This window comes from Shewanella sp. ISS20, assembly GCF_056522965.1.
Window position 1 is genome coordinate 1 of record NZ_JAWRZK010000002.1, and the last position, 55,353, is coordinate 55,353.

The 55,353-nt window shown below is 46.0% G+C and carries 62 protein-coding genes and 3 pseudogenes (1 of these 65 only partly in view); 18 read left to right on the forward strand and 47 right to left on the reverse strand.

Translation table 11 applies throughout. The annotated features are described in order from the left end of the window. The 28 genes from AC1HDP_RS17810 to trbB all read right to left on the reverse strand — a co-directional run. A partial coding sequence (locus AC1HDP_RS17810; RefSeq protein WP_479639920.1) for a type IV secretory system conjugative DNA transfer family protein occupies window positions 1–1,637 on the reverse strand: 1,637 nt, incomplete at its 3' end. Window positions 1,638–1,743: 106 nt separating this feature from the next. Beyond that, the gene (gene traF, locus AC1HDP_RS17815; RefSeq protein WP_479639921.1) at window positions 1,744–2,325 is read right to left on the reverse strand and encodes a conjugative transfer signal peptidase TraF; all 582 of its coding nucleotides are present in this window, start codon (window positions 2,323–2,325) and stop codon (window positions 1,744–1,746) included. A gap of 208 nt (window positions 2,326–2,533) precedes the next feature. Next, window positions 2,534–2,905: a hypothetical protein gene (locus tag AC1HDP_RS17820; RefSeq protein WP_479639922.1), complete on the reverse strand. Its 372-nt coding sequence runs from the start codon at window positions 2,903–2,905 to the stop codon at window positions 2,534–2,536. 25 nt (window positions 2,906–2,930) lie between these two features. Next, the gene (locus AC1HDP_RS17825; protein WP_479639923.1) at window positions 2,931–3,626 is read right to left on the reverse strand and encodes a hypothetical protein; all 696 of its coding nucleotides are present in this window, start codon (window positions 3,624–3,626) and stop codon (window positions 2,931–2,933) included. Window positions 3,627–3,770: 144 nt separating this feature from the next. Further along, the gene (locus tag AC1HDP_RS17830) at window positions 3,771–4,838 is read right to left on the reverse strand and encodes a trypsin-like serine protease (RefSeq protein WP_479639924.1); all 1,068 of its coding nucleotides are present in this window, start codon (window positions 4,836–4,838) and stop codon (window positions 3,771–3,773) included. A 194-nt stretch (window positions 4,839–5,032) separates the two neighbouring features. Continuing rightward, window positions 5,033–5,461: a hypothetical protein gene (locus AC1HDP_RS17835; protein ID WP_479639925.1), complete on the reverse strand. Its 429-nt coding sequence runs from the start codon at window positions 5,459–5,461 to the stop codon at window positions 5,033–5,035. A 10-nt stretch (window positions 5,462–5,471) separates the two neighbouring features. Further along, on the reverse strand, window positions 5,472–5,798 hold the full coding sequence (locus AC1HDP_RS17840) for a hypothetical protein (protein WP_479639926.1): 327 nt from the start codon (window positions 5,796–5,798) through the stop codon (window positions 5,472–5,474). Between the two features lie 75 nt (window positions 5,799–5,873). Next, window positions 5,874–6,095 (reverse strand): hypothetical protein, encoded by a 222-nt coding sequence (locus AC1HDP_RS17845; protein ID WP_479639927.1) that lies wholly within the window; start codon window positions 6,093–6,095, stop codon window positions 5,874–5,876. Window positions 6,096–6,156: 61 nt separating this feature from the next. Then, window positions 6,157–6,447, reverse strand: a complete 291-nt coding sequence (locus tag AC1HDP_RS17850) for a hypothetical protein (protein WP_479639928.1) — start codon at window positions 6,445–6,447, stop codon at window positions 6,157–6,159. After that, the gene (locus tag AC1HDP_RS17855) at window positions 6,444–6,953 is read right to left on the reverse strand and encodes a hypothetical protein (protein ID WP_479639929.1); all 510 of its coding nucleotides are present in this window, start codon (window positions 6,951–6,953) and stop codon (window positions 6,444–6,446) included. Before AC1HDP_RS17855 ends, AC1HDP_RS17850 begins: the two co-directional genes overlap by 4 nt. An 8-nt stretch (window positions 6,954–6,961) precedes the next feature. After that, the gene (locus AC1HDP_RS17860; RefSeq protein ID WP_479639930.1) at window positions 6,962–7,495 is read right to left on the reverse strand and encodes a hypothetical protein; all 534 of its coding nucleotides are present in this window, start codon (window positions 7,493–7,495) and stop codon (window positions 6,962–6,964) included. Between the two features lie 128 nt (window positions 7,496–7,623). Further along, window positions 7,624–8,640, reverse strand: coding sequence for a type II secretion system F family protein (locus AC1HDP_RS17865; RefSeq protein WP_479639931.1), 1,017 nt, complete (start codon window positions 8,638–8,640; stop codon window positions 7,624–7,626). Between the two features lie 10 nt (window positions 8,641–8,650). Then, complete coding sequence (locus tag AC1HDP_RS17870; RefSeq protein WP_479639932.1) at window positions 8,651–10,228, reverse strand: GspE/PulE family protein; 1,578 nt, start codon at window positions 10,226–10,228, stop codon at window positions 8,651–8,653. Between the two features lie 5 nt (window positions 10,229–10,233). Further along, a complete protein-coding gene (locus AC1HDP_RS17875) occupies window positions 10,234–10,893 on the reverse strand; it encodes a hypothetical protein (RefSeq protein ID WP_479639933.1) in 660 nt (219 codons plus the stop codon). Between the two features lie 8 nt (window positions 10,894–10,901). Next, window positions 10,902–12,023 (reverse strand): hypothetical protein, encoded by a 1,122-nt coding sequence (locus tag AC1HDP_RS17880; RefSeq protein WP_479639934.1) that lies wholly within the window; start codon window positions 12,021–12,023, stop codon window positions 10,902–10,904. Beyond that, the gene (locus tag AC1HDP_RS17885; RefSeq protein ID WP_479639935.1) at window positions 12,023–13,468 is read right to left on the reverse strand and encodes a type II secretion system protein GspD; all 1,446 of its coding nucleotides are present in this window, start codon (window positions 13,466–13,468) and stop codon (window positions 12,023–12,025) included. Before AC1HDP_RS17885 ends, AC1HDP_RS17880 begins: the two co-directional genes overlap by 1 nt. Window positions 13,469–13,477: 9 nt before the next feature. Then, on the reverse strand, window positions 13,478–14,269 hold the full coding sequence (locus tag AC1HDP_RS17890) for a hypothetical protein (protein WP_479639936.1): 792 nt from the start codon (window positions 14,267–14,269) through the stop codon (window positions 13,478–13,480). A gap of 52 nt (window positions 14,270–14,321) precedes the next feature. Further along, a complete protein-coding gene (locus tag AC1HDP_RS17895) occupies window positions 14,322–15,560 on the reverse strand; it encodes a TraB/TrbI/VirB10 family type IV secretion system protein (RefSeq protein WP_479639937.1) in 1,239 nt (412 codons plus the stop codon). Continuing rightward, window positions 15,547–16,008 carry a hypothetical protein gene (locus tag AC1HDP_RS17900; protein ID WP_479639938.1) on the reverse strand — a complete coding sequence of 154 codons (462 nt, stop codon included), beginning with the start codon at window positions 16,006–16,008 and terminating at the stop codon, window positions 15,547–15,549. The genes AC1HDP_RS17895 and AC1HDP_RS17900 overlap by 14 nt, the downstream gene beginning before the upstream one ends. After that, window positions 16,009–16,869: a P-type conjugative transfer protein TrbG gene (gene trbG / locus AC1HDP_RS17905; protein WP_479639939.1), complete on the reverse strand. Its 861-nt coding sequence runs from the start codon at window positions 16,867–16,869 to the stop codon at window positions 16,009–16,011. After that, on the reverse strand, window positions 16,869–17,555 hold the full coding sequence (locus AC1HDP_RS17910; protein WP_479639940.1) for a VirB8/TrbF family protein: 687 nt from the start codon (window positions 17,553–17,555) through the stop codon (window positions 16,869–16,871). The genes trbG and AC1HDP_RS17910 overlap by 1 nt, the downstream gene beginning before the upstream one ends. Before the next feature lie 14 nt (window positions 17,556–17,569). Further along, window positions 17,570–19,363, reverse strand: coding sequence for a P-type conjugative transfer protein TrbL (gene trbL / locus AC1HDP_RS17915; RefSeq protein WP_479639941.1), 1,794 nt, complete (start codon window positions 19,361–19,363; stop codon window positions 17,570–17,572). An 8-nt stretch (window positions 19,364–19,371) separates the two neighbouring features. Next, the gene (gene trbJ / locus AC1HDP_RS17920; RefSeq protein WP_479639942.1) at window positions 19,372–20,127 is read right to left on the reverse strand and encodes a P-type conjugative transfer protein TrbJ; all 756 of its coding nucleotides are present in this window, start codon (window positions 20,125–20,127) and stop codon (window positions 19,372–19,374) included. 16 nt (window positions 20,128–20,143) lie between these two features. Continuing rightward, window positions 20,144–22,597: a VirB4 family type IV secretion/conjugal transfer ATPase gene (locus AC1HDP_RS17925; RefSeq protein WP_479639943.1), complete on the reverse strand. Its 2,454-nt coding sequence runs from the start codon at window positions 22,595–22,597 to the stop codon at window positions 20,144–20,146. 2 nt (window positions 22,598–22,599) lie between these two features. Further along, a complete protein-coding gene (trbD, locus tag AC1HDP_RS17930; RefSeq protein WP_479639944.1) occupies window positions 22,600–22,884 on the reverse strand; it encodes a conjugal transfer protein TrbD in 285 nt (94 codons plus the stop codon). A gap of 3 nt (window positions 22,885–22,887) precedes the next feature. Beyond that, the gene (locus AC1HDP_RS17935; RefSeq protein WP_140934214.1) at window positions 22,888–23,253 is read right to left on the reverse strand and encodes a TrbC/VirB2 family type IV secretion system protein; all 366 of its coding nucleotides are present in this window, start codon (window positions 23,251–23,253) and stop codon (window positions 22,888–22,890) included. Window positions 23,254–23,321: 68 nt separating this feature from the next. Beyond that, window positions 23,322–23,516: a hypothetical protein gene (locus AC1HDP_RS17940; RefSeq protein WP_479639945.1), complete on the reverse strand. Its 195-nt coding sequence runs from the start codon at window positions 23,514–23,516 to the stop codon at window positions 23,322–23,324. A gap of 11 nt (window positions 23,517–23,527) precedes the next feature. Beyond that, window positions 23,528–24,463, reverse strand: a complete 936-nt coding sequence (gene trbB / locus AC1HDP_RS17945; protein ID WP_479639946.1) for a P-type conjugative transfer ATPase TrbB — start codon at window positions 24,461–24,463, stop codon at window positions 23,528–23,530. A gap of 952 nt (window positions 24,464–25,415) precedes the next feature. On the opposite strand from trbB, the gene AC1HDP_RS17950 reads away from it, so the two are divergent. Further along, window positions 25,416–26,048 carry an XRE family transcriptional regulator gene (locus AC1HDP_RS17950; protein WP_479639947.1) on the forward strand — a complete coding sequence of 211 codons (633 nt, stop codon included), beginning with the start codon at window positions 25,416–25,418 and terminating at the stop codon, window positions 26,046–26,048. A 440-nt stretch (window positions 26,049–26,488) separates the two neighbouring features. Further along, complete coding sequence (locus AC1HDP_RS17955) at window positions 26,489–27,241, forward strand: hypothetical protein (RefSeq protein WP_479639948.1); 753 nt, start codon at window positions 26,489–26,491, stop codon at window positions 27,239–27,241. A gap of 608 nt (window positions 27,242–27,849) precedes the next feature. On the opposite strand, the gene AC1HDP_RS17960 is transcribed toward AC1HDP_RS17955, so the two are convergent. The 4 genes from AC1HDP_RS17960 to AC1HDP_RS17975 all read right to left on the reverse strand — a co-directional run bounded on the left by AC1HDP_RS17960 (window position 27,850) and on the right by AC1HDP_RS17975 (window position 30,660). Further along, complete coding sequence (locus AC1HDP_RS17960; RefSeq protein ID WP_479639949.1) at window positions 27,850–29,103, reverse strand: Y-family DNA polymerase; 1,254 nt, start codon at window positions 29,101–29,103, stop codon at window positions 27,850–27,852. 9 nt (window positions 29,104–29,112) lie between these two features. Then, on the reverse strand, window positions 29,113–29,517 hold the full coding sequence (locus AC1HDP_RS17965; protein WP_479639978.1) for a LexA family protein: 405 nt from the start codon (window positions 29,515–29,517) through the stop codon (window positions 29,113–29,115). A gap of 310 nt (window positions 29,518–29,827) precedes the next feature. Then, complete coding sequence (locus AC1HDP_RS17970; protein WP_479639950.1) at window positions 29,828–30,025, reverse strand: hypothetical protein; 198 nt, start codon at window positions 30,023–30,025, stop codon at window positions 29,828–29,830. Between the two features lie 68 nt (window positions 30,026–30,093). Then, complete coding sequence (locus tag AC1HDP_RS17975) at window positions 30,094–30,660, reverse strand: recombinase family protein (protein WP_479639951.1); 567 nt, start codon at window positions 30,658–30,660, stop codon at window positions 30,094–30,096. Window positions 30,661–30,871: 211 nt separating this feature from the next. On the opposite strand from AC1HDP_RS17975, the gene AC1HDP_RS17980 reads away from it, so the two are divergent. After that, on the forward strand, window positions 30,872–31,147 hold the full coding sequence (locus AC1HDP_RS17980; protein ID WP_479639952.1) for a hypothetical protein: 276 nt from the start codon (window positions 30,872–30,874) through the stop codon (window positions 31,145–31,147). Between the two features lie 370 nt (window positions 31,148–31,517). Here AC1HDP_RS17980 and AC1HDP_RS17985 read toward each other — a convergent pair whose 3' ends face one another. Together AC1HDP_RS17985 and AC1HDP_RS17990 are read right to left on the reverse strand one after the other, a co-directional pair. Beyond that, window positions 31,518–31,892, reverse strand: a complete 375-nt coding sequence (locus tag AC1HDP_RS17985) for a hypothetical protein (RefSeq protein WP_479639953.1) — start codon at window positions 31,890–31,892, stop codon at window positions 31,518–31,520. After that, a complete protein-coding gene (locus tag AC1HDP_RS17990) occupies window positions 31,889–32,458 on the reverse strand; it encodes an AAA family ATPase (RefSeq protein WP_479639954.1) in 570 nt (189 codons plus the stop codon). Before AC1HDP_RS17990 ends, AC1HDP_RS17985 begins: the two co-directional genes overlap by 4 nt. Window positions 32,459–32,970: 512 nt before the next feature. Here AC1HDP_RS17990 and AC1HDP_RS17995 point away from each other — a divergent pair. From AC1HDP_RS17995 to AC1HDP_RS18005, 3 genes are all read left to right on the forward strand, one after another. Beyond that, a complete protein-coding gene (locus tag AC1HDP_RS17995) occupies window positions 32,971–33,216 on the forward strand; it encodes a type II toxin-antitoxin system HicA family toxin (protein ID WP_140934227.1) in 246 nt (81 codons plus the stop codon). Then, the gene (locus tag AC1HDP_RS18000) at window positions 33,213–33,551 is read left to right on the forward strand and encodes a type II toxin-antitoxin system HicB family antitoxin (RefSeq protein WP_240778955.1); all 339 of its coding nucleotides are present in this window, start codon (window positions 33,213–33,215) and stop codon (window positions 33,549–33,551) included. The genes AC1HDP_RS17995 and AC1HDP_RS18000 overlap by 4 nt, the downstream gene beginning before the upstream one ends. Window positions 33,552–34,075: 524 nt before the next feature. Next, window positions 34,076–35,059 carry a sensor domain-containing diguanylate cyclase gene (locus AC1HDP_RS18005; protein ID WP_479639955.1) on the forward strand — a complete coding sequence of 328 codons (984 nt, stop codon included), beginning with the start codon at window positions 34,076–34,078 and terminating at the stop codon, window positions 35,057–35,059. A 72-nt stretch (window positions 35,060–35,131) separates the two neighbouring features. Here AC1HDP_RS18005 and AC1HDP_RS18010 read toward each other — a convergent pair. Then, window positions 35,132–35,442 (reverse strand): annotated as a pseudogene (locus tag AC1HDP_RS18010) (IS3 family transposase); the annotation flags it as partial. Window positions 35,443–35,498: 56 nt separating this feature from the next. Between AC1HDP_RS18010 and AC1HDP_RS18015 the strand changes: the two are divergent. Then, window positions 35,499–37,054 (forward strand): IS3 family transposase gene (locus AC1HDP_RS18015; protein ID WP_479639956.1). Its coding sequence is split into 2 segments (ribosomal slippage): window positions 35,499–35,961 and window positions 35,961–37,054, totalling 1,557 coding nucleotides; the frame shifts between segments, so codons are not numbered across the junction. Between the two features lie 29 nt (window positions 37,055–37,083). Here the strand turns inward: AC1HDP_RS18015 and AC1HDP_RS18020 are convergent. Continuing rightward, window positions 37,084–37,784, reverse strand: a pseudogene (locus AC1HDP_RS18020) (transposase); the annotation flags it as partial. A gap of 334 nt (window positions 37,785–38,118) precedes the next feature. Between AC1HDP_RS18020 and AC1HDP_RS18025 the strand changes: the two are divergent. After that, window positions 38,119–38,685 (forward strand): CBS domain-containing protein, encoded by a 567-nt coding sequence (locus AC1HDP_RS18025; protein WP_479639957.1) that lies wholly within the window; start codon window positions 38,119–38,121, stop codon window positions 38,683–38,685. 233 nt (window positions 38,686–38,918) lie between these two features. Here AC1HDP_RS18025 and AC1HDP_RS18030 read toward each other — a convergent pair whose 3' ends face one another. The 4 genes from AC1HDP_RS18030 to AC1HDP_RS18045 all read right to left on the reverse strand — a co-directional run bounded on the left by AC1HDP_RS18030 (window position 38,919) and on the right by AC1HDP_RS18045 (window position 41,415). After that, window positions 38,919–39,428: a hypothetical protein gene (locus tag AC1HDP_RS18030; RefSeq protein ID WP_479639958.1), complete on the reverse strand. Its 510-nt coding sequence runs from the start codon at window positions 39,426–39,428 to the stop codon at window positions 38,919–38,921. 11 nt (window positions 39,429–39,439) lie between these two features. Continuing rightward, complete coding sequence (locus AC1HDP_RS18035) at window positions 39,440–40,624, reverse strand: AAA family ATPase (protein ID WP_479639959.1); 1,185 nt, start codon at window positions 40,622–40,624, stop codon at window positions 39,440–39,442. A gap of 297 nt (window positions 40,625–40,921) precedes the next feature. Further along, on the reverse strand, window positions 40,922–41,035 hold the full coding sequence (locus AC1HDP_RS18040) for an H-NS family nucleoid-associated regulatory protein (protein ID WP_479639979.1): 114 nt from the start codon (window positions 41,033–41,035) through the stop codon (window positions 40,922–40,924). 104 nt (window positions 41,036–41,139) lie between these two features. Beyond that, window positions 41,140–41,415: an HU family DNA-binding protein gene (locus tag AC1HDP_RS18045; protein ID WP_479639980.1), complete on the reverse strand. Its 276-nt coding sequence runs from the start codon at window positions 41,413–41,415 to the stop codon at window positions 41,140–41,142. Between the two features lie 700 nt (window positions 41,416–42,115). Here AC1HDP_RS18045 and AC1HDP_RS18050 point away from each other — a divergent pair. The 6 genes from AC1HDP_RS18050 to AC1HDP_RS18075 all read left to right on the forward strand — a co-directional run bounded on the left by AC1HDP_RS18050 (window position 42,116) and on the right by AC1HDP_RS18075 (window position 45,881). Further along, window positions 42,116–42,286: a hypothetical protein gene (locus tag AC1HDP_RS18050; protein WP_479639960.1), complete on the forward strand. Its 171-nt coding sequence runs from the start codon at window positions 42,116–42,118 to the stop codon at window positions 42,284–42,286. A 253-nt stretch (window positions 42,287–42,539) separates the two neighbouring features. Continuing rightward, entirely contained in the window at window positions 42,540–42,944 is a 405-nt protein-coding gene (locus tag AC1HDP_RS18055; protein ID WP_140934233.1) for a DUF1640 domain-containing protein, read from the forward strand. 534 nt (window positions 42,945–43,478) lie between these two features. Then, entirely contained in the window at window positions 43,479–44,219 is a 741-nt protein-coding gene (locus AC1HDP_RS18060) for a hypothetical protein (RefSeq protein ID WP_479639961.1), read from the forward strand. A gap of 95 nt (window positions 44,220–44,314) precedes the next feature. After that, a complete protein-coding gene (locus AC1HDP_RS18065) occupies window positions 44,315–44,626 on the forward strand; it encodes a type II toxin-antitoxin system RelE/ParE family toxin (protein WP_140934238.1) in 312 nt (103 codons plus the stop codon). Then, window positions 44,623–44,928, forward strand: coding sequence for a helix-turn-helix domain-containing protein (locus AC1HDP_RS18070; RefSeq protein ID WP_240778952.1), 306 nt, complete (start codon window positions 44,623–44,625; stop codon window positions 44,926–44,928). The genes AC1HDP_RS18065 and AC1HDP_RS18070 overlap by 4 nt, the downstream gene beginning before the upstream one ends. A 662-nt stretch (window positions 44,929–45,590) precedes the next feature. Beyond that, complete coding sequence (locus AC1HDP_RS18075; protein WP_479639962.1) at window positions 45,591–45,881, forward strand: hypothetical protein; 291 nt, start codon at window positions 45,591–45,593, stop codon at window positions 45,879–45,881. A gap of 518 nt (window positions 45,882–46,399) precedes the next feature. Here AC1HDP_RS18075 and nadS read toward each other — a convergent pair. Beyond that, entirely contained in the window at window positions 46,400–46,687 is a 288-nt protein-coding gene (gene nadS / locus AC1HDP_RS18080; RefSeq protein WP_479639963.1) for a NadS family protein, read from the reverse strand. After that, window positions 46,684–47,019: a type II toxin-antitoxin system RelE/ParE family toxin gene (locus AC1HDP_RS18085; RefSeq protein ID WP_140934240.1), complete on the reverse strand. Its 336-nt coding sequence runs from the start codon at window positions 47,017–47,019 to the stop codon at window positions 46,684–46,686. The genes nadS and AC1HDP_RS18085 overlap by 4 nt, the downstream gene beginning before the upstream one ends. A gap of 96 nt (window positions 47,020–47,115) precedes the next feature. Here AC1HDP_RS18085 and AC1HDP_RS18090 point away from each other — a divergent pair. Together AC1HDP_RS18090 and AC1HDP_RS18095 are read left to right on the forward strand one after the other, a co-directional pair. After that, a pseudogene (locus AC1HDP_RS18090) lies at window positions 47,116–47,205 on the forward strand (transposase); the annotation flags it as partial. Window positions 47,206–47,385: 180 nt separating this feature from the next. Next, window positions 47,386–47,616: a PapB/FocB family fimbrial expression transcriptional regulator gene (locus AC1HDP_RS18095; protein ID WP_479639964.1), complete on the forward strand. Its 231-nt coding sequence runs from the start codon at window positions 47,386–47,388 to the stop codon at window positions 47,614–47,616. A 14-nt stretch (window positions 47,617–47,630) separates the two neighbouring features. Here AC1HDP_RS18095 and AC1HDP_RS18100 read toward each other — a convergent pair whose 3' ends face one another. After that, window positions 47,631–48,005 carry a TraK family protein gene (locus tag AC1HDP_RS18100; RefSeq protein ID WP_479639965.1) on the reverse strand — a complete coding sequence of 125 codons (375 nt, stop codon included), beginning with the start codon at window positions 48,003–48,005 and terminating at the stop codon, window positions 47,631–47,633. A 292-nt stretch (window positions 48,006–48,297) separates the two neighbouring features. Between AC1HDP_RS18100 and traJ the strand changes: the two genes are divergently transcribed. Further along, window positions 48,298–48,672, forward strand: coding sequence for a conjugal transfer transcriptional regulator TraJ (gene traJ, locus AC1HDP_RS18105; protein ID WP_479639966.1), 375 nt, complete (start codon window positions 48,298–48,300; stop codon window positions 48,670–48,672). Next, window positions 48,669–50,825 carry a TraI/MobA(P) family conjugative relaxase gene (gene traI / locus AC1HDP_RS18110; protein ID WP_479639967.1) on the forward strand — a complete coding sequence of 719 codons (2,157 nt, stop codon included), beginning with the start codon at window positions 48,669–48,671 and terminating at the stop codon, window positions 50,823–50,825. The genes traJ and traI overlap by 4 nt, the downstream gene beginning before the upstream one ends. A 251-nt stretch (window positions 50,826–51,076) precedes the next feature. On the opposite strand, the gene AC1HDP_RS18115 is transcribed toward traI, so the two are convergent. The 4 genes from AC1HDP_RS18115 to AC1HDP_RS18130 form a co-directional block, all read right to left on the reverse strand. Then, on the reverse strand, window positions 51,077–51,532 hold the full coding sequence (locus AC1HDP_RS18115) for a hypothetical protein (RefSeq protein ID WP_479639968.1): 456 nt from the start codon (window positions 51,530–51,532) through the stop codon (window positions 51,077–51,079). Window positions 51,533–51,537: 5 nt separating this feature from the next. Next, window positions 51,538–52,266: a nucleotide-binding protein gene (locus AC1HDP_RS18120; RefSeq protein WP_140934246.1), complete on the reverse strand. Its 729-nt coding sequence runs from the start codon at window positions 52,264–52,266 to the stop codon at window positions 51,538–51,540. Between the two features lie 110 nt (window positions 52,267–52,376). After that, window positions 52,377–55,232 carry a zincin-like metallopeptidase domain-containing protein gene (locus AC1HDP_RS18125; protein ID WP_479639969.1) on the reverse strand — a complete coding sequence of 952 codons (2,856 nt, stop codon included), beginning with the start codon at window positions 55,230–55,232 and terminating at the stop codon, window positions 52,377–52,379. After that, window positions 55,222–55,353, reverse strand: partial view of a hypothetical protein gene (locus AC1HDP_RS18130; RefSeq protein ID WP_479639970.1) — the 3' portion only. 84 nt of this gene lie beyond the right edge of the window; 132 of the gene's 216 nt are visible here — the last part of the coding sequence; the start codon falls outside the window, past its right edge; the stop codon is at window positions 55,222–55,224. The genes AC1HDP_RS18125 and AC1HDP_RS18130 overlap by 11 nt, the downstream gene beginning before the upstream one ends.

The window sequence follows — 55,353 nt, forward strand, 5'->3', positions numbered from 1 at the left end:
GGTTGGTAATTTACGCTGGTACTCGTTCCACCAATCCAGCCCTTGCTTGAGGTGGATATCTGCTTTTGCATAATCGTGGTTTCGCCGGTGCATCGAGCTAGGTGTTCAGCCGTTTCAATGCGCCCAGGTGGGTAGGCGTTTTGAATGTGGCAGTTTGATGTGATTTGCTCGTCTTTGCCGTAACCCGTTTCGGGGCTTTTAAGTTGATTTAAGTCTTGGGTGATTAGGTAGAACTTAATACCGTAGCCGGCAACGAACGCCAGTGACTCTTGAAGAATATCGAGCTTACCCAGTGACGGAAACTCGTCAATCATTCCCAATAATCTAAAGTTGTAATTGGCAATGGGACGGCCATCTTTGAACTCTAAACCGTCGGCCAGCAATCTCACTATCATGTTCATCATGATACGGATTAATGGCTTTAGGCGGTCTTTGTCGGTGGGTTGAGTCACCAAGTACAAGCTAACCGGTTTATCAGAGTTCATTAGGTCTCTGATTTTAAATTCAGACTTGCCGATAGCGGCGGCGACTACTGGGTCACGGTAGAGCACCAAGTAGCTTTTTACCGATGATAATACTGAGCCGGCTTCGCGCTCTTCACGGTCAATCATGTCTTGGCCTGCGGCGGCTACTAAGGGGTGAGTCCATATCTCCCCAGTTTCTTTGTCTTCCGTGTGAGCGAAGTCCACCATTTCGGTCCATAGCTCGCTGATATTGCGATTGGGTGAGGCAAGAATCGCATCTAGCATGGGCAGGGTGGCGACAGTCTCGGCTTTGATGCTTTTATAAATGATGTGTGCCACTAATCCGCAGAGCAGTGAAAAGCTGGTTTTTTGCCAGTGGTCTTTTAGTCCTTTACCTTCAGGGTCAACAATCAAGGTACATATGTTTTGAATGTCACCGGTCTCAAAATCAGTGCCAACACGAATCTCTTCTAAGGGATTCCAGCACACGGTATTGCGACTGGCCGGCTCAAACTTCAGGCAGTGCTGGCCTATGTGTTTGCGGTAGCCTGCGGTCAGCGCCCACAGCTCGCCTTTAAGGTCAGTAATGAGGGCGCTGTGCTGCCAGGTTAGTAATGTTGGTATCACTAGCCCAATGCCCTTGCCTGAGCGCGTGGGGGCGTAACACAATATATGCTCTGCCCCGGTGTGAACTAGGTAGTGTTGTTTGCCTTTGGGGTCTATCCACGAGCCAACAATCACCCCCTCTTTATCTGCTGTGCCAGCTTCCGGTAATAAACCTGCATTGATAATGTCTTGCTTATTGGCCCAGCGCGCGCTGCCGTGTAGATAGCTTTTGGACTTTGCTCGGGTTTGTTGCCAGAGCTTATAGGCAAGAACACTTGCCATTGTGGCCATCAAGGGGGGAATGGCCATGGTGGCAGCACTCATGGTCTGAGTAGGGTATACAGCATAATATTGATGAAACCATTGGATAATCTTCCATGGTGCATACCAGCCGTCGATGTTGCTACCCAGCACCGCTTGGTAGCCAAAGTTTTCAGCAAAGCGTTGAGTGGCTATTTGCAGTGATAATGGTATTGAAAGTGCGCAGGCCGTTAATGGCAACGCGTTGGGGTATTTTTGCTGAGTGCGACTTTGTGCCTTAATGGTGTTGTTGTATTTATCGGTCATAGTGTTGGCCTAGCAATAGGTAATACCTGGCCGCGCACGTTCCAGTGATGGAATGCGGTTAGGTATAAAAGGTGTGGTGGTTATACGTGTTTAGCGAATGGTGGCTTTAAGGTTGTGCGGTAAAAAAGTTTTGTAAGTCAGACAGTAATATTACTGGTTTGATGGTCCCCAGAATATTGGCGGTTGGCGCTGGGCCAAAATAGCGACTATCAAAGCTGTCGCTTGGGGCGTAGAAAGAATGCACAAATACATTTCCAGAAGGCACCCAAAAGCGTGATTTACCATGGTGCCGGTACGGTGTTAACGCCAACCCCTGACTATCGTGATATTGAATGGTGCTACCAGGTAATGCCTTGTCACGAATAACAACTTCATCGTTAAGCGTAACTGCGTCGCCGCTGACTGCCGCAATGCTTTTTATCATTGGGACGCTACCACTGTCGCAATACCCTGGTGCAAGATAGCCTCGACGAATGGCGTCCTTGATGCTGTTATGAACCGGCGGGCAAAGCAACACCCGGTCATTCACTTGGTAGTTTGATTTAACGGCGTCAATGACATACAAACCCGGTGGGTAGGACTGGCTCGTATTGAGCCGGTAGCCGTAACTGTACGCCGCTAAGCTAAGTGCAATGAAAGTGACGAGTGACCAGCCGATGACTGATACCTTGTCGCTGATAGTTGTCATTAGAAGTCCTCTAGTTCATGTATGGGGATGCCCAATGCCTCCGCTAGCTCTGCTCGCTCCCTGAGTTTCTCTACGCGTTTGCGGGCGATGGCATACTGCTCATTTTTGGCTGATTGCTTTTGAGGTGGGCTCTTTGGTTTTCCGGTGTTTCTTACGATGGTGCGGTTGTATGTGGATGAATTAAGTTCATTGGCCATTGTGGTGCAATCTACTGAAAATCAACAAGGGTGATATTAGGATACTGCTTTTTGATGGCAATTAACCAATCATAAGCAAATGGTGGAATGCAGTACGTGCTAATACCTATTTCTAGCGTGGTAATAAGTTGTTGCAGTGAAAAGGTTTTACTCTGTTCACGGCCTTCCATCTCAACATCGACGCGGACGCAGAGTGTAATGGCATCATTCGGAAGTTCTTGCTGCTTTTTGGGTAAGCCCCTGTAAAGCGCAAGCGGACGATGTTGCCGTTCAACTTCTTGCCACCATGCATCTGATTGAGCAGGGATATAACCGCGTTGCTGTAGTAAGCGCAGGCATTGCAATGCAGTGCGGTAGCGGGCATAAGGTTGTGTGGGCTGCAAAAGATGCTCCTTGATTTAAGAATAGCTATTTAGGGGAAATGTTTTCGTCGTTCAGCGTGATATCGAGCTGATACCAACGCTGTAAATCAATCTGACTCAGTTTTTCTGGGTGTTGTGTGGCATGAATCTTTATACAAAGCTTGCCAAATACATGGCTGTCACTCGATGGCGAGTGGTGCAAACTGGCGCCCAGTTTGTGAAGTTGTTTTTCTAATGACGCAAAGCTGCGTAGTGCCCCACTTGGGTGGTAAAACATCGGTGAGCTTAACCGTAACTTGGTGACACCATGCGCTTTAGGTAATACCTCAACCAGTTCAAGTAGTTCTTGGTAAGTGCGAAGGTCGAAGGGTTGAAATGGGTTGCGTAAGTGAACCGTAGTCACCGTGCTTCCCACAGGTTTGCAAAATGCCAACTTAGCGTCTTTGCGCAATTGCCATTCAATACTGGGTGCTAAGCTAATCACCAGCGGAACGCAGATTAATGCAAGCAACCATAATGAGGCTGAGGTGTTTGTCGTAACCAGTAGCGTAGGTGTTGCCCCTGCCGCAGCCAGTAAGGCTACCCGCATAAACATGTCAGCCCGGCAGCGCAAAAAGCCTTGGCTAACTAAATAAGGCGGTTTTTTAAATACACGCGTCGCAGGTAACACTTGCAAAGCAATAACCAGTAAAAAGCTCAGAATAACAGCAAACACAAAAGGTAAAAGCAGCGATAAAATCATAATCAGTCCCAAACGCGCACAAAAAAGCCCACCAATAAGTGAGCTAGTTTAACATCGAAATTTGCTATTTAATCTGCTTGGCGGCCGTCCATAGTAGGTACACCATCCATACCATGAATCCACCTAGTATCAAGTTATCTAACGTCATTGATTCAACACGGGTTGTTTGCCTTTGCGGCGATACGCCAACGCCAACAAACCTAAAAGGCTTAACCAACCCGCGCTGCCACCACTACTCCCGCCCGCTTCAGGCTCTGGCGTAGGCGGCGTTACTGTCGGCCCTTTGCCTTTATTAATAATGATAAGTTGGTCATTGCCTAAATCTAACGTCGCTTCATAGCCATCTTTGCTGGTAAACGTGTACGTACAAATATCAAATGGCTGAATTTGTGCCCCGCCATTGATGCAAGAAGAGTTTGCGATATCAATTTCAATGTCGCCGGTGGGTGAGGCTGAATCAACCACTGCGTTCATGTGCAATGATTGCACTTCAATCGTCTTGCTTTGACCCGCCGCAACCGTTGCAATTGTTGGGTAATGCCAGGCGTTGACTGTTTCCAAGATCCAATCTTGGGCGAAGGATATGCGACTCGCTGAAGTGCCGTGATAGTTTTCGCCTTCTAGACCTAAAGGGGGTTCTTTTATTGCCGAACCGTTGTGTATAGCGGCGATCTTTCCATTGAGTAAATATGGGGCGCCAGAGTCGCCAGATATAGAGTTAGCTTTGGTTGAGGCTCTGAAAAATAGGAGTTCATCATCTTCGTGTAAATAATTGTCGATACTATAGGTGGCGCTGTGTAATTGCTGTTGGGTTTGCCCAAACCCATAGATGGTGAACGTGGAAGTTAAATTGCGTTCCACATAATCATTAGATAAGAATAATGTCTTGTCGAATAACGGTGTTTCACTCAGTTCCCATAACGCGATATCACTAGCTACGCCAGCATTGAATACCACGTCTTTGAGAGGGTCAATAATGAATGAGTCGCCATGGGTTTGGGCGCCCACTAAATTCACCGGTTTTATGCCACCGGAGCTCGGCCAAGAGCAGTGGGCTGCGGTAAGCACCCATTTACCCGCGATTATTGTGCCAGTGCAGTTCATTTCAACTAGCGACGGGAATGCTGACGCTGATTCAATTTGACCATTCTCAATGGCCATGGCAGGGCTTAATAAAGTGGCTAACGCCATGGTTAGTAATGATTTTTTCATCAGTCTGCATCCTTTTTGTTTGTTGTGCTTAGTATGATCTCATTTGGTTGAAAAACAACAACTATATCCCTTTCTATGCGGTTTTAGTGATGTTCATCAAGGGTGATCTGAATGCCTAAATATTCTTCATTGTGTGATCGAAAAAACCGTTCAATGGTCAGTGGGGATAGGCTGCCGCAGCAGCCTTTTTATGGTTATTTAGACCAGCAAATGGCCTTGCCGTAGTTGTGAGAACTGTAGCCATCCGCGAACAAATACCAATAACCATCAGAACTGTTTTTTTGGACTCGGACATCAACCGCCTTGAGTCCGCGGTGGTATTCCCCTGCGACCTGGCCAAGCGTGCAAATATGGGTTGAGACAGGTTTTAGTCGCTTTGCTTTCGCTCCATCGACGTTTGAATCTATCGTAAACTCTTCGACAGTGCCGCTACCACCGCCTGAGCTTTCAGGTATTATCGCGTATTTGTTCCATGTAGCAATAGTTTCTTCTGGGGTAATGGTTTTACCGTGCAGGTTTTTTTTAGCGCTGGCGATCCCTTTTTCGAAGGTGACTTTTTCATCATTGGCGAGCGTTGGTGCTGCTAGCATGATGCCCAGTAGGGCAATAGTGATTTTTTTCATTTAATGATCCTTAGTTAGGTATGCAGCGGAGGCTGACGCTGACTTCACCGTCATGCATAAACACCCATTTGCTGCTGATTTTATTGACGGCGTAATAATCTAATCCGATGACCCAGTAGTTTGTGTATGGCGTGGTGTAGGCTTTTTGCATACTCACTTCGTTGAATCGATTTGCCTCGCTGTGCGGAAATACCCCTTTAATTGCAACCTGGATATCAGGCTTTAAATGCGTAGGGCATTTAGGTTTATTGACTCTATCGCCATGTTTAGCGACAAAGGTGTCAATCACGGCGGTAGCTAAATTGCGTTGTGAACCGTCGTGATTCCTGATCATCACGTCTTTGGCATTGGTAATCGCAAATTTCCCACCGGTATCCCAGTCGCCAGTTAGTGTTGAGTTATTCCCGACCGCTTAACGAAGTCCATCGTGCTGAATGGCGTTATCTAGCCGTGATATCACCAGTAGAATAGCATTCTTGCTTTCATCCATTCTTGTGCCTGGGAATTTGCCTAGTGCGCTGATATAGGCATCACGTTCCAATGCAAACATATCGTTTTTAGGCTGCATCGGAATGCTGATAGTCATTTGCGGAAAGCGATTAGCGTCAGCGCTGTAGCCCGACTTAATCTGCATTTCAGTGCCCCAAGGGGTTTTGCGGCTAGGTAAGCAAATGCCCTTTTGTTCGTCGCTGTAATCACAACTGCGGTAAGTAGTTCGGTTCTAGTAATGACCACGCATGTGGAAAAATACCGAGCGAGTTCACTGTGGCGAGGCCACGCCCTACCTGATCCATTTGATACGCATTAATCTGTTGGATTATGTGTTTCATTCGGTCGTAAAACGGTGCGGCTTGTGATAGTTTCTGTTCCCTTGTTTTAGCTGTCGCGAACTCCAAAAATAATAGGCTTAAAAAACTCAAACAAATTAAAAATGAAAGTACGCCAACCACGCCGCGCTGGTGTCGCTTGGGTGCTTGTCTGTTCATTGAAGGCATCCTGTGCTGCGGTCAATAATGGCCAAAGTGTCAGTCATGTCACTTTGCATCGGGGCATTAAAAACGAGGCCAGTGTTGCTTATCCCTTGCGGGGATAATGCTTGCTGCATGGCGCTGCGCAGGGACTCGTTTGGAATGGTGACTGTGATGACGGTTCGGGTGGGTCGCTGCCATCGAGGGCTACTGCTATTGATGGTGCTGACTGCGAATGTCCAGTCGTGATTTTGGATTTGCCTATCCACCAATCCGGCATTGATTAGCGTGTTGATGGTGAGCGGTTGTTGCAGTGTTAAGCACCGCGTTCTCATGATTTCTTTTCCGTACCAAATCTCGCTGGCTTGCGTGACTTGGGCGACCCCATTTTTTAAGGACTGCGCCTTAACTGTGTATTTAAACGTGTCGTAGGTGGCGGGAAGTAACAGGAGAAGCAATGCAGTCGCAAAACCAAACGTAATAAGCAAATCCAGCGTGGATGCACCACGCTGGCTTGATTTCATGGTAATCCTTAGAAGGTCATGGTTAAGGTGGTGCCTGATGCTTGCAGTGTGGCGCAACCCGTTGCGCTCTGGCAGTTACCGCGAGTAATAGGCGCCATGGTGTCGGCCACTTCTGCGATAGAATCTGGGTTATTAGGCAGTGTGGCAACGATATCAAATAGCCCTGGGTTGCTGTTGGCCTTCACCGTCCAGTTACCGCCGAACGGGTTGGTCGCAAGGCCGTTATTGGTCTTGCCACAAATCGTACCGCCTTTGGTTAAGATGTTTTGATTGCAGAGCTCTGTCAGGGTCACGCCGGTGTAATTGGAACGCGCTTTTTTCCAACGAAGCACCGCGCTTTGGATGGTTGAAGCGTCGCGCTGGAAGCTTGAAATGGTCATGGCGTCTTGCACCTTCGGCACAATCATGACGGTCATCAAGATGGCACCAATGATAAAGCCTGCGGCTATCATGACGTCCACGGTACTGGCGCCGCGTTGTTTATTGGCGAATACGTTTTTGGTGTCTTGCTTGCGTGAAACTTGAATTTGTAACTTTTTCATATGTTTTACTCATTATTAATGGTCTTTGTGCCTTGTGGCGCAAAGATAAAAGGGTGATTAGTGGGAATTGTGGAAATTGTGGAAATTGTGGAAATTGGTGGAGGTTGATTGCCGAGGCGAAACGCTGATTACAAAGTGATGTTGGTGGCAACGCTCAGTACTAGCATGCCAATGCCTGCGGCCATGAGCGCCCCGATACTTGCGCCTGTAATTTTTATGGCATCCGTGCCGACACTTTTTAACATGGCCAATTCATCGGTGATGATGGCATGATGTATGTCAGCGCTTCGCAGCAAAATTGTGGAGCTATTACCTATCTGCCCCAGCAGTTTTAGCGTGGACTGCTCGCTTGGGCTAAGTAATCCCGTATCTAAGATATCGCCCAGGTTAATGCGCCCTTCGTGAACATGGTTAATCATTCGATTGATGTGCCAAGTCAAGTAAGGGGAGGCATGTTGTTTAATGCTAAGCAGTGAGTCGAGCAACCCATAGTGGGCGGCGGTTAAATTGCCCAAGGAATGCAGCAATGAGGTGGTTTGAATCAGGCGGTATTGGCGATAAATCGGCAGGGAGTCTAGGCGTTGACGCCAGGCACCTGTCAGTAGTGGTAATGAGATAGACACTCCAATCAATAGCGCGGTGGCTATTGCCCCGAGCGCTAATCCCCACTGTTGCCAAAACATGCCAAAGTCATACGCATAAACCGTCACACTATCCCAACGGTTCATTGGCACCATGGCGCCAAACTTTGGAAATAAGCCGTCAGCCAATCCTGCGGATGCTGTCAGAATGAAGCTCACCCCAATCACGGGTTTGGCTAGTGATTTAGCGAGTTCACTGGTTGAGGCTGCGCGGGTTCTCAGCGTCAGAAGTGCGTTATTCAATCCGCCGGCTAAGTCACCCGCTTTCTCGCCCGCAATCAGGGCTTGCCAGGATAAACGGTCTATCCAAGGCTTGAGCCCCGCTGCAAAGCCATTGCCGCTATCAATGCCTGTCAGCAGGTCGGCGGCGATACGTTGCTCTATTGCGCTGCCGTAGGTGGCAATTTGCGCCGCAATGTCTCGCTGCTTGAGTCCCGCAGTCGTTAACCGATACATGTTGTCGAGCAGCTTGAGTTGTTTCTTATCGTTAAATTTCCAGCTCACAAAGGGCTCCTTACATGGTAAAGGTGGCGTAAATGTCCGTGGATGATTGGGCAATAAGCTGATTCACTTTGCCGGCTGCCGTAATTAAGTCCACGTCACCCCGTTTAACTTTGCTAAGCGCATGGTCACGCACCGTCTTGTAGCCTTTTCCCTGCAAATGCAGTTGCCAATTGAGGTAGTCCTTGTTGAGAATGAAGTGGCGGTCGTTATCATCAAGAACAATCATTTCTAGCAAGGCTGTACGGCCTTTTTCGCCCTGGTTGCAGTGCTCGCAGCCATCAGGATTACGCCAGCGCACATGCTCACGCGCTGTTTCGCCCATGAGTTCATCCAGCGCAGCGCTGGCATCGAGCCAGCTATTACCAAGCTCATTGGTGTCATAAGCTCCTATCGCTTCGTCATCAGTGAGCTTGCAGTGTGGGCACAAGGTTCTTACCAGGGTTTGATAGGCCCAAATGCCCATCAAACCTGGCGCCGAAACGACTGATGCGGGCACATTTAATTGCTCAGATAGCGTGTGCGCGATACCCGTGGCGCTTGAGGTGTGCAAGGTGGTGAAAATTAGCTGCCCGGTTTCCCCCTTTCTCGTAACTTCCATGGCGCCGGCGTGGTCGCGTACTTCACCGTGCATTTCCACTTCAACGTCATGGCGAAGCAGCACTTTGGAGTAGAGCGCAAACCCTTGCTCACCGTGCTTGTCGCCGCTCACCGTTGTTTGTGGAATGCCTAAGTTAAACTCTGGCGGGTCTTCCAGTGTTTGCACTGAGCGCTCTTTGGCTATTTCACTCAAAATGGAGGCAATAGCAGTGGTTTTGCCGCTACCGGTTTTGCCGGCCAAAATGCACACGCCAGAGGGGCTTTTCATGAATTGCCGCAGCGCGGCAATATGGCCATCCGTCCAGCCTAGTGTTTCTAGTCTGGGAATGTATTGTTGGCCATTTAGCCAGCGCAGAGTGATTTTGCCGCCGCCTTTGGTGGGAATGTAGCTGGCTCGCCACAAGGTTAGGCGTGGCCTTTTTGATTGGCCATCATCACTAGGGCACAGCAATAATTGCTCAAGTTGGCCATTGTTGGATTTACTTGCCACATAGTCGTCATCTTTTGACGTTGCTTTTGATGTGAATATGTAGGCAAATAATTGCTCGCCATGACTATGGTCTGGCATGGTTTCCGCCAATTGAACCCGGCGTCCATCAACGCGAGCGTAGAACTGCACTTCATGCTCATAGAGCTCAATGTGAATATCTGAGCTGCCCCAGTCTACTGCGGTTTGCTGTAACCGTTTAAAGCGCTCACCGATATCTGATAGCACCTCTTCAATGGCGTCCGCATGTTGCTGCAAGCCCGCCGCCTCTGAAAACGCCGCATCAATGTGCGTTTGGTCAACGAGGCGCACTGGCAAGTGCTGACCAAAGAAGCGCCCGCCATTAAGCTGCTCTGATTGCTGAATGTAGTCGCGGATTTTGTTTAGATTACTGGCATGGTAGTCACTGACAATGATTTCACCATTACCCAGCGCCAGCACCTTGCGCTCTTCAAAGTACCAAGTGCGCAATTGCGGGTTGATAATAACGTGGTGTTCCTCCATGTTGTTTACCCCTGGTATTTGCGAGTCACGTTGCCACGATAAGAGAAATCAACGTATTGCGACGTCATTCCCACGACACGAATATCACCAATCTGCGTTCCTTGCCTGATAGGGATTAATTCCCCTGCCAGACTCACAAACCCACTCACACCTTGATTGGTTTGCACCAGGCTTTTGATTGAGAGGCTGTCGAGGGTGTTAGCCGGTTGCTGTTGAGTGTCCGTGTTGTCAAATAGCTTATCTAGCTGGCTTGGGCTCTGGGTTTTACCGTTTAAGGCATCGGCCGACTCTTGGGCCGCGAGGGCCGTTTTGTTTGCCGTTTCGCGCAATCCATTGAGTTGGATTTGTTCGCTTAACAATAAAATCAGCTCCGCAGATTTTGGCAGCGGGTCATTGAGCAATTGTTGCGCAGGGGCTTGAGCTTCAGCGCTTTGGCTCATTATTGGTAAGTCAGCATAAGCATTGCTACCGAACTCACTACCGGTAAGCTCACTATTATTGAACGCGGTTAAGTCCGCGCTTGGGTACGCTGGCGCGGCCAAGGGTGTGCTTAGTTCGCCGTAGGCAAGCGTCCCCACTGCGGCAATAAGCATTGTCGCTGAAATACCAATTAACACTTTGCGTTTATTGTCGAGCAGCGGCGGTTGGGGGGTCGTAGTTGACATAAAAATCCTTATTTGCCGACGAGTGTTAACGTCATCGTCATGTTGATTAAAGGAGGCGTAAGCGCTGTCACCGAAAAGCCATCAATGAACACTGGGGTGTCCTTGAATAGTTCGCTTAACGTGGTCAGCATCGTTACGTGAATGTTATCGAATGCCACCTCATAGCGCCATTCTTGAGTGCCGTTATCTAGGGCGGTTGTGGTGTTAAGTACCTCTTTGGCGCCTAACTGCTTGAGCCGGTCATGCAATTTGTCAGGGTAGCCACCAACCATAAAGAGCGTGGCTTCGTGTGGCAGTTCCGTGGTCATGGAAAGACTGAACGTATTGTCCGACGGCGTTAACGTAAATGAGGCAGGAAGCTGCGCGGCCCATGCCTTAATGGTCATTCGCTGGGCGCCTGGCCGTGGCGTAATAGGCAGGGTTATCGCATTTCCCGACTGCATAACCGGCCTAGGTTGCCAATCCATCGGCAGCGACCATCCTAGTGCCACCAGTTGCGCACTATTCAGTAGCGTTTGGGCTGCAGGCGTTTTTGAGGTGTAATTGCTCGTCCATTGCTCCCATGGGTTGATGGGCGGCGCCGGTGGCGGCTCTGAACGCGAAAATGCCAGTAAACCGCCAAGGGCGCACAAGCTCAGCGCCCCAATGGCCATGCCGTATTTGCTCGCTGCGTTGGATGCGGGCAATAGGCTGTATTGCGACGGAATTGCATCTATGGACGCGTTAAGCTCGCTGAGCTTGTCACCAAACAGCAGGGTTAACTGCTCTGGCGTGTCACTGCAATGGCATTCAATGCGCTCGCTTTGATGCAGCGCAAAATCGAACTCTGTCAGCAGGGTATCAATGCTGGCTATTTTTTCTTGCAGCACACATTGACCATTGGCATGGAGTCCGTACCACTTACCCTGTGCCGGCAATTCAATGATGGCAACCCAATCACCGTTTCTAGGGGTTAGCTGTGACTGCAGGTATTCACCGCGGCAAACGCCCGCCGTGTCACTGTAGTAGCGGTATTGCTTACCGTCTTTTTTAAAGACTTTCTCAAACGCGGCGCCATGGAGGGCTCGATGTTTCTTAAGCGCGCCACGGGTAAGCGGTAGGCAGGCTAAGCGTGGCAGTTGATGTTTCATTACTCCACTCGCTTAGGTGTCAGTAACACCAGCGTTTCTACGGTTGCCAGTTGAGTGCCTTCGCCGCCGAGCGCGTCAATGCCAAACTGTTTAGTGTGCTCTGCCGTGGTTGTCATTTGCTTGATTGAGCCAATCACTACCGTTTGGCCATAACGCAGTTTGTTGGTGAAATTCAGCTCGCTTTCACGGGTATCAAGGAAGCGTAGGCGGGCGTCATATACCACCTCTTCTTTATCACCCACAATCTTGGTGAGCTTGCCGGCTATGCGTAACCACACGTAATCACGCATGACTTTAGGCGTTATCATCATGTCCACACCTTCTTTTTCCGTGGCGCGGGTCACGCTGGCAGTCACTATGTCGCCATTGTTTTCAGCCTTCACTTCGTAGAGGTACGGGGTTGTCAGGGTTTGAGCAATCCGAGAGGGTTGATTGTTAAGCACCAGTGCCGTGATAGGCGTGTCTGTTGATACTGTGCCTTGCTGCTCTAGCGCCTTAATGAGCGCGGTAGTGCCATCCCATTTGCCAGTGCCTTTAAAGGCCAATCCAGCGCTGCCGCCTTGAGTGATGGTGTTGGTGCCAGGAATGTAAAATTCCAATGAACCGCCGCCGATATCTTTGACAAGGTTCCAATCAATGCCGCGCTCGCGGCCTTTGTTGGAGCGAAACTCTAGCACTCGAATGTCGAGTAGCACTTGCTTAGACAGTTCAGCCTCAAACGAATCCACTAATGAGCGAACCCTCACCATGCGGTCAGGGGTGGTGCGAACAGCAATCGTGGTCATGGATGGAATGACCTCAACGCTGCCAATTAACTTGTCTTCGTCTTCATTATCATCATCTTTTAAAATGGCTTTGATGCCTTGGCTGATTTCAGTGACGATATCAACCTGGGCGTAAGCCGTATTTAAAAACTGGCCCGTAACCTTAGTATCTTGGCCTCCTGATTGACTGCCAAGTTGGCCACTGTATTGACCCGATGGCAACGTGAGTACGAAGGTTTCAGATTCAAACTTGCTGACTGAAAGCTTGTCTTTGCTGGCGTTCATGCCGTAGCCGGTTTCACGTGAGAGCAAATTCAGCACGTCTTGGCGGTTTGATGAAAATGACAGTGTGACCAGCTTGTTTGGGTTCACATCACCATCAAACCAGATATTGGCGTCAACGCCCGCCATCACTTGCGATAGCACCAGTGAGAGCGGTAGGCCGCTGACATTGACCGACAGTGATTCATTGAGCCATGGGATTTGTCGCTCGCTTTTTAGTGGCGTTAGCGTCAATGGTGGGCGAGTGATGTTAGACACTTGGCCCGTTGCTGATTGCGCCAAGTGCCGACCGATTTCATCGTGTACGTCATCAGCGCTTTGCTTGGTGTCTTGATAGTTTTGAGACATACAACCACTGAGCGCGGCGGTTATTGCCAGGATTAATAGAGGTAAACGCATGGATGATCCTTATTGCGCAGTAATAAATAGAGTGCGAGTTGAGTTCAGGAGTTGAGCGTCCACGGGGTAGCCCTTCAGTACCGTTGTGAGTGCGCGGTTAATATCGCCTTTCGGGGTGACAATGGGGTACGAGCTGGTTAGCGTGTAGTTGTGCGGCGAGCGCCAGTTGTCATCGTGCCAATTCCACTGGTATTCCGTCGCCAGTGAGGCGATAGCCTCCTGGATTGACGCCCCTTTCACTTCAGCAATTTGCACGTCGCGGCCATGAAATTGATGCAGCGCGGCCATGGGGCGGATATTGTCTTCCACAAACTCGAACGGTGTACCCAATTGTCGGCTGAGTGCCTTCATGACGGTTCGAATGCTGCCCGCAAAGCTAACGGTGCCCGCCGGTGCGCTATTGAGCACTGCCATGGTGTCACTGTCTAAGCTCCATGCGACTTGCTTAAAACCATCCCGGGCTAACCAGCGATTCATGGCATCAAAATAGTGTTCGTCAGGGTGAATGAAGTGGGTATGCTCATACACAACCGGGGACGCGAGCGTTTCTTCGCCGTACCAGAGCGCATCTGGATTAGTGACTTGCTCAGCGTCTTCAAGCGCGGGTTTTGTCCAGTGAGTGTCCACTGTTTCTAAGGTTGTTTGTTGCTGCGCAACACGCGCGTTAATCGGCGCTAGTTTCAATTGAGCGCTAATGATTGGTTTGCCGTTGTCATCGTAGCGAACCGATTCCCGTTCAAATTGGGCGGCAGACAGCGTTAGTGGCGCGCACAGTAGCGCAACCGTGAGTAAAGGTTTCATGGTGATCCTTGTTAATCAATAAAGAGGAAGCAGGTGGTGCTAAGGGGTGGCGCTAAGGGTAGGGCGAGAGTAAAACGTCTTTGTTGACCATCACGTTAAAGCGGTAGCCGTTGCGGATAATAATGCGCGGTTGCACATCTAAGTTTTTTTGGATTAGCGTCGAGCCTGTTTGTCCGAACTGCTGAGTGACGCCATCGGCAACCGATTCACTCACGCTACGGTTGTTGCTATCACTGTCGCTTACACCGGCTTGAGTTGCGCCAGAAATCATCCCCAGCAATAACGCATTACCAAAGATTTTGACGTAGTGGTTATCGACCTTATCTTCAAATCCAGCAAAGCCTTGAGTGTCCATGCCTCCCATGGTGTCTAAGTTAAGTGTGGTGCCGTTAGGAAAGTTTATCCGGCTCCACGCCAGTAGCACCCGACTTTGGCCATAGGCAATTTGGCTGTCATATACCCCGTAGAGTTTTGAGCCTTGCGGAATAAGTAGATGCTGCCCCGTTGCACTATCAAACACGTTTTGACTGACTGAGGCGATAACCTGCCCTGGTAAGTCAGAGTTGATGCCGCTAGTGAGTACCGCAGGAATGATGGTGCCAACTTTTAATTCATACGGACTGAGAGCGCTTTCCCTGGCATGTGCCAAGTAATCCGTTTGACGATGTTCGGCCATAAAAGCCCGTTTTTGCTGTTGACCATCAAATGCGGACGCCGCGCCGGCTATGGTTGCCATTCCCGGCTGCATTCCCGCCTGTTTAGCAAGCTGTTGCTGAAGCATTGCTGTCTGCGCTTCGAGTTGTGATAACTGATTATTAGTATTGAACTCTGGATGTTGGTTGGCATTACTGACCTGCACAACGGTCTCGCTGTTCATGGCACTGATAATCTGCTGCTGACGGTAATCCAGCATTTGCTGCTCAAATGCCATGGCTCGCTGCTGGGCCAATGATAGCGGTGGTGGCGTTAAGGTTTGCGCAGGCGCCGATGGGGTCAATTCAGCCGGTGGTGTATCCGGCGCCGGAACAACAGCCGTTAGCTTATCAATTGTCAGCGCCAGTCCTCGCGGGACTTGGCCGTCATCAGAGCGGTTGTTGCTGGCCTCCGTTGCCTGCGTGGTGGGTGTGGTCGTGGGCGCCGTCGCGGCCTTACTGGCCAGCGCCCACAGAATTAGTAATCCCAACATCATTAAACTCATGACAACAACCATCATGAGTTTACCGCTCAGCCTTCGCTTGTTCGGGTGATGCTCACCTGGGACTTGGTTAATGATGGGGTTAGTATGACTCACCGGCGACTCCTTCAAACACGCTGGTCGTTGTCAGCGGCCTGAGCACATCAACATAATCCCTTATCCAAATGCGCTGAAATGAAAATCGGTTGTTTACTATCACGCGAATATACAGTTGGCCATCGTTGAGGCTGTCTAGCGTATAGTAAAGTTGATTGTGACTTTTGGCTACTGGGTCATCCTCAGTCACTTCGCGGGCATACACAGCAATGCCCTGTTTGCGAAGCGCTTGCTCAACGGCTGTTGAAAAGCTCGTTGAGCGTGACCACTGCGGATAGTCAAACTCAAACGTCGCCGCGGCGCCGTGCTTTTCTTTAATTAACCAGGCTAAATCTGCGGCCACTTGCTGCTCTTCAGCACTGGATAAGGAAAAGTTGTAGAAGTTGACCGGTGATGTGGCGCATCCCGTCATGAATAGTAGGCTGAGCGCTAACAGAAACTTATGCATCTACTGCCCCTCATATTCAATTAAAATGGACTCTTGGTCGCCACCCACACCGACAACCAGCATGATAGCGTCAGACAGTTGGTCTACCACGAAGCGGCCATTAATACGGCGCCCATCCTGGATATAACTATTTTTATACCGGTAGTTCACCAGCTCTTGCTGATTGCCATTCACAACCAACAAGGTAGGTAGCACTCGGTGCTCTACCCGCGTTGGCATTTCAATGATGGTCTTGCGACCATCGTTATAAACTCGCAGTGGTTTGAAGTCCGCTTTGCCTGACACGTCATAATTAAAATCGAGCTCGGGCACCAACTGGCCATCGGGCAAGGTGTTCTTTTGGGTTTCTACCTGCATAGCCGATTGGTAGGCTGCCCACTGCGCCGCACGTTCTTCGGGATACTCGAAGTTGACTAGCGGCATCCAATCATTGGCTCGTGAAATGAGTTTGACCTGATAAATCCGCTTATTGGTGGCAATGGTTAAATTGGTTTCAAGGTTAGTGTCAGTAGGTTTGATGATTAATTGGGTGCGACGAGTATCCCCAGAGCCCGACACGGTAGGCGTCACGCGCCAGCGCACGGCATCCCCAATTTGCAGGCCATTATCTGGGTTAATGACCTCTTGAGTGTCTAGCTCAAGTACGCAGGTTTTAAAGGGGGCGCAAACTACGGTTGGCAATGATGCACCGTAGAAGTAAGTCACGCGGCCACTACCATCGGTAATGGTTTTATTGTCCTTAGCTATCCAATCTTGAGCGAGTTCCGTGGCCTGTTTTTCTTTGGCATTTAAGGCGTTTGCCTGCACCAGCCCTGGCAGCATGGCCAGCAATAACAGGCTAAAGGTAAAGGTCTGTTTCATCAGTTGATTTCCGTGACTTGATACGTGGTGAACCACAGGCCCGTTGGGTTACGCATAAACCCTTCTGGGGTGCTGGGTGTTTGGTGGGAGGTCGTGAGAGCCGCCCTGAATCGTGGGGTAGATATCACCTTACCCTTGCGGTCTGACAAGGTTTCAGTCCATTCAACTTGGTAAGTATTGCCATCCCCCAGGGGCAATACGCTGTGAATAGATACCTTGACCAGTTCAGTTTCAGCGCGTTTCATTGGATTTAATGTGGTTGATAACGCCTGGCTCAGTTGTTGATGCGCGGCATCATTACTACGCAAGTGAGCAAAGGCGTCTTGTACCGCTTTTTGCTGGGCAAACGGATCTGAATACACGCTACGAACATGCTCAATAAACCCCGCAATTTGACTGCGAGTGACAAGCTCTAGTTGGTTTCTTGGCAGCGCTGTGAGCTCTTGCAAGGCAATCACTCGGTCATCACTTAATGCCAGTGCAAACGGCTGGATTTTGCTCTGGGCGCCAATGTAGCTAATGCCAATGACTGCAAATGCCGTCACGACAAGCGACGATATGGCCACAATGCGCCATGTTTTAAGCTGTTTGACCGTATCACCAATGCGTTCATCCCATTCCATGCGGGCGCGTTGATACATCAAGCTCATTTCATCCTGAGCCCGTTCGGGAGGTGTGTTATCCATAAAAGAGAGTCTCGCTATTTCTGGTTTTTGCCCTGGGTGTAGGAGACGTACTCCTCCAGGTTAAAGGTGTGTTTTGGATCATTAATCCACTGACTGAAGTTTTTAAGCGCCTGTTGTTGGTTCGGTTTGCTGAGCTTCGAAAACCCGCCAGATTGCTGCATCCAAGGCTCAGGCTTGCTCGCGCCAGATTTGCCGGAATCATTCATTGGATTTTTTTTTTGAGGTTGTAGCGATGGATCGTTAGGTTTAAGGCTTGCTGCTGCGCGGCCCACCACAGAATCAGAGGGGGTATTAAACGCGGTCATGGCTGACTTGAACGCGTTGGCGGCAGAGCCCTTCATTTGTTTACCAATGGCACCGCCAGCAATGCCGGCAGCAACAGCGGCAGTGCCAAGAAAGCCCCGCTTTGCGCCATTGCCTTTGTTTGCGCCTTCTTTGGGAGGTGTATCGCCCGCGCTGTCACCACTAGAGGCTTCACCGCTTGCTCCTTGCTCGCCTGAGCCTGAATCACCTGGGCTTGAATCTCCTGGGCTTGAACTGGCAGCACCTGAATCACCCGGGCTTGAACCGGCGGCATCAGCACTTGAATCTCCTAGGCTCGAACCGGCGGCATCAGCACTTGAATCTCCTAGGCTCGAACCGGCGGCGCCTGAGTCACCAGAGCCTGAGTCACTAGAGCTTGAGTCACCAGAGCCTGAGTCACTAGAGCTTGAGTCACCAGAGCCGCTGCCGCTTTCAGGGGGTGTTGAAGTTGCCGGATCGTTTTCGCCGCCTCCGTCACCACCTTCGCCACCTTCGCCACCACCACCTTCAGATGCTGCGTCCCATGCGGCGCCAGCGAGGCGAGACATGTTGCCTGCGCCTTGTAACATACCGGTTGCTCCACCCATGGCGCCATAAGCACCCGCAGCGGCTGCGGCAGTCAATGCGGCCGCTTGCATCGCGCCGGCGACAGCGTTGCCCGTGGTCTGGTCACTACCACTGACGAGGCTTTGTGCCATTTGCGGGATTTCTCGTACTAGCCCCCAAATCACTATCATCATCGGCAGAATAATGAGCAACTGTGTCCAAGTGAGCTCACTTTGTTTAACCCACGTATCAATGATATTCAGTGTCAGTACGATAATAAGTTGCATGGTGAGGTACTTCACCCCGATACCAATCATCAGCTTAAAATAGTTGATCCCGTAGTCGCGGCTCCATTCGTGACCGAGGAAGCCTAGCATCACCACGCCAGCATTCAGCAGGAAATAATACTGAATAATGACAACCATGAGGTTAAGTACGATGAAGGCGAAAATAACTAAGATCCCCAACGATACCAAGATGTAGCCAATGCTGGACGCTATATCAAAGCCGTGTAATTTGCTCATCATCTTTGACACGAGCGATAAACCAATATCAAACACTGATGATGGTGATATCGCGGTTTGAGCTGCGCCACTGCCAGCCAGTTTTGCCCCGATAGATGCGAAACTGTTGATGATGATGGCGCCCAGTTCGTGAGCGTTGAGCAGTAGATACCAGAAAAAACCCACCATGATGGTGCGCTTGCAGAGCTCCGCCAAGATGTCTTTGGTATCGCCGCCATTAAGAACCATCATTCCGAAACTCCATGCCCAGGAGATAGTTACCAGCGTCCAAAATAAGTAGGTGGTAATGGGAATGATGATGGCAGGCCATTGGCCTGCCGCGTTTTCGAAGGTGCGCAGTAATTCATCCATGGCGCCGGTGTCTGGGGCGCCAGCGGTAGGGGCTCCCCAAGCGACACTGCTGAACACCCACAGTAGTGCGAGCAAAATGCGCATAATGCTCCTTAAAACTGTTTGAGGCTAAAGGGTTTTAATTCCCTTGATTCTAAGGACGGTACATCACCCTGCATAAACCTATCTTGCTGCGCCTGTTGCATTTGCTTGCGTTCATTTTCTGCTTGCACGAGCGTGCTAGTGAGCTGAATTTGAGTGGCTAGCAGGGTTTCTATTTTTTGCAATTGGCTGATGGTTTGCGCTGACAATTGATTGCCCGCTTGAATGGCCTGTAAGCGACCAGTGGCATTTTCAGACGCTCGTTGCTGGCGTTGAAGGGTGACGTTATCCTCTGCTTGTTGCGCATGAATGCCGTTGGCCACTTTCATGGCGGCCATGGCGGTATCTCCTAAGCTTTGAGATACGTTGCGGTAATGAGAAGACAAGTCTTGTGGGGCGACGGTTTTATTCCAACTGTCATACCCTTTAAACACGGCGTTCATGTCTTCCATCACTGAGGCTGACGAGAACGCAATACTTTCACCGTGTCTGGCGAGCACGTTTAAGCGTTGTAGGTGGTCAAAGACGTTGCCCCAATCACCCGAGGCCAGGTTTTTGGTGTTGCGGATTTGGTTCTCTATCATTTGAACCTGGTTGATGGTTTGTCGGATATTTTCGGCTTGAGTGGTTACGAGTTGGATATTGTTGGCGAGCTGAGTCCATTCGCTAGAGCAGTTGACGCAAACCACTGGGATGGCTTGCGCTTGCTGGCAAACGGGTAACAAAAAGGCGCTACATAAGAGCGCCCGTTTAATGGATGTATGCATGTATCCCCCTAGGTGTTCATGGCGACGCTGGTTGTTGTGCGCCGGCAAATTCTTGTCTGGTCTGCTCGTCAATGATGCCGCAGGTGACTAACCAGTGCTGATACCACTGCGCTCCATATTCACTGATGTGCTCACGAATGGCGTTGAGGTCGTGCTTGCCACTTTTGGCAACAAACGCGAGGCTTAGCTCACCAAGATTGAGATTAAATAGTCGATTACCTTCTGGTTGAGTAATGTAGTAATCCCGCTTGCGCTGGCCTTCTTTGATGATGGCAATTTGACGACTATTAAGGCCAAACCCCTGATAAATAGTCTTTAACGTGGGGTTGTCAGCGTCCGGGTTGGGCAAAAACACCTTGGTCGGGCAGGCTATCATGAGCATTTCAAAGATGGCTGACTTCGCGGCCTCACCCAATGATTGAGTGAATAGGGCAACCACGCAGTTTTTCTTACGCAGTACCCGTAACCATTCATTAATCATGGCCTCAAATATAGGGTTCTGTAATGCAACCCAGGCTTCATCTATCCAAAGAAATGCGGGATGGCCATCAAGACTCAGTTCGATTTGTCTAAACAGGTAAATGAGTACGGGTAATAAATCTTGGTCGCCCTTGCTCATTAGCTCGCCCATTTCAAACACTTGAAGAGCTGCGTTTTGAAAGCTGTCACTGGGGTTGTTGAGTAAGCTGCCAGCACTGCCAAGGGTGTAGTGCTGAAGGGCTTCTGCAATCTCTACGTCGGCCACGTTAACGAACTCACTAAGGGTAATGTGCTCTAGCGTGTCAGTGTCAGCGAGGTTGCGCAGGGTGGCTTGGATTTCATTGCGCTGGCGCGGAGTTACGTGCAACTGGCGCAGTGCCAGTAATTTAACCACAAAATCCACCGTCCAATCGAAATCGTCACGCAGTTTCGATAAGGGTGCAAAGCTCACTGTGCTGTCTTTGCAAATGTCGTAGTGAACGCCGCCACACTGACTGATGGCAAATGCTGAGTAGTCCTTATCAAAGACAAACTGTTTGCAGTGAGGGTATCGACTCGCTTGCGCGACGAGTAGCGCCAATAGGGTGGATTTACCTGCCCCGGGTGGGCCAAACACTAAGCTGTGACCTAAGTCGTCATGGTGCAGGTTTAACCAAAAGGGGGCGTTTCCTTCCCCGCCCACCTGCATCAATGCGGGTGAATGTTCAGGATACATAGGATTAGGGTTGGTAATGTTGCCCGTCCACTGTGCTGAGGTAGGTAGCATGGCGGCGAGGTTTAAGGTGCTCACTAGCGGGCGTCTGACGTTGTGTAAGCTGTCTGATGGCAATGAGCCTAAGAAGGCATCAACACTGTTAACGCTTTCAGTAATGGCATTAAATCCAAGGTGCCTAATCGCATTAATCAATCGCTCTGCCATATCGTCCAGCGCTTCTTGAGTCTTGGCGCGAATAATGAGTGTTGAGGTGTAATGGCCATATTGAACGCCGTTGGATTTAACCATATCCGCTGCTTGGCTGTACTGAACGTGCATACGCTGGGCGTCAGTATCAATAGTAGGGTTAGGATTGTTCGTAAATCTGTCTTTAAAACCGATAATTTTTTGCTTCCAGGCTCGCTGCTCTTTGCACAGGGCCTTTTGTGCATCGGTTGCATCAAAAAAACAAAAGCGGGTTGACCATCGGTAGCTCATGCCAAGTTTATCAAGGTGATAAAGCATGTTGGGCACGGAGCTGTCAGGAAAGTCGTTAACGCTAATGGTCATTAATAGCTGGTCATCGAGCTTGGGGCTTAATCCTGTCCAGAAGTCGTGCAGCCCTAGCAATGTGTCTAAGCCGCTTGGGCAAAAAGGGAGTTGCATGGGATGGTGGGCGCCACTAATGCAGTGATTAAGGGCTTCAAGCAGTTTGCAGCAATAAAATTGACTGTGAGCTGAGGGTTTATAGGCGTTGAGCTGCTTAATCTGAATGTAGCCGCTGAGGTTGCTTTCGACTTCACGCAACTTGCTTTTAAATACATCTAAATGCTTTTGGTAGCCTTGTTTGACGTTACTGTTTTGCTCAAACATAAAGTTAGCAATGGCTGATTTGGCTTTGTTTGGTGGCATATACGTGACAAACAGGTAGTAGTCAGAATCATAGCGTGTACTGACTCGCTGGTAATAATCCTGACGCTCAGCATCAATCATGGCAAACACGGGATGCGGAAAAGCGGCGCCTTGAGTGTCTAAATAATTGGGTGAGCGGTCACGAACAGCCTCAATATGGGTCATCCAACCGGTGCCAAAACCGCAGAGTACCCGATTAATGCGCCCCATTAGGTCGTTGCGCTCTGAAACGGTCGCGCTAGAAATATCAGGGCCAGCAAATGCAAACCCTGCCATTAATGAGCCGTCCTTATTCAGAATGACACCATCATCAGCCAAAATGGCGTAGTTGAGTAAATCACTAAAGCCCATGCTGGGCGTTCGATACTTTGCGGTTTGGAACATAATTAATCCCGGTTGGCGTAGTTTTTGCGGCTGTGAGCAGGGTAAAACTCAGCGTATTTACGATAGCGCGAAAATACTTTGGTCATGTGAGGGTCGGCTTTGCCCATCATGCTGAGCAACGGCAGGCCGCCTATCCATAGTGCTATGGCTAACACGATTGATACGGCGGTTTGAAGTACCATGAGAACCATGCACAACATGCCAAGTAGCATAAGTAAGTTGCGCTCACAACCTAAAATGAGATTGCCGCGGTGAAAATCAAAAATAGGGGTGCAGTGTAGTGCCATACATCATGTCACCAAGGTTGATGACACGTTAAAGAGAGAACTCAATACGTTAGCAGCAAACACCACAACGGAAATGCCGACAGCTAGGAACAGTAAGGTTTTGATTAACCCTGATAATTCCCCGCCAAACAGCAAGCCTGCCATGGCCGCGACAATGGCTAAAATTGAAATGCCAAACGCGACAGGGCCCGTGATAGATTTCACCAGTTTGTTGAGGGGAGATTCCCAAGGCATACCAGAGGACGATGTTGCGTGAGCTATGTCAGGGAACAACATGGCAATGGCGAATAAAATAGCGAGTAGAATTAGCGGGTGTTCAGTGAGGTATTTGAGCCACGATTGATACCTGGGCGGTTCAAATTGGTTCATGCGGGTACTCCTTGTGAGTGGTTGTTTATGGATGGTTGTTTATGGAAGGAGGGGATGAGTGATTTGTTTCAATCAGGCTCACAACCCGCTTCAACGGGGTCTTGCCAGCCTGACATGACAGCGGCTTGGCATTGGCGGTGCCCTTCATCTAATAGTGCTAGGTATTCGTCATAGTCGGCATCTATCCCTGGGTAATAACAGCTCAGGCACCATCTTGATGGTTGCGCCGCTTCTTCTTTTTTGCAGCGGAGGCATTTACACATGGTTAATTCCTTTAATTTTCAATGGTTGACGTGACGTATTGGCCGTCTACAAAGTCATGCACTTGAATTATTTCTTTAATGCTGCGGCCGGTTGATGATTTTTCTATGAAAACAACGAGGTTTACGGTTTGAGAGATAAGGGTGTGATTGATGTGTTGTGATACTTCAGCGATGCAATCACCTAAACGAATGAGTCCCAGGCGGGCGCTGTTGGCGTGAATGGTTGCTATACCGCCAGAATGGCCAGTGTTCCAAGATTTAAGTAGCGATAGCGCCTCACCTCCACGAACTTCACCAACCAGAATGCGGTCGGGGCGCAGGCGCAAGGTGGCTCGCAGTAGATTGGCCATTGATGTGGTGGCATTGCTGCGCAATATCACCGAGTTCTGCGCGGCACACTGAATTTCGTTGGTGTCTTCAATGATAACAATGCGGTCATTATGGCAAAGACACACCATTTCATTAATAAGAGCGTTAGCAAACGTGGTTTTACCAGAGCCAGTACCACCAACAATCAGTATGTTTTTTCGCTCAGTGATTGCTTGTCTGAGAACGGCACATTGGGTTTTGGATAGCATCCCAGTCTGCATGTAGTCGTCAAGGCTGAACACTCGAATGGCTTTTTTACGCAGCGCAAATGTGGGCGCCAATACTACTGGTGGAATTACGCCTTCAAACCGGCTGCCGTCGACAGGAAATTCACATTCAAGCAGAGGCTGCTCTGCCGTTAGGCTCACGCTGTGAAATCCCGCGAGTGCTTTCATTAATAGCATGGCTTGAGTGGGTGTCATAGATGACTCAATTTGCATAGGTAAGCCAAATCGTTCTACCCACAAGTTACCGTCACTGTTTAACATGAGCTCGGTAACGTCATCATCATTAAGCAATTCGAGCTGCTTTTGCCCGAAGTGGGTTTTGATGCTGTTAATATGAGAGTTACTTTGCATTACATTGCCTAAGTGATGTTTTCTGGTTTTTGTGTTTATGCAGGAGAGATTTGCAGATATGAGTTGTTGGTGGCTGCTGGCATTGACCTGGCATCTGCTCTGGCGGGTGCCAGTGACCAGTCAACATTAGTATGGCCACGCAATAGTCATGTTGCTTCCAACGATGTAGAGGCCGATTCTGCCAGTATAAAAATACATTCTTGGCTTCATCGACGCTCATTAAGGTTTGTTGCTCAGTGATAACAGCGATACTGTCGAAGACTGAGCGGTAGTGCGAAGAGTCTGGGTGATGATATTTGTACTGGATTGCCTTTCTGGCAAGGTGCGGTTGTCTGAAAAAACGCTCAACTATTCGTATCGCGTGTTGTTTTGAGTTGATAGAAGTCCATCTCTGCATGATTTACTCATCTTTCTCTGTGGGAAAAAATACTTGCACAAAAAAGCTGAGGAAATCACGAAGAACCTTCGCATTAACATTGATAAAAAGTCTCTACCCCCTCCCGCCGAGACTTGCGGGCACTTCGCACATAATGGGTCATTCACGCAGTAAAACCATTTCAGTACCTGATACCAAGAGTTCTGCTCTTGTTTTTAGCCTATCTGAGCCAGCATCAGTCCGGTCGCCATCAGAGGACATATTACGAAGTCACATTTCCAAATTTTCTTTCCTCCCTTTGGGGTGTGCCGGGAGCGACTACACTCATTAACGAGAACGTCGTTTTATGGCCCAAATTGCTAAAGAACAATCCTAACCGCAAGGGCGGATTACAGCCCGTATTGGCGCTGAAGATTAATCACACAAAGCACTGTATGAATGATCATGTGGTGCATGATAAAGCAGCAAAGAACAAAAGTAAAGTTTGGTCGATTTTGCCTTTACAGGTAAAGGGAGATTCAACAGTGTGAGGTTTCAGGAGTGCGATAATAGTTAAAATTTTACAGGGTTTAATGTATGAGCGTTTTTGGTCAAAATCTGAAGCAATTGAGAGAGCGATACGGGTTTAGCCAGAGTGAGTTCGGTGAGGTTATTGGAGTCACTAAATCCACAATTTCACAGTGGGAGAAAGGCAAGTCTTATCCGCGGCGTAAATTTATTAATCTGTTAATGGATAAGTATGAGCTCAAGATGGATTTCTTTGATGTCGAAACTGATTCTAGTGTGGTTATCAGCGTAGATTCATGCGTGGAAGATTTTAAGAAAATTCCATTTTATTTCAATGTTAACGCAGCCGCTGGTAGCGGGTGCTTTAATGAAAATGAAGAATATGAGTTACTGCATGTAAAAGATTTGCCAAGCATTTGTAATTTCGCAAAATTATTTTGCATTGTAGCTACTGGTGATTCAATGGAACCTGTTTTGAAAAATGGTTCATTGATAGTGGTAGATCCTACTCAAAACTGCATTGTAGATGGTCATATGTATGTTTTTAGGCAGGGTGATACGTTGAGGGTAAAGGTCTTTTCTTACGAAAGGCAAATGATTAAGCTAAAAAGTTACAACAAGAACTACAGCGATGAATTGTATAGATTTGACGAATTAGATGTGGTGGGGAAGGTTGTTTTTCATGCCACTAAAATTGACTAGATTTAACAACAAAAAACTATTCTAATTAATATAAATAGACTATTATAAGCTTAGAACTTGAGGTTAGAGTGCATTACAAAGAGCACTACTACATAGCTTTCTATGTAGTGTATTTTTCAAGTTTAAAATGTGTCAGACCGCTAATCTGACTATATAGCATTTGCAAAAAAGCCGAACTCCTACACGTGTTCGGCTTTTTTGTTTTCAAAATCTAGTTATTATCAAATTGATCTTGCATAGATCCTTCTAATCTATTACCGTAAATAACCAAATGTTTGAAGTAGCATTCAAACATATCTAAATCGTGTAGAGTTTAATAATGAAAAATCAGCTGCAATATTGCTGCGCTAAGCGGCATTTCTCTCTTTATTCCCCTGGATGCATCCAATACAGTACGGCGATCTTAACTCGATCACTCGTGGATATTGTGAGTGTGTCTAATGAAAACCTCTAGCACTCCCAATAAGCAGATTCAAGCGATACGTGAAAAAGCACGTACCAAGCGTCGAGAACTGCGTGAAAAGCGCCGCTATGCCGCTAATCTGGTAAAATCTACTAAGAAAGCCGTAGGTTCAGCGGATTATATTGCGTCTGATGAAGGCTTTACTAAGAAAAACCGTTTACCTCCCCACTTCAAAATACTGATTAATAACAGTAAGAAACTTGTGTTCTCTACACGCAGCCATACCGATAAGCGTGGGCGGTTACGTTCCTTGTCACTGCGTGGGCGGCGTAAGCTATTCAACGTCTTGCTAGTGCTATTGACCAATTGCGACTTTATGTCTGGCCAAGTGGGTAAGCCTAAGCTTGATCACATGGATACAACCGGCCACGATGCGTTGATGTTGCAATATGCGCGGCGCTTTGGTGATTCAATATCAAGCAGTACCTGGTATCGCTACATTGCCATATTAGAAAACATGGAAATATTCACCAGTAAAGAGATTAAGCTTTACGCTGAAGATGGCGTTACCGTTCGCTCAGAGCCTTCATATAAGTGGTTGTCTAAAGGCTTTCTACGAACGATAGGCGTGTTTGCCGATAACATCTTGGGAAGCATTAAAGCGTCTTATCAAAAGGCGGTTAAAAACGGCCTGAGCTTTGTGTGGCGCGAACATAATGCTCCCGTCGGCCATAGACCTACTCGCGATCTGTTCGCATCACACGGGCATCATTCGCCACACCATCAATAACTTACCCGTTTAATTAATCGCGTTAACTCGCGAGGCATTGTCACGTCCGCAGATTTTTTTTGACATATTATGTCAATTATCACCAGTAAAACGCTCACACCAGCCCTGTTTTTGACTGACAGCTCTTGGTGAATAACTTCCCTTTTGTAGTTTTCTAGTGCGGCCAGATGCTCTTGTGGATAAGCCTTGTATTAGCTAAATAAAGTGGGAGTAAGAAAAAGGAGTAAGAACAGGGAGTTCTTCTTTTAGCTCTTACGAGCTATAAGATAAATACTCTAAAAGAATATTATTGAAAGGCATCAACAGCAGGGGATAACTAATGCCTAGCCAATTCCTAGCTATCGCTAGGGGCTAGATAACAGCAAAGCCGCGCTGAAGGGATATTTTGTCTAATCGACCGTTAGGCTATTAGTGTTTCTGTATAGATGGTTAGCCTGCGGCGCTTGTCACTACGTGACTGTCTGGCAGGGAAATGAGTCGAAATCGAAGCTAAGCATTATGATTGTGTAACACTTTCAAGATGAGGTGATAGGTTAAATGGTTAACCATTTAACCGGGGTTTGGAATAAGCAAGGGAAAGACTAGAAGGCATTAGCAGCGAACGAAACTCAGCATTTTATTTTCGGTAAGTCACTCCACTTGGTTGTGTATTGTGGGGTTAATCTGTCTCTGCGCATTCCCCATTTTGGGGCTATCCCTTGAGCGGCAACAAATATCGCATCCCGACCATATTTATTATTCAGTTGATCGTAGACATTCATCAGCGCTGGGTTAGTGATAGGTGCAAACAAATCCTCTTGTTTATTTTTCGCAGAGCTTAAATCTAGTAGCCCAATTCCAACCTTGTAATATTGGGTTCCAGGTTGAAAGCATCTATCAACTATTTGCTTTACTATTTGGCTCATTGCGGGTGTGTCCGCGGTTGGGTAAGCAAAGTGATGCGTTTGTTTAAATCCGCTGGGTCTGTCATTGAATGGTGAGTTATGGGCAAAGACGAGCATGACGCCACATAATGAATCTTGTTTTCTGGATTTTTGTGCGGCTATCCCCAGATGTTTGCATAACGCTTGGGTCAAAGACGCTTTATCAATGATGCGGTTCGCCATGCTTCTGGTGGAAAATATCTGTTTTTGGTCTGCCTTGGTTTCGTCCCAGGTAATGCATGATTCGCCATTGAGTTCTTTGATTGTGCGTTCAACTTCGACGTTAAAGTTTCTCTTGGCCAATGCCGGTGGGTAGTTGGCCAGCTCAAGCGCGGTGTTTATCCCTATAGCATGTAATTTAGCGCTGATTTTTTTGCCAATGCCCCAAACATCGGCAACAGGGAGTGCCGCCAAGATGGATAAACGCTCTGCATCACTGTTAATGGCGCAAACTCCGCGATATCCCTGTATTTTTTTTGCTGCATGGTTTGCGACTTTTGCCAACGTAACGGTTGCGCCAATGCCAACGCATACGGGTAAGCGGGTTTCTTTCCATACCGCCCGGCGGATTTTGTGGGCGTGAGTGATTAAACATGGGATGGCGTGGTGGCAGTGTTTAAAGCGCAAAAATGATTCATCAATACTATAAATGTGTTGCTCGGGGCCAAACCGCCCAATGACTTGCATCATGTGTGCAGACAGTGAGCTGTATAGCTCATAGTTCGAAGACAGCGCGATGACGCCTTTTTGTTCGCAAAGGAATTTTATCTCAAAGAATGGCTTAAATTTGGGAATGCCGGCTTCTTTTGCCTGGCGATTGGCTGACACTATCATGCCGTCGTTATTAGAAAGCACAATAATGGGCTTGCCGCGCCATTCCGGGCGAAAGACTTGCTCTGCGGAGCAATAAAAACTATTCGCGTCGATTAATGCAAACATGAATGGCGTTTACTCTGGTAGTAATGGACTTGGCCGGTGGCAACGGATTGAGCGAATAACTACGCCTTCTATAACAAAGTCATCATATTCATGGATTTGGCAGGGGACAATCTCTGCGGGGTTGCAGAGTAATCTGTGATTTATGCTGTCGAGGGTTTTGCAAATAAACTCACCATTCAGCGTCGCCACGACAATATCACCATGCTGAGCGGTAACAAACCTATCAACGATAAGGATATCGCCATCAAAAATTCCAGCGCCTTGCATTGAGTGCCCGCTCGCATACCCTAGAAATGTTGCGCTAGGATGCTCTACCAGCAACTCATCAAGACTTAGTGGCAATTGCTGGTATTCGGCTGCGGGTGAGCCAAAGCCGGTGATACCGCAGTGTATGGGCGTTAAAAGTGTGTTCATTGAGTGATTATTTAATAGCCGTAAACGCTGTTGCTTATCGAGCTCCTTCAATATCAGCGTTACTACTCTAACTTCATTTAGTGCTCTTAAATCATTAGCATTCGTGGTCCAATGATGGTTGTCGGTCGTATTCTTCACACCGGTAGCCTTACAGCTAACGCACTTGCCACTCACACTGTATCGCTTAGGTGATTCACTATGACAACCATCGCAGTGATGCTCTGATGTAAACATCCGTTGTTGCGCGAGAGTAGCCTTAATGCATTCATCTTCTATTGTTGTGCGTTTTTTCGTCATGGGATATTTTATCTTAAAAATAGACTCGTAAAATCCAATCAACCAGGGCTGATTTCGTTTGTATCGGTCGGGATGTGAACTCAAGTAACTCACGTCCTTCAAAGGTGCCTGTCACTAACATCGCCCCTTTTTCTACAATCCAGTCATTATTATTTTTCGTTGCTTTAAATGAGCCATTATCTTCAATGGCAACAAAATCACGTGAGTTCAATGTAAGACCTTTTGTGGTGTTTGGTTTGTATTCAAAGAGTTATACCGATATCAACATGTTTCGGAAGGCTATGTTATCGTCTTCTTCACAGAATTAATGGCGCGATAAATAGATGCTTCGCCGAGCTGATACTCCTTGGCAAGTTGGCCAATGGTCGCCCCTTCAGCTCTTTTATCATAAATTGCTTGTTTTAAGATGTTTGTGAGTTTTACAGGTCTACCAAATTTGACGCCATTTTCATGGGCTTTTGCTATGCCTTCAGCCTGCCTTTCTGTTCGTAAGTCATTTTCAAACTCTGCAATCGCAGCCAACATATTGAACATGAGTCGCCCTGTTGAGGTGCTGGTATCAATATTCTGGTCAATAACGAGTAAATCGATACCTTCATTTTGGAAACGGGAAGCCATCTGAGCTAAGTGAACAACTGAGCGAGCAAGGCGATCTAGTCGAGTTACCACCAAGGTATCCCCTTCACGCAAATAACTCATGCAGGATTGAAATTCCGACCGTTCAGTTGTCCTACCACTGCGTTTTTCTTGATATATCTTGTTGCACTCAGCTTGGTGTAACTTGCTGAGTTGCACCTCTAAGCTTTGACCTCTGAAGCTTACCCTTGCATAACCAACTCTGGACATAAATTATCATTTCTCATTAAATGTTTTGATAATTTATTTATGATAGTAGTTTTGATAGGTAATATCCATCGCTGCCAAATAGTATACGTTTTTGTGCGGTAGTACTCAGATATCCAAAGTTAGTGCTGTGGTTAGATAATTGATTTTGGGCGGTAATATTACGCGTGATAAACTTCATTAAAATGCTTGCACTTAATAAAAGGATTTACCTATGAACGACCTAGTTTGTCCTCATTGTCATGGTACTGTTAGCCGCGGTGCAAAAGTCTGTCGTGGATGCCAGGCTGAAATTGAATATGGAGTGCCAATGGTTTTCGGCATTGGTTTATTAATATTATCTTTGTTTCTTGGTGTGCAAACGGCATCTTTTCTTCCTGAGCTTTTTGGATGGGTTGTTGGTATAGGCGTATGTATAGTCGGAAATATTTGGTTGAATGGCGTTTTTGCAAAACGAGTAAAGTTTAAAAGAGTTTATAAAACCAGATAACTCATATCTGACTTTTAGATGTAGACCTCCGAAAAGAAAGGGACTTAATGTCCCTTTCTTGTCAGTAAAACTTGCTCAAACTAAGTTGTTTTGCAACCCTGAATTGTACCCATGTCGGCTTTGTTGCTAACCATTGGTATAACTGCCACGCGGGGAGTTTCGGCAAGTCAATTAGACGGCTTTTATCTATTTCTGTATACTCTATATGCGACATATTTAATCCTCTGTAGGTTGCTTGTGTTGCGGGTCAGTGGTGATTTGCACATCACCATTGACCATTTAGTGTTTGCTAATCCACTTAATCCACTTAATCCACTTAATCCACTTAATCCACTTAATCCACTTAATCCACTTAATTGGTTTGGTGGAATTATGCCAGGTCATCGACTGCTTGCTTGTCCTCTATCCCAGTCATTGAAGATAGAAAGCCATGAGACCAGCTTTTAATGTCATCCGAACTTTTTCCGCTCATTATTGCTAAGGCAAGATTTATAGCCAACTCAGCGGCCTCACTACGTCCACGAACTAAGTCTAATCCTGCAAATTTTAGAGTCATTTCTAGTTCGGTAAGTTTTCGATTTTGATCTTCACTAAAGTTTAGTCCAATCACTTTACGGTTTACGGGGGATTTTTTTCGTCCAGGCTTTCCACGAAGGATTTTTCCATCAATCATCGCGGCTTGCCCGACTTCGTTACCTGATATGTTTTTTTCTGCCGTTGCCAACCATGCTGGACCTTTGCTCATTTCAAAACCTCATCTAATATCTTGTTCATATCTTTTTGTGCATCCCTCAATCCGTACATTCCTTTTAACTCGGGATCAAAAACAGTGCGACCGAGTCCAGTTGTACGTTCAAAAATGGCACGGTTGGGTACAAGTTTGATGGTTTTATCTTCAGCCATTTTTGTTTTGACAAAATCGCGGTGTTCACTTTTTCGCATATCACCCATCGATATTACTTGTACCACTTTTAAACCTAGTTGCTTCAACTTAGGGAGATGTTTAGCTACTACTCCATAAGATAAACGAGTTGGTTGGTAAGGCATAACGACCACTCCGTTAGGCGTGTCTGCGGTACTAGGTGTCATATCAACGATAACAATATCAACATTCGGTTTTTGCTGAGGCCAATGTTTTACGACTTCGAAGGGAGCAAATCCATCACTGCCCAACCAAGCACAAGAACCCTGAGGATCATCATCTACTAATAATACTTTAAAGCCCTTTGCTGCGGCGGCTCCAGCCAGATTAAAACTGATGGTACTTTTACCTACGCCACCTTTTTCATTCCATACGCTAATTACTTTCATATCAACACCTCAATGTAGTCTATAAACAGATTAATTGATTTAATCTGTTTAATCAAGTTAATTCAGTTAATCGGGTTAAGTAAATTAATCAAGTTAATCAAATTAACTTACTTAATTCAATTTGCTTGGTTATTTGCCTTAATTGGATTGATTCGTTCAAATCTCCTGATTAAGTTTTTATTATTTATTTAAATAAAACGAAAATTTCGTTTTTGTAACACGATTTACCATTATGAATATTGTGCGCATAACGACTTTGCCACTCATTCAATATCAGTGCCGAACGCCTCAAAATCACCACTAAACCTCTGCCAAAAACACAAAAAACCAGTTCTCAATAATTGGTCAATTTCACCACTTTGTTAGTTCGCCAGAAAATAGCCCTCAACGGCTCAAAATAATAAAACTGCTGAAACTATTCGGTATGGCAGAACACATGTAGCGCGACTATATATAGTTGCGCTGCGCTCTGTTGGTTTGGTATAATGACCTCCTATATAGCAGGAGGTATCATGACGAAAACGGATAAATTATTAGCAAAACTCAAGTCGTCCAAAACACTAACTTGGCATGAATTAGCTGGTGCGTTAAAAATGCTAGGTTATCAACAAGTAGAAGGCGATGGTTCAAGGGTTAAGTTTGATAATGGCATTCCGAAAGAGTTAATTAACCTGCATAAACCGCACCCTAGAAATGAATTAAAGGCTTACGCATTGCGCCAAGTCAGAGACAAATTAACCGAATGGGGGAAACTATGATGCAAAATTCAATGACATATAAGGGGTATCACGGCTCTGTAGAAATTTGCCCTGGCGACAATATTCTGTTTGGGCAAGTATTATTCATTTCACCGTTGATCAACTATGAGGCTGAAACAGCCAAAGGGTTAGAGCAAGCATTTCAAGAGGCAATTAACGCCTATCTTGTTGATTGCGCACAACAAGACATTCAGCCAGAGAAGCCTTGTAAGGGATCGCTTAATGTTAGGTTAGGACATGACTTACATTTAGCTGCGTCTATCGCTGCATTTCAAGCATCGACTAGCACGAATGAATTTATCAAAAGGGCTGTACAAAAAAGTGTTGGATTATAAGCCTTGATGGAATTTCTAGGGGTTCAGCATAGAACCAAAATAGATGATCAAGTGCAAGAATATGATGTGTTGATCCTGAACTGGTCAGGGTAATTGTCGCGCAATAAACTCTAGATTCAACAGTAGAAAAGCGTCTTTAAATGAGGCGCGAATCAGTTCTCTTGAGATTTGATTCATGGTAAGGCAAAAAAAGCCCCGCGGGAAGGAAAAAGCGGGGCGAAATCGGGCGCGGTTGTGCCTGGCGTGAATCAGTCTGGGGCAGACTGATTCACCGGCTCATTTCTATCAGATTAGAAAAAGTATTTTGAAACCTTAAATACTTTGTTAACTCTGCAGCCTAACTTAAGTGTCTACAAGTATCAGGCCTTATCATTGAAACGTTTCTCGCTGGCAGTGAAGTACATCAAAGATTACAACAGAGTCTTTAATGTATAACATTAAACCAACAGCGTTGGTAGATTACATAGAAACTATCGTTTATACTACATATGATATAGAAGGAGTAATATCAATTGGAGCGTGATATGAAATCATCTAAAAAACCTATAAATGAGAAAATTCGTTTAAAACAATTACATGATTTATCTATTCTTGACACTCCTCCTGAAGAAAGATTTGATTGTGTTACTCGCATGGCTAAACGTTTATTTGATGTTCCAATTGCCCTTGTTTCTTTCGTAGATGAAAATCGACAGTGGTTTAAGTCTAAATTAGGTTTAGATGTTAATGAAACAGAACGAAGAATTTCTTTCTGTAGTCATGCTATTCTGAAAGAAGATACTTTCATAGTTAAAGATACAATGAAAGATGATAGATTTATTAATAATCCTTTGGTTGTTGGTGAGCCGTATATTAGATTTTATGCTGGACAACCTCTAAAAACTTTAAGCGGACAAATTTTAGGTACTGTTTGTATAATTGATATAGTCCCTAGAGATTTTAATAGTGAAGATATTGCTATGCTAGTTAATCTGGCTGATATGATAGAGCGTGAAATGATGTCAATTCAGCTCACCATGTCTGATGAATTGACGAAAATATCAAATCGTCGAGGCTTTTTTATGTTAACACGACATTGTTTAGGTATTTTCTCTAGGGAATCACTTTCAGCAACAATCATTTTTTTTGATCTAGACAAATTTAAAGAAATTAATGATAAATATGGGCATGCTGAAGGTGATAGAGCTCTAAAAATTTTTGCTGATGAAATGAAAAAGTCATTCAGGACTTCTGATGTTTGTGCTAGATTTGGTGGCGATGAATTTGTAGCGTTGTTAATAAATGCAAATATTGAACAGATTAAAGCATTAATAAAACGATTGACCTCATCACTAAAACTACGTAGTCATTTAGATTGTTTGCCTTATTGCATAGAGTTTTCTTCTGGGGTTGTCAATTATGAACCTCTAAAACACAAATCAATTGAGGACATGCTGAAAGAAGCCGACAAGTTGATGTATCATGATAAAATTTATAAAAATAATAACTTATTATCAAGTCGAAAATAGCAGGGCGGGATTAAACTGATCTGATCCGCTAACTTTGGACACTTAACTAAGCACTATTTTCAATTCAAAATTCTAAGGGCTTAAATAGTCAAGTGAACTATGCCTTCTGGTTTTGTTGTAATCAACTTCTATGTACTCAAACACGGTGTGCTTCATGGTTTTCCCTGTCCATGATCGGCTCGTACTGAATGGCCTCAACCTTCAATAAATGGAAGAAGCTCTCTGCACTGGCGTTGTCCCAGCAGCAGGCTTTGCGGCTCATGCTTTGGATAAGCCAGCTTAGCCGTCATGCGATTACTCATCGACCAGCCAATCACGGCGCGCGAGTACAAGTCGATAATCACCGCCAGATACAGCCAGCCTTCCCCCTGTGTCAGGATTGTTGTCACCCTTAAATAATCATTATTTTTAAAGACAGGGTGCGGCAAAAGAGAACGATATGGCTCGGTATTCACCAGAACGTAAAGCGGCGATCCTTAAAAAATTATTACCGCCTCACAATTTAACGGTCGCAGAGGTTGCTCGGGAAGAAGGCATTGCGGTGCAAACCTTGTATCATTGGCGAGATATTGTCAGAAAAGAAGGTCGCCCCGTGCCAGGTAAAACATTAACAACTGATGACTGGTCAGCTGAAGCTAAGTTTGCGGTACTCATTGAAACAGCCCCGCTATCGGAAGCCGAGTTAAGTCAGTATTGCCGTGAAAAAGGCTTGTTCCGCGAACAAGTACAGCAGTGGAAACAGGATTGTTTAGCTGGTTTTCAAACCTCAGAAGTACAAACCAAAACCATTAAACAGCAGGCCAAGGCTGACAGAGCCGAAATCAAATCATTGCAACGAGAATTGCGCTACAAGGAGAAAGCCCTGGCTGAAGCTGCAGCGTTACTGGTGCTCAGAAAAAAGCTCAATGCGCTCTGGGGGGACGACAGCGAGGAGAGCTAACTCCCTTGCCTGAGCGCATAGAATTGATTGCCTTAATTCAAGAGGCGTATACCAATGGTGCTCGCCTTTACAAGGCTTGTGCTGAAACTGGACTCAGTAAACGCACTTATCGACGTTGGTATCGAGCAGGCCAAGTGCAAGCCGATTTAAGACCAATAGCGGCTCGACCAGAACCGGCAAATAAACTCGAAGCACATGAGCGACAACAGATATTAAGTGTGTGTAATCAAGAGGAGTATGCCAGCTTACCACCGTCGCAAATTGTGCCGACATTATTAGATAGCGGGATTTATATCGCCTCAGAATCAAGCTTTTACAGAGTATTACATGCCAATAATCAACTTAATCATCGTGGTCGCACCCAGATTGCTGTAAATCGAAGCAAACCGTTAAGTTATCAGGCTGATGGGCCGAATCAACTGTGGTCGTGGGACATCACTTATTTGGCTTCAACCGTCAAAGGCCAGTTCTATTATCTGTACATGTTTGAAGATATTTACAGTAGAAAAATAGTGGGTTACGAAGTTCATGAACAAGAATGCGGTGAGTACGCAGCCGCGCTAATCCAACGCTGCATGTTACGCGAGCAATGTTTTAATACGCCATTAGTGCTGCACTCTGATAATGGGGCGCCGATGAAGTCACTGACCATGAAAGCCAAGCTAGAAGAACTCGGTATTACGGCATCATTAAGTCGGCCGCGGGTGAGTAACGACAACCCCTTTTCAGAGTCGTTATTTAAAACCTTAAAATACCGACCACAGTGGCCAAAATCGGGTTTTAGCAGTTTAGCTGGCGCAAGAGAATGGGTTGAGAAGTTTGTGAAGTGGTACAACGATGAGCATAAACACAGCCAGCTCAATTTTGTCTCACCAGGACAACGTCATGCTCAGCTAGATAACGCGATTTTAGCCAAGCGTAAGGAAGTGCTTGAAGCGGCAAAGGCAAGAAGACCGACGCGCTGGTCTAAAGACGTGAGAAATTGTGAGGCGGTTGGAGCCGTGACCCTAAACCCTGATAAAGCACCAATAGAAGGCGTAATAAATGCAGCTTAATATTTAAGCAAAGAGTGACAACTATCTTGAAAAACACCGCCTTCGCTTGTCATCAGATACGTGATATCACCGACCCATTTTTGGTTCGGGCCGCTGGCATCGAAGTTCTGCTCCAGCAGATTTGGCGCCACCGAAAGCTGGTGATCGCTGTCAGTTGTTGTTTTGAATTTACGGGCTGCTTTAGCCACTAAATTCTGTCTTGTCATGCTGTTCATTATGGTTTTCAAATTAGCGCATTCTCCATCTTCCGCGAGGTCGACATGAATACGCCGAGCGCCAGAGAGTTCCTTGCTCTGGACAAAAATAGCTTTGATTTGCCCATCACGGCTGTGCTGCTTGAGCAAGCGTGTACTCGGCTCTTCCCCTCTTCGCGTCACGCCAAGCACTGTTGCCATTGGCTTTAGGCGAAACTGGTGCTGGTATTTGAGCTTAAATTCGAATCGTTCTACTTTTGATTCTTCGCGAAGTAGGTGGCCGCCTTTTTTAGGATGGCTAAATCCTCAGCTTGGTCGGCTAACTGGCGTTTTAACTTGGCAACTTCAGCAGCAAGCTCGGCTTCGCGCTGGCTAGTTGTCTATTTCTTCTCAATGGCAGAGCGCCAGTTATAAAGTTGTGATTCGTAGATTTTGAGCTGCCTGGCAGCTTCAGCAACACCGACACGTTCGGCTAGTTTCAGGGCTTCAGTTTTAAATTCAGCAGTGTGGGCCTTGCTGGGTTTTTTGATTGTCATATTCACCTCGTTAAGTCATATTACTCACTTAGCGCGGTGTCCAAAAGTATTGGATCAGAGCACTAAACCCAGATAAAGCATTAATAGAAGGCGTTAGAAATGCAACTGAATATTTAAGTAAAGAGTGGTAACCAACTTGAAAAAAAACGATTTCGCTCCACAATTAAGTAAAATAAAGTTAATTTTATCTTAAAATGTTGGTATGTTTCATTAAGCGAGGTAAGGCTGCCAATTTCGATGGAATGTTGATGTTTCGTAGCCCCTTAGTTGTATGCCATCGCCTTATATATTGAGTACAACTTAAAGCATTTCAGTTGCACACGGAGAGTCTTTTATGAAAATGTTAAGATACTTTGATAGTAGTTCATTAGAACTTACTATTGGACATCAAAATTTAAATCTAGAATCGTCTGCAATAGCAATTATGCAGAAAATTGATAATCACCATCTTTGCTCTTTGCCTAAAGAAATGTCTATTGCAGATGCAAGAAAATATTTGATAACAGCTTTTGGCATCGAATTTCTCGTTACTAACTCATTAGGTCATTGGGAAGGCGTTGTTAGCTATGCTGAGCTGGCTCCAGAACGAATTTTGAGGATGCTTAATAAAACCGTGACACCATTATCACTTACAGTGGGCGATGTTATGTTGTGTAGAGAAAATCTCTTTGCTATAACAAAAAAAGAATTAATAACATCTACCATCGAAGATGTACTACTAACATTAAATACCTTATCAAGTCGCGTTTTGTTGGTTATTGATAACAACGAACTTTGTGGCATAATTAATAGTAATAATATTATAGAGTTATTAAAACTACCTATCCAAACAAAAAAAAATAATGTTGCTGATATTGTGCATCAATTGCGTGAAACGCATCACTTAACACTTAACACTTAACACTATAGTAAGACCTGAGTTCTATAGATACTCTGTAGTATTACTAAAATTGAGTCAATATACTGATGTTGATTTTCGCAAGTTATCACTTTTTTAACTTGAAAATGTCGAAGATTGGTTAGCAAGATGGCTGCAAAAATGTCAATTTTCAGGCCGTGAATCAGACTAGACAAGTCTGATTCACTGGCTAATTTTTAAACATTACAGGTTCGTGCAAATTAAGATATTTGCATTTATTTTTGATTAGAAATCAATTCTCTAAGATTAACAATCGCTTCTTTTTTAGTAGCATCTAAAACTTCTTTTGAAAACGATTTTTGGTAGCTAGTTTTTTGAGTAGGGCAGCCATCAAGATAAGGTTTGAGTTTAGTTTTACAGCTGTCACCGCAGGTTCCAGCCTTAAAGCCAAGAACCTCAAGCAACATCCCCTCAAGACATACTGGTGTAGACAAAATCACTTCAATCTTATGCTTTTTCGCATACGCCCAGTCTTGTTGTGGTATTGCTACGTCACTATCCATCAATACATATCTTTTGTCGTAAGCGGCTTCTTGGCTTTTTTTAGCAGACATAAGAATATTTCTAGGCGAGCCACCATCTGATGATTCGATTTTAACTACTTGCCCAGTTTTACGGTCGTCATAGTTGTCTTTCATGTGATTCAAGAACGCTCTGTCGTGTATACCTTCACCAACGACGATAAGTGACGCAACATTAGTTTTTCTAACTTTCTTCTTTGCCAACTTCAAGACTCCTATACGTTGGGTACTGCACCGAGGGCGCCAGCTTGGTACTTAGCGTAAAGGTTGTCATCGGCACGGATGCCTACCATTTCATCCAAACGCCATGCATCGCTTTCAAGGTGTTCTTTTTCAACGAGGTAGACTTGGTGTTTCTTGAGTATATTTAGCACTTCTGGTGTGTGACAGGTAAAGATAAGCTGTGCATCATGCTGGTTAGTCTCTTTGTGCTTAAACCAATTCAGAATCACTGGAAGCATATGAGGATGGAGGTCGTTATCAATCTCATCCAAAATAGCAACACCGCCATATTGTAGCACTGGAAGTACCTTACGAAGCATCACAAAAAGAGCTTTAGTACCGCTAGATTCCTCGAAGAATGGGAGTGTAAATTCACCTTTTTCGCACTTATGGATAGCGTAAGGAAAATCAAACTCCATTTCTTCTCCTTTCTCATCTGTAAGCTTTTGTGGCTTATATTCAATATCGTGAATTCCCAAATCGAAGTCAAAGACAGCTTGATGTAATCTCTGTTTCAACTCACCTTGTTCTTTTAGAAACTCGGTTGCTTCCAGAATATCGCCATCATTGAAATGTCTGCGCCCCATCATATTCACATTGAAAATAAAACTATCAAAGTACTCATAGAACTTAGATGCGTTAGACACATTTTGTTGGAAGGCTGCTGAAATAACAGAGACATTACTTCTCACTTTCTTAGCTTGAGCTACAGAAAAACCGAAGCCATTTTGTTTGTAGTTGTATCCATCCTCAGTTCTTTCTCTGACGAACACATAGGAGTAACTACGGCTCGTTTTTTTATACAGTGATTCCAACAATACATCGTTTTTTGTAATCGATAAGTTGTATTTGTACTGCTCCTCACCGAGCATGAAATGCAGCTCAAAATTAGTTGGCTTATCGGCATACAATCGGTGTGGCATGTATGGGATATTCTCAGATGGTTTATAGTCGAACACAGATGTCGATATAAATGAGCTAAGGAAAGCAAGTGGACGCAACAGCTGAGTCTTACCAGCACCATTAGCACCAACAACAGCCAATACCTTGTTCAGGCGCTCACCAGACTTTAGGTTTATGTCGTAGTAGGAAGCCGATGGTTTTTTCCCAACTTCAAAAGATACCTCTTGCTCATTGCCAAAAGAGTAAAAATTTTCGCAAATAAATTTTATTAGCATGGAAACACCATAATCAACATATTTTTGTTGATTATGGTGTTTGGCGTGGAGCTAAGCAAGTTTATTTAGGTTGATTTAGGTCAAATAATCAAGTTGTATCGTAGACACGGTACTGGTATTACGAAAAGTAAGTCAAATGATGCTTTGGTAAAATGAGTTAAATTCATTGAATCAAAGATTGTGGCAAACATTGGTTAGCAAGATGGCTGCAAAAATGTCAATTTTCAGGCCGTGAATCAGACTAGGTAAGTCTGATTCACGTCAAATCTTCTGCTACGGCTCAAGGCCGAGATAGCGTTACACTATGATAAGAAAATCACTTAATTCAAAACCTTCATCCAGTTCCTGTTGAAATACCTTGGGTGTGCGGCCTTGGCCTGTCCAGGTGATCATGTCGCCATTCACTTCAATCTGATATTTCGGCGCTCTAGGCTGGCGTGGCTTCTTGGTTGTTGCGACAAAATGCGTGTGGCTAAGAGAAGAAGAGCGTCATTAGAGACGCTTTTCTTGTGATATTAAGCATTCATGGCTTCTTTCAGCGTTTTACCAGCCTTGAAGCTAGGAGAGCGTTTTGCTGCAAAGGTCATAGGTTCACCTGTTTGAGGATTACGTCCTACACGCTCGGCGCGCATGGTTGATTTAAAGGTGCCAAAGCCAATGAGTGCTACTTCTTCATCAGTCTTTAGGGTTTCAGTAATCGTAGCGATAAGGGTTTTTATTGCAGCATCAGCTTCTTTCTTGGTGATGTCACTGTTGGCAGCGATTTTTGCTACAAGCTCTGTCTTTGTCATTGTTTTATATCCAGTTAATAAAAGTTTCGCTGGTAACATGCCTGCTTTTTTGAATTATCGCAATATTTAAGCGTTGGCGTTTTACGGTGATCCCTTCATGGTGATGACAAGCAGCGGCTGCGCCGCCCTCTGATTGCTCACTGGTGCATCGTGTATATCCCATCTCCTTTTGATAACGTAACTTTTTCAAGGTTGTGAGTTGGATTTGTCACTCAATCCGTCATCGTGGCTTGAACGGGGCGTTCCCTTCGGGCAGACTTTGCGCTTCGCGCCCCGCGATAATAATTAGCCGGTGCAAAGCGCAACAAGTTGCAGCAGCGGCTAATCACTCTTGCTTGCCAATCCCTAACGCAAAGCAATGATTGTCTGCTGGTAAAAAGCACCTGCAGACAATAATCCCAAGATCACAGCCAAATCAACAGCTACAGCCCGAGCCTCAGAGAAAAAGACTAAAGCACTAACATTAACTTACCTGGTTAAGTGTGAGTAAGCTTGCGCTTGTCCTTCGCAAGTCATGGCTTTCCTGTGCAAAGCGAATACCAATCACGTCCCCGCTTTGACTTCTATTCTGTCTCACGCCACAACCTGATTTTCAAGGGAAGCTGCGCCGCTTCGCGCCCTTGAAAATCAGAACGATGGAGTGAGATCAGGAAGTCAGGCGAAGACGAGATCGATATTCAACCACACAGGAAAACAAGCCATGACTAACTCACTCCCAGCACAAGCAACTCACACTAATACCAGTCAATCTACTGTTAGCCTCAAGACACAAGCAGGCTCTCCCAAGCTCGATATGTCGGCAAGCTTTGTAAATCATGGCCTTGTGCTACGAGCTGAGTCCGTTAACGAGACAGATTTGTACACACGCTGATTTCATCATTAAGCGTGACGGTGAGGTAATGAAAGTTTTCAGCGCCCCTGCTTGTGGATGGACGATTGAAGCGTTGAAAGCAATAGACTGTTACGAATTTAGTCCGCATTGCTGGGACGTGTTTCTAGGTGAAATGTGGGTCGGAAGTTCAGAAATTTAACCGAGTGAACAGGCGTTGACAGGGCGCCTGAAAATTTAAACGACAAATTCATGTAAACACAATACAATAACTTTAATACTGACAGGTGATAAAATGAACGCAAATCAAACTAATCAAATTACACTCACAGCAGAACAACTGATTAATATCGTTGGTCATGCTGCTACGCAAGAGCAGTTAGACAACGTAAGGCGTGAGCTGGATACTAAAATTGAGCGTTTAGACACTAAGGTTGAGCGTGTTGCTGGTGAGTTGGATGCTAAGATTGATCGGGTTGCTAGTGAGCTTGGTGCCAAAATTGAGCGCGTTGCTGGTGAGTTAGATGCCAAAATTGAGCGCGTTGCTGGTGAGTTAGATGCCAAAATTGAGCGCGTTGCCACTCGAACTGATAGTAAAATTGATTCCCTGAAAAATTGGATGCTTGCGACTGCGTTTACAATGATCGTTACCGTGGCGGCAGCTACGGCCTTTCTTGTAGATAGATTGCCACCGCAATAATTATTGGTTTCGCATTTAATACAGCCCTTTTTAGGGCTGTTTTTGTTTCTACTTGTTCTCTGGTGCATCGTGTATACCCTATCTCCTTTTGATAACGTAACTTTTTCAAGGTTATGAGTTGGGGCTGTCACTAAATCCGTCAAAATAGATTGAGCTGGGCGTTCCCTTCGGGCGGGCTTTGCGCTTCGCGCCCCGCGATAATAATTAGCCGGTGCAAAGCGCAACAAGTTGCAGCACAGACTAATCATTCCTGCTTGCCAATCCCTAACGCAAAAGCCAAAGACTAAAGCACTAACAGCCCCTTGCCTGGTTAAGTGTGAGTAAGCTCGCGCTTGTCCTTCACAAGTCATGGCTTTCCAGTGCAAAGCGAATACCAATCACGTCCCCGCTTTGACTTCTAATCTGTCTCACGCCACAACCTGATTTTCAAGGGAAGCTGCGCCGCTTCGCGCCCTTGAAAATCAGAACGATGGAGTGAGATCAGGAAGTCAGGCGAAGACGAGATCGATATTCAACCACACAGGAAAACAAGCCATGACTAACTCACTCCCAGCACAAGCAACTCACACTAATACCAGTCAATCAACAGTTAGTCTCAAGACTCAAGCAGGCTCTCCCAAGCTCGATATATTGAAAGCCTTGCAACGATATAGAATCGTTGATAGCAAAAACAGGATTGTCGTTGATTTGTGTAACTTAGGGCTTATGGAGGCTGAACATGCACTTTGTCGCAGCCTTAATCTTGGAGCAGATTGCTATCTTCAAGATGAAGAACCAGCATACCAGAATGCATTTGTCGTTGTTAACTCAGGTGTGCATCAAGGCCAAGCTGGCTTTGTTGTAGAAGATTTAAAGGACAATTATTTATACGTTAAATTTGTTATGAATGGCTGTCATTATGTGTTTATTGCCGATGATTTAGATTTTGTCGGTGAAGCGTTAAGTTGCCCTTCTAACGGTGTTGAGGCGATTATTCAGGTCGTTGGTGAGCAGGTGAATATCACTACTGCTGGTGAATGTTATGGTGATCTATCACAAATTAACGAGGCCTTAATGGATTTATATTTGGATGGTTATTGGCCAGATGGTTTTGTTCTTAACGGTACTCTATATATACCTGAAAAACTGCCAGCGTTTTTGGTTGTGTCATCGGAGTTGTCGAGGACTCAGAAATTTTATATTACTCATAATGGTGGTGGATTTTGCGTTGACGAAAAAACGGGTAAAACACAATACAATAATGGCACAGTGATTTTTGATACTTTGCGAGTGTGATTTTGTTATAGTAAAACATTAGCCTATAGGCTAATGCTTTGCTATAGGCTAACTCTTGTTGGTGTTATAATATTTACATCAACAGGGAGTTTTAAATGTTTGAACTGATTTTTCATCCAGAGGCCGAAGCTGAAATCTTGGCATTAAAAGGTGCCATGAAAGCTAAGGTGTTACACGGTTTAACAAAGCTCGAAGCTGAAGGGCATCAACTCCGCTATCCAGACACTAAACCTATTCGGGATGGATTGTTTGAGTTGAGGGCTGGGGGAAAAGATATTAGCCGTACCTTTTTTGCATTTAGTAAAGGCAAAAAAATCTATATTTTACGGACATTTGTTAAGAAAACCGCTAAAACGCCCTCGTCAGAGATTGGGCTGGCGTTATCCAGATTGGAGCAATTATTATGAGCATTAAAGTAAAAGGTGTTTCATTCGCTGAGCTGAAAGCTAAAGCATTCAGAGATCCCGAAGTGCTCGAAGCATACCTGGCTGAACAACGCAAAGATGAATTAAAGGCGCTTTTGGCTCAGATGCGTAAGTCTGCTGGGATGAATAGCGCCCAAGTCGCGGCAAAAATGGGCGTTACCCCTGCCACAGTCTCAAAGCTTGAAAATCGTGCAGATAAAGCGAGCCTTGGTACTTTAGATCGCTATGCTTCTGCTTGTGGTGCCAGTATTCAGATCAGTATTCAGCAAACCATTCATATTTAAAAGTAGCGGCCAAAGCGAGTTAAAGCAGCCGCTTCGCCGCCCGTTCGTCGCTCACTGATTTGAAAATGTAACTTTTTCAAAGCTGTGAGCCGGATTTTTCTCCTAATCCGTGAAAGCCGTTAGTCATTTCATCGGTCATTGAAATTGCAGATCTGCAATTTCAATGAATAGAATCATGGCCATCATCATTGCTCGAACTGGGCGTTCCCTTTGGGCGGGCTTTGCGCTTCGCGCCTCGCGATAATAATTAGCCGGTGCAAAGCGCAACAAGTTGCAGCAGCGGCTAATCACTCCTGCTTGCCAATCCCTAACGCAAAGCAATTATTGTCTGCTGGTAAAAAGCACCTGCAGACAATAATCCCAAGAACACAGCCAAATCAACTGCTACAGCCCGGGCCTCAGAGAAAAAGACTAAAGGACTAACCGCTCCTTGCCTGGTTAAGTGTGAGTAAGCTCGCGCTTGTCCTTCGCAAGTCATGGCTTTCCTGTGCAAAGCGAATATCAATCACGCCCTCGCTTTGACTTCTAATCTGTCTCACGCCACAACCTCATTTTCAAGGGAAGCTGCGCCGCTTCGCGCCCTGGAAAATAAGAACGATGGAGTGAGATCAGAAAGTCAGGCGAAAACGAGATCGATACTCAAACACACAGGAAAACAAGCCATGACTAACTCACTCCCAGCACAAGCAACTCACACTAATACCAGTCAATCTACTGTTAGCCTCAAGACACAAGCAGGCTCTCCCAAGCTCGATATTGAAAATCAACAGCGTGGTGAGGTAACAATTATTGTCTTAACCAAAATGAATTTTTTTCATTTCTGTGGACTCGGGCTTGAGGGGATTGCTAATGAAGCATGGTATCCCTATTCACAAGGGTTGTTATTTGAAGCGGTTGAGCGGTTCTTAATTTCAGCGAAAATTGCCAATAATGTTGTATCTGTCGATCAATAAGCAATACTGTACACACATCGACAGATAACTCGAATAATGCCTGCGTAGTCGAAAATACAATCATCAATTATCGTATTAGTTCTGAAGGAAATTCAGTCCTTCGCGCCCTATTCCTTTGTGGGTATTTTGGGTGTAATGTAGGGTGGTTGCAACAGCGACGCTGTGGTTTTGTGTGTCTATGTTCATGGATGAAGGTTTTTAGTGATGACATTTGTAACTATGCTCGTATTACTCATTATTTTATTCACTAGTTTTTCATTGTTTGCCGTTAATTTTTTTTGAGTCAGCCCCATACTGGTACGGCCTGAAAACTGTAGGTACTCTGTCGTATTACTAAAATTGGCTCAATGTACTAATGTTGAGGTTAGCTAGATATCACTTTACTAACTCGGAAATGGGTAAAAATTGGTTAGCCAAAATTTCATTAAAAATGATCATCTTCAGGACGCGAATCAGACTAGACAAGTCTGATTCAGATGGGGAGAATCCAAAGGTCCAAGAAGGGCCTTTGGATAATTTTAGTGAGCGGCAAGGACTGCGTAGATTTTTGGATCTTGCTGAATAGTAGCAAGCACTTTAGCTGCTAATCCTGCCGGGTTGCGGCGCTTACCTTCCCAACTTTTAACAGTGTCAACACTGACACCCATCGTGGCAGCAAATTCGGCCTGCGTCACTTTAAGCAGTTCTTCACGGATTGACTTAACGTCGGCAACTTCATAACGAGTTACTCGAGCGGGCTTTTTGAGACCATGGTGAATGTCTACCGCTTCTTCAAGGGAGGTTTGAAGTTCGTTAAATATACTCATTTGCTCTCTCCTTTAAGTGATTGAACGATTAGTTTTAATTTGACCTTTTCTTCCGCGGTTAGGCTATCTTTAACTGCTTTTGGATAAGCGAAAACTAGGTAAATTTTATCGGCCAGAGCAAGGACATAGAGCACTCGTATACTGCCACTCTTTCCTTTGTTGCCTACAGCCATTCTCACCTTTCGTAGGCCACCTGTACCTTTGATAATATCGCCTTTATCAGGCTGAGCAATAAGCTCTGCTTGCAAATCCTTTAATTCGTCGTCTGTTGCAAGTTCCTTGATCTGTTTTGTAAAGATCGAGGTTTCGACAAACTCAATAGCATGGCTCACTAATTAAAATCCTTACGCCACTCTTGATGTGTACATTGTACACCTTTTAGGGGGGTAATCAACACTGGGTCATTTGCCATTGTGTTGATAGCACACTGGTCGCCCAGTTACTTTGCTGGGAGTTGTGGCTGTGCGCCACTTGCTATGATTCGGCAATACATCGAGCAACAACAAACGCCAAACTAAAAAGCCAAAGGCTGGGTGGCTACGCCGTCCACTATTAGTCATTTCGCCGTTAACCCTCCCCGATGACTTATGGATAAGATGCGGTGGGGTTATATGAGAACAAAGGCTAATGTTTTACTTTGTGCTAATTGCTCTTTGCTTGGCACCATCAAGTCACATTAGTTAAGTAATGTTGGTTTCGTGTCGAGACTGATACAAGGTCGAGAGTCTGAAGCTAAGATAGAGCTTCTTTTAGCTCTCACCCGCATTGTTAGTGTGAATAAAATTGATGCCTTAAAAATGCATTTGGTCAAAGGCTATTCTGCAACGATGGCTTATGAGCTCTGCGACGTCAAACAGCAGAACTTTCATAGTTGCTTAGAAACTCTTAACAAGGTTTATGCCATTCACGAGCAACTAACAGAGCTTTAAGATTAAGGCTTCAGCTAAAACAGATCGTCTTCATTGTAATTAGGCGACCAATCAAAACCTGTGGCTGTAGGTTTATTATTGGGTTTGATTGGTATGGTCTTCGTCGGTAGGGATTTCGCAACTATCACTTCTGCCGCTGTAGTTCCTGTCGATGTAATGGATCGACTCTGTTCACTTGTTGCAACAATATGTCTAGTTACATATTTGCAAAACGTCAGGTAGCAACCCCTAAACCTATCTGTGGCGTTGAGTCTTTTCCAAATGTCTTTTCTTGAAAAACCTCTGCTCATTGCATAGATGATTTCGTCTTTCAGGGCTAAAAACTCTGGGAGTAAATTACGAGGTTGTACATTGTTTTGTATTAATTCCTTATAAAGCATGTCATTCATTATCAAATTCAACTCAAGTATAATTAAACAGCAGTAACCCAAAACTCAAATCATGCTATAGCAAATACAAAACAAAACCAAATTTGATTTAAATTCAAACTAAAGTCAGCTAAGATTCCGAGCAATACAAACCAACATTGGCTAAAGCATTAATGACAGGCAGGATAGGTGAAGTACATGTACCCGCAAGCGGTTACAATGTTCTTCACTTTGGCCTTATTCGCACTGCGTGCTCAACGTCCCCTGCTCTGCGAGGCAAATTGACTACCGTCAATAAAAAACAAGGAATGAAATGACTGAAGCAAGTAAGGCAAAGACTCGGAAAATAAGCCCGAGAATTACGGTCTACTGCCTGCCAGAAGAAAAGGCCAGGATAGAAAGCAATGCGGCACGAACTGGCAAAAGTGCCTCTGCTTTTCTGTTGGCGGTAGGTCAAGGCTATGAAGTATCCGGTGTGGTAGATGCCGAACAAGTTCGTGAAATGGCACGGATAAATGGAGACCTGGGGCGCATGGGTGGCTTGCTAAAATTGTGGTTAACCGATGACGCTAGAACGGCGGCATTCAAGCGAAGCACTGTTGTGCATTTGCTGGAAAAGATAGGAGCCAACCAAGAGTCGTTATCGCAAATTATGTCTAACGTCATGCGCCCGAGAAAAACGCTGTGATAGCGAAACACGTTGCCAAGAAAGGCTCAGCGAAAAGCAGCTTTCATCGTTTGGTTGATTACATCAGTGATGAACAAGGCAAAGAACATCGGGTTAGCTTAGTGCGCTCGACCCATTGCCATGCGGCAGGTGTTGATGCGGCGATTGCTGAAGTATTGGCTACGCAGCAGCAAAACACGCGGGCCAAGGGAGATAAGACTTATCACTTATTGGTGAGTTTTAGAGAGGGTGAAACCCTTGATGATGACACGCTTTCAAAGATAGAAGCGGAGTTGTGTGAGGCGATTGGTTTTGGTGAGCACCAACGAATAAGTGCTGTTCATCGTGACACTGATAACCTACATATTCATGTTGCTATCAATAAAATTCATCCCAAAAAGCTCACTATGGTTGAGCCGTTTGGTGATTATCGGGTGCTAGGTGAAGCTTGTGACCGGCTAGAGGATAAATATGGGCTTGAGAAGGATAACCATATTTCTCATGTGCGTAGCGGCCAATCTCGCGCTAATGATATGGAAGCGCACAGCGGTCAGAAAAGTTTAATCAGTTGGACGCGCGAGCAGTGCGGTGAAGCATTAAAACAAGCGCAATCCTGGAATGAGGTTCATCAGGTGTTGCATGAGCATGGCTTGCGTTTGCAAGAGCGAGCGAATGGGCTGGTCATTACCTCTGATATCGATGTGAGCATCAAGGCTAGCTCTGTTAGTCGTGAGCTATCAAAGCCAGCGCTTGAAAAACGCTTAGGTGATTTTGTCCCTGCTAAAACCGATGGTCAGAAGGCGCAAAGCCCCTCTGAAGATAATCGGCGTTATCGCAAACAACCTATTGAATTGAAAGTTGACACCACCACGCTCTATCGCTGCTATCAGCAGCAAGCATCACAGAGTGAACAGGCAGTTAGCCAGGCATTGGCTTTGGTGGCAACAGATAAAAGCCGTAAGTTAACCGCGCTGGGGTTGGCTAACAAGCTCAAGCGATTTGCTATTAGCCAAGAAGCTAACGTTATTACTCGCAAGCTCTTGTATAAGCATCATTTTGACTCTGTGAAGCGGCAGCAGCAAAAAATCCAGCAAACCGCTGCTATGGCTAAAAAACAGGTCTACAAAGAGAGTCGCCAATTAACCTGGGCGGACTGGTTAAAGCAGCAAGCGCAACAAGGTGATAATGAAGCACTTCGGGCCCTGCAAGCTCGGCAGCCTCACCGCTATCAGCAAAGCAACCGATTATCTGGCCGCGCTGGCTTAACGCCTAATAGTGCGGTATTGGCTGGCGCCGATAGTATCACTAAAAAAGGTAGTGTGATTGATAAGCGCTCAGGGGTGAGGGAAGTCGCTAACGCGATAGTGTTGCCATCTAAAGTCACCACAGCCAACCTAATTAACGCTCTTACGTTGGCCCAAGCGCGTTATGGCAACGTCATTACTGTGGATGGTACAGACGCGTTTAAACGCCGCGTCGTTAACATGGCCATTAAGTCTCGACTCGATATTCAATTCACCGGTGATGCAGAGCAATACCGGCAACAGCTAGAGGAACCTAAGCATGACAACACACGAAAAGACGGACGAGGAGTTACTGGAAGAGGCCATGTTGAGCCTAGACGAACCGTTACCCGAAACGACAGCAATAGACGAGGGAATGAGCGGGCATCCTCAGAACTTCAACGCAAGCCCAACCTTGGAAGCGTTGGACGAGAGCCGCCGCCCTCAAGGCGTAACGGTTTGCGAGACTTGTCCCAACTCGGTGTGGCAAGCTTCAAAGGAAAAGGTGCAATGCTATTGTCGGGTAATGTACCTGGTGACGTGGAGCAGCAACGACCCAGAGCAGTTGTTGACGCATTGCGATGGGGAATTTTTGGGGCAAGACTAAGCGCTACGCAGCTTATGGCTGCTGAAAAATACATTGAAGAGCGATTAAGTAAGCGTGAGCAGGGGATGGGTATTGCGATACATGAGCCATTAACTGGCGCGGTGAAAGGGCGTTTTGCAGGTGTTAGGCGAATTGATGGTGAATCACTGTTACTGGTCGAAACGGCTACAGACAGAGTGTCGGTGTTGCCGATAAAGAGTGATGTTAAGCGGTTGAAGATTGGCGACCCGATCAACATAAATCAGCAAGGGAAAGTCAGTCGGTCTCGGGGGATCGAGCGCTAGGTCGTAAATAAAGCCCTTGTCATCCTGAGTAGGGCTTTGACGCACTTTTAAAACGGATAGAACATAGTTAATGTTTAGCACCTGCTACGCGCGTGTAACCGCAAACCTGCCCTGAAGTATACAGGCTGCGCGTAACAGATAACCTTACAATAACTGAGTCTTTTTTGGCGGCAATTGGTTTTTATTTGCACTGTGATAAAGGTCGCTAATTAAGCAGTATATTAAGTTGAATTTGCTATTATTGGCTCTGACTAGGCCAAAATGATGGCTGCGGCCACCAATCCAGCAGCAACTACTACGGCTACTAGGTTGATTGTCGCGGCAAATTGCAGTTTTTCTGCGGCTGCGTTCGATAGCGCTTGCTGGCTAGCTAACTTCTTCTCTAGTTCAGTGAAAAACTGCTGTTTTTGCTCGTTCAATTGTTTTTGGTGTTGTTCCAGTCCAACGTCAATGATACGGCCTGATTTTCTGACTGCGGTATCTTCCCAATGTGCGAGCTTTGCAAGCATGGCTTGGTCTAGTCGGCCAAGCGTCGCTTCCATGTGTTGCTCAACTTGTTTGTGCTGGCGTTGCTGCCTGTCTTCGGTGTGCTCGATGGCATATTCAAACAGTGTCAGCATGGCCATTAGCGGATCATCATTATCCATAATGATTTTATGCTCTGCGGCAATGCGGGCCAGTAACTCAGCTCGTTTGGTTTCCATCATTCACCTCATAGGCAATTAGTCGCTGCCATTTGCTCGAACAGCTTGCGGCGTATCATGGTGAGGCGCTGACGATTCATGATGGATAACTTAGGATTAATCACCGCCTCTGCAAACGTCTGTTTGGCTGAAAGCATATTGATAAAGTCACGTTGGAAGGTGTCTTTTTGCATCGGCTCTATCGTGATAATACCGTTAATGCGTTCTTTGTGATTTTGATAGACTTTAAGTTGCTCAAATGATTTCCCGTCGCGCTCAATGAGTCCCCAATAAGTATTTAGCCACACAACAAGCTGACAGTCGGTTGGATATTTTTCAGCAAGGTTATCCAATCCGTGAATGGTGTCGGCCAATGACTGCCCCCCAGTCACAACAGTATGAATAATTACGTCATGGCCCATATCCATGAGCATTTGAATGGTTCCATTCGACAGCAAATAATGAGATAGCGGCACAAAGCAACTGGCGCCGTTATCAATCACAAAATCTTGTTCTGGATGCTCACCGATAAGCTCAATCAATTGGTCGAATTTAGATTGGTCAACATCATGATTCACCAATATATCTAATTGATGGACGTTCAATGCGCCGTAAGCGGTAAAGGATTGGTTAACTGGGTCGGTATCTATGCAGTGAGGGGTTTTGCCATGCTCAATGCAGAACTGTGCGATTAAACTGGCAATAAGGGATTTACCCACGCCGCCTTTACCCTGAAGAATGAAGTGAATTTTTGACATAAAAGTGTTCCTTAATTTGATTACGTTACATTTTCAACGGGCGCAGAAAATCCACAGCCCGCTGGAACCGTTGAGAGTATTAAAAGAAGTTGGTTTAGCTGTTTAGCTGTTTAGCGACCTAAACCGTGACCGGCTGGCTTTTGCTGAGGTTGTTGCAAGATTTGCTGTTGGACTTGCTGTTGCTCTTTGGTGACGTGTTGCTGCTCGTGTATTTGATGGAGCATGGCGCAGAGCTGGCGTTTAACCCCTTCAATACCCAGTTTGCTTTTAGTTTTGAGGTCATTGAAGTCAGTGAATTGCTTCATATCATCAATGGCTTTCTTTTCTTCTTGCGAAACATGTTGGTTTCGCCATTTATCTGGTGTCATTGGTGGTAAGTGGGACGGATAGTCTTGCTCACCTGGTGCGAAAACGGGAAGTAACACTTTACCGCCAGTAAGCTCTGCGGCGTCATGGGCTTTACTGTGTCCCACGTTGCCTTTGATTTCAGTCAAGGCTAGGTGAGCGTCATCATCACCACAAATGAGCAGCGTTTTATCGGGGTATTTGTTGTGCAGCTCTTTCGCGACTTCAATAACATTACCAGCATCAAAGGCTGAAATGACTGGGTGTTTGCAGGCTTCCGCAATGGTGTCAGCTGTGGCGAGCCCTTCAGCAATAATAATGGTTGATATTCTGGCGATATCTTCCAGTTCTCCGCCCACGATGTGGAAGGTTCCTGTTTTTTGCCCGCCCCTTGGAAACATTTTTGTGCCATTGCTTTGGATGGTTTGGGCGGTGCGAATATTGCCCTGTTCATCAATAGCCGGCACGAGTAATTCCCCTGTAGTAAAGACCAGTTTGTCAGGGTTAGCTTCTCTGAGGGCTTTACTGTCTTGCCATGTTTTCCCTATTAAAATGTCGGGGTCATTGGCTAGCGCGTCAGGTGAGGGCACTCGCAGCAAATTGGCAGTCGTGATTTGTTTCTTGCTGATATACGACTCTTGCCCGGTGGCTTGGGGGCTGACGGCCACTAGGCGACTGATGGCGCTCGCGACTTTGGTTTGAGTTTGCTCCTTAATGGCTTGCTGCTCTTGCTGGCGCTGCGCCGCCTGGGCTTGAGCTATTGCTCTATCTTCGGGACTTAGGTTGTAGCCTTTCGCTTTCCACTTTAGCTCTTCGCCGGTGCGGTTATTGATGGCGTAACCTCCCGGGTGGGCATCCATGAAGGCAACGTACATACCCGCACCAGCATTGTGTGACGTGCTGGGTTTGTCAGAGTCCACTCGGCAGCGGTGGCGTTTGCCATCCATAATTGGGTGCTCACCTGACACGTCAAAGCCTGCATCTTTCAAGCGCTCAGCAAACTCTTCCCTTGGGTCAAGTTGTGGCTCTTGCTCAATATTGCGCTGGTTTTGCGGTAGCCAACGAGTGCAGCTTGGGGGCGCCGATTGTCCTTGTTTGAGGTTTATAAACCATGCGCTTTGGCTTTTATCCCATTTAGCCCCTGCGGCTTTAGCTTGATTGCGCTGCTCATAGGGAACCGCTAAATATTGTTTAGTGGTTGACGGGATGACGACTGGCCACTGACTAAATGGCGTTAAGTCAGTCCCTTGGGGAACGCTCCAGTGGTTGGTGGCCTTATCCCAGGTTGCTCCTAGAGCTTTCACTTGGTCTTTATCCTTATAAGGTACATCTAGGTGAATTTTGGGTTTATCGGGCTCTTGAGTGCTGGTCGCTGGTGCCATACGTTGTGGGCTGGTTTGGGGCGCCTCAATGACATCGACTTGCTCTATATGCTGATAGGGCGCAAGTGCTATCAATAACACATCCTGTATTCGCTCTGGCGCTGTTGTCACCTCAGCGCTAGTTTCGGTTTCACTTTGGGTACTCACGCTGCCATCATCATGCAGCTTGGTATTGACCGGCGCGGTAATGCCTTGGCGGTTGTTAAAGCTAATAGAGCAAGGTTCATTGGGCGTTGCTGATAGCACGGCTTTAAACCCTAGTTCATTGGCTGTGCTGTTAATGGTTTGCCAACTTTGAATCTGTTCATCGTTGAGTGTCTGCTCTATAGACATTTGTTGCTCCTGTTGCAGTTCAAAGCCAAGAAGCATGGTTAGAATTTTTTCTGCATCACTTGCGGCTCTAAAAATTTCTATCGGGTCATTTTTGAGCGCCTTAATCCAACTTTTGACGTAAGATGTGTGCTGGCTTGGGTCGTGACCTATACCTAATTCATCTCCTAACATCATTGATGCAATCTCTGCTCTGAGCTCTTCTTTGGCGTAAGCTTCGCTCCCAAATGGATTACCTAAATCACGATTCAAGCGAGAGGAATTGCCGCTCCAATGGCCTAGTTCATGCAGCGCCGTTGCGTAGTATTTGCCTGCTTCATCAAATTGCTCCTTTTTCGGCAAGTGAATGCTGTCTTTTACTGAGGAGTAATAGGCTCTATCCGCTTGGTCGTGTTTAATGATGGCGTTTGATGCTTGAAGAAGCTTTTCAGCTCGCTCAATGTTTTGCCATTGGCGCTCTTCGGTAAGTGGGGTAATTTCTAGTGGGGGTAAGCCTTCAATCTGCTGGGCATTAAATACCGTGGCGTAGAAGACCTTGGGGCGCTCAAGGACAATATGGATTTTAATGGGTTTCCCCTTACCATCCTTGACCACGTTACCCTTATCATCGGTTTTGTTTTTCTCTTCCGAAAACTTCCAATATTGCACCTGAGTGCCTTTCTGCCCCTTAATTACCTGGGCCTTCGCGGCGTTAGCTTGGTTGTAAGTCATCCAGCGTGGGTCATTGAATCCCTGAACCATGAGGTTGATGGTGTTAATGCCTTTATAGCGGCGTCCATTACTGGGGTTGTGAGGGAGGTGTGGTTCTGCGCTGGGTTGCCATGGTTTTTGCCATGGTGCGGTGCCTTGTTCTAGCTTTTCAATGAGGTTCTGAGCAACGACTTCATGAAACGGCCTTTTAGTCGTCATCACCAGGCTCCTCTATCGCGTCCATGAGGTCTTGTTCTGTCAAGGCGTCCTCAAAGAACGCCCCTGCAAGCTCTGCTTCTTCTGGGGTAAATGATGCGCCGAATCCTGGCGTGGTTTCAGC

Bases quoted from the DNA above. Each gene is read 5' to 3' on its own strand.
- AC1HDP_RS17910 (WP_479639940.1), bottom strand. From the start codon at position 17,555: ATGGATAACACACCTCCCGAACGGGCTCAGGATGAAATGAGCTTGATG.
- AC1HDP_RS17875 (WP_479639933.1), bottom strand. From the start codon at position 10,893: ATGTCAACTACGACCCCCCAACCGCCGCTGCTCGACAATAAACGCAAA.
- trbD (WP_479639944.1), bottom strand. From the start codon at position 22,884: ATGGCACTACACTGCACCCCTATTTTTGATTTTCACCGCGGCAATCTC.
- AC1HDP_RS17935 (WP_140934214.1), bottom strand. From the start codon at position 23,253: ATGAACCAATTTGAACCGCCCAGGTATCAATCGTGGCTCAAATACCTC.
- AC1HDP_RS17925 (WP_479639943.1), bottom strand. From the start codon at position 22,597: ATGTTCCAAACCGCAAAGTATCGAACGCCCAGCATGGGCTTTAGTGAT.
- AC1HDP_RS18070 (WP_240778952.1), top strand. From the start codon at position 44,623: ATGAGCATTAAAGTAAAAGGTGTTTCATTCGCTGAGCTGAAAGCTAAA.
- AC1HDP_RS17995 (WP_140934227.1), top strand. From the start codon at position 32,971: ATGACGAAAACGGATAAATTATTAGCAAAACTCAAGTCGTCCAAAACA.
- AC1HDP_RS17975 (WP_479639951.1), bottom strand. From the start codon at position 30,660: ATGTCCAGAGTTGGTTATGCAAGGGTAAGCTTCAGAGGTCAAAGCTTA.
- AC1HDP_RS17835 (WP_479639925.1), bottom strand. From the start codon at position 5,461: ATGAAAAAAATCACTATTGCCCTACTGGGCATCATGCTAGCAGCACCA.
- AC1HDP_RS17850 (WP_479639928.1), bottom strand. From the start codon at position 6,447: ATGAACAGACAAGCACCCAAGCGACACCAGCGCGGCGTGGTTGGCGTA.
- AC1HDP_RS18060 (WP_479639961.1), top strand. From the start codon at position 43,479: ATGACTAACTCACTCCCAGCACAAGCAACTCACACTAATACCAGTCAA.
- AC1HDP_RS18055 (WP_140934233.1), top strand. From the start codon at position 42,540: ATGAACGCAAATCAAACTAATCAAATTACACTCACAGCAGAACAACTG.
- AC1HDP_RS17900 (WP_479639938.1), bottom strand. From the start codon at position 16,008: ATGCATAAGTTTCTGTTAGCGCTCAGCCTACTATTCATGACGGGATGC.
- AC1HDP_RS18005 (WP_479639955.1), top strand. From the start codon at position 34,076: ATGAAATCATCTAAAAAACCTATAAATGAGAAAATTCGTTTAAAACAA.
- nadS (WP_479639963.1), bottom strand. From the start codon at position 46,687: ATGAGTATATTTAACGAACTTCAAACCTCCCTTGAAGAAGCGGTAGAC.
- traJ (WP_479639966.1), top strand. From the start codon at position 48,298: ATGACTGAAGCAAGTAAGGCAAAGACTCGGAAAATAAGCCCGAGAATT.
- trbL (WP_479639941.1), bottom strand. From the start codon at position 19,363: ATGCGCATTTTGCTCGCACTACTGTGGGTGTTCAGCAGTGTCGCTTGG.
- AC1HDP_RS18045 (WP_479639980.1), bottom strand. From the start codon at position 41,415: ATGACAAAGACAGAGCTTGTAGCAAAAATCGCTGCCAACAGTGACATC.
- trbJ (WP_479639942.1), bottom strand. From the start codon at position 20,127: ATGCATACATCCATTAAACGGGCGCTCTTATGTAGCGCCTTTTTGTTA.
- AC1HDP_RS17880 (WP_479639934.1), bottom strand. From the start codon at position 12,023: ATGAAACATCAACTGCCACGCTTAGCCTGCCTACCGCTTACCCGTGGC.
- AC1HDP_RS18025 (WP_479639957.1), top strand. From the start codon at position 38,119: ATGAAAATGTTAAGATACTTTGATAGTAGTTCATTAGAACTTACTATT.
- AC1HDP_RS18075 (WP_479639962.1), top strand. From the start codon at position 45,591: ATGACTAACTCACTCCCAGCACAAGCAACTCACACTAATACCAGTCAA.
- AC1HDP_RS17960 (WP_479639949.1), bottom strand. From the start codon at position 29,103: ATGTTTGCATTAATCGACGCGAATAGTTTTTATTGCTCCGCAGAGCAA.
- AC1HDP_RS17985 (WP_479639953.1), bottom strand. From the start codon at position 31,892: ATGAGCAAAGGTCCAGCATGGTTGGCAACGGCAGAAAAAAACATATCA.
- AC1HDP_RS18115 (WP_479639968.1), bottom strand. From the start codon at position 51,532: ATGATGGAAACCAAACGAGCTGAGTTACTGGCCCGCATTGCCGCAGAG.
- AC1HDP_RS18120 (WP_140934246.1), bottom strand. From the start codon at position 52,266: ATGTCAAAAATTCACTTCATTCTTCAGGGTAAAGGCGGCGTGGGTAAA.
- AC1HDP_RS18050 (WP_479639960.1), top strand. From the start codon at position 42,116: ATGACTAACTCACTCCCAGCACAAGCAACTCACACTAATACCAGTCAA.
- AC1HDP_RS17965 (WP_479639978.1), bottom strand. From the start codon at position 29,517: ATGAACACACTTTTAACGCCCATACACTGCGGTATCACCGGCTTTGGC.
- AC1HDP_RS17870 (WP_479639932.1), bottom strand. From the start codon at position 10,228: ATGGAGGAACACCACGTTATTATCAACCCGCAATTGCGCACTTGGTAC.
- AC1HDP_RS17990 (WP_479639954.1), bottom strand. From the start codon at position 32,458: ATGAAAGTAATTAGCGTATGGAATGAAAAAGGTGGCGTAGGTAAAAGT.
- AC1HDP_RS18065 (WP_140934238.1), top strand. From the start codon at position 44,315: ATGTTTGAACTGATTTTTCATCCAGAGGCCGAAGCTGAAATCTTGGCA.
- AC1HDP_RS17885 (WP_479639935.1), bottom strand. From the start codon at position 13,468: ATGCGTTTACCTCTATTAATCCTGGCAATAACCGCCGCGCTCAGTGGT.
- AC1HDP_RS17845 (WP_479639927.1), bottom strand. From the start codon at position 6,095: ATGCAGATTAAGTCGGGCTACAGCGCTGACGCTAATCGCTTTCCGCAA.
- trbG (WP_479639939.1), bottom strand. From the start codon at position 16,869: ATGAAACAGACCTTTACCTTTAGCCTGTTATTGCTGGCCATGCTGCCA.
- AC1HDP_RS17855 (WP_479639929.1), bottom strand. From the start codon at position 6,953: ATGAAATCAAGCCAGCGTGGTGCATCCACGCTGGATTTGCTTATTACG.
- AC1HDP_RS17980 (WP_479639952.1), top strand. From the start codon at position 30,872: ATGAACGACCTAGTTTGTCCTCATTGTCATGGTACTGTTAGCCGCGGT.
- AC1HDP_RS17825 (WP_479639923.1), bottom strand. From the start codon at position 3,626: ATGATTTTATCGCTGCTTTTACCTTTTGTGTTTGCTGTTATTCTGAGC.
- AC1HDP_RS18000 (WP_240778955.1), top strand. From the start codon at position 33,213: ATGATGCAAAATTCAATGACATATAAGGGGTATCACGGCTCTGTAGAA.
- AC1HDP_RS17830 (WP_479639924.1), bottom strand. From the start codon at position 4,838: ATGAAAAAATCATTACTAACCATGGCGTTAGCCACTTTATTAAGCCCT.
- AC1HDP_RS17940 (WP_479639945.1), bottom strand. From the start codon at position 23,516: ATGTGTAAATGCCTCCGCTGCAAAAAAGAAGAAGCGGCGCAACCATCA.
- AC1HDP_RS17890 (WP_479639936.1), bottom strand. From the start codon at position 14,269: ATGAAACCTTTACTCACGGTTGCGCTACTGTGCGCGCCACTAACGCTG.
- AC1HDP_RS17860 (WP_479639930.1), bottom strand. From the start codon at position 7,495: ATGAAAAAGTTACAAATTCAAGTTTCACGCAAGCAAGACACCAAAAAC.
- AC1HDP_RS18125 (WP_479639969.1), bottom strand. From the start codon at position 55,232: ATGACGACTAAAAGGCCGTTTCATGAAGTCGTTGCTCAGAACCTCATT.
- AC1HDP_RS17950 (WP_479639947.1), top strand. From the start codon at position 25,416: ATGAGCGTTTTTGGTCAAAATCTGAAGCAATTGAGAGAGCGATACGGG.
- AC1HDP_RS18035 (WP_479639959.1), bottom strand. From the start codon at position 40,624: ATGCTAATAAAATTTATTTGCGAAAATTTTTACTCTTTTGGCAATGAG.
- trbB (WP_479639946.1), bottom strand. From the start codon at position 24,463: ATGCAAAGTAACTCTCATATTAACAGCATCAAAACCCACTTCGGGCAA.
- traF (WP_479639921.1), bottom strand. From the start codon at position 2,325: ATGACAACTATCAGCGACAAGGTATCAGTCATCGGCTGGTCACTCGTC.
- AC1HDP_RS18100 (WP_479639965.1), bottom strand. From the start codon at position 48,005: ATGAATGACATGCTTTATAAGGAATTAATACAAAACAATGTACAACCT.
- AC1HDP_RS17955 (WP_479639948.1), top strand. From the start codon at position 26,489: ATGAAAACCTCTAGCACTCCCAATAAGCAGATTCAAGCGATACGTGAA.